53 protein-coding genes (1 of these 53 only partly in view) are annotated in these 56,205 nt (G+C 67.5%); 37 read left to right on the top strand and 16 right to left on the bottom strand.

Translation table 11 applies throughout. The annotated features are described in order from the left end of the window. Positions 1–103 precede the first annotated feature (103 nt). The 7 genes from bfr to purL all read right to left on the bottom strand — a co-directional run bounded on the left by bfr (position 104) and on the right by purL (position 6,239). Positions 104–589 (bottom strand): bacterioferritin, encoded by a 486-nt coding sequence (gene bfr / locus AC3WT0_RS17130; protein WP_492754650.1) that lies wholly within the window; start codon positions 587–589, stop codon positions 104–106. A 94-nt stretch (positions 590–683) separates the two neighbouring features. After that, entirely contained in the window at positions 684–854 is a 171-nt protein-coding gene (locus AC3WT0_RS17135; protein ID WP_492754651.1) for a (2Fe-2S)-binding protein, read from the bottom strand. Positions 855–888: 34 nt separating this feature from the next. Continuing rightward, positions 889–2,148: a DUF418 domain-containing protein gene (locus AC3WT0_RS17140; RefSeq protein WP_492754652.1), complete on the bottom strand. Its 1,260-nt coding sequence runs from the start codon at positions 2,146–2,148 to the stop codon at positions 889–891. A 79-nt stretch (positions 2,149–2,227) separates the two neighbouring features. Continuing rightward, the gene (locus AC3WT0_RS17145) at positions 2,228–2,647 is read right to left on the bottom strand and encodes a hypothetical protein (RefSeq protein WP_492754653.1); all 420 of its coding nucleotides are present in this window, start codon (positions 2,645–2,647) and stop codon (positions 2,228–2,230) included. Positions 2,648–2,729: 82 nt separating this feature from the next. Next, entirely contained in the window at positions 2,730–3,185 is a 456-nt protein-coding gene (locus AC3WT0_RS17150; protein WP_492754654.1) for a hypothetical protein, read from the bottom strand. Positions 3,186–3,276: 91 nt separating this feature from the next. Continuing rightward, on the bottom strand, positions 3,277–3,906 hold the full coding sequence (locus tag AC3WT0_RS17155; protein WP_492754655.1) for a trimeric intracellular cation channel family protein: 630 nt from the start codon (positions 3,904–3,906) through the stop codon (positions 3,277–3,279). A 110-nt stretch (positions 3,907–4,016) separates the two neighbouring features. Further along, positions 4,017–6,239, bottom strand: coding sequence for a phosphoribosylformylglycinamidine synthase subunit PurL (gene purL / locus AC3WT0_RS17160; RefSeq protein ID WP_492754656.1), 2,223 nt, complete (start codon positions 6,237–6,239; stop codon positions 4,017–4,019). A gap of 81 nt (positions 6,240–6,320) precedes the next feature. On the opposite strand from purL, the gene AC3WT0_RS17165 reads away from it, so the two are divergent. Further along, positions 6,321–6,779 (top strand): VOC family protein, encoded by a 459-nt coding sequence (locus AC3WT0_RS17165; protein ID WP_492754657.1) that lies wholly within the window; start codon positions 6,321–6,323, stop codon positions 6,777–6,779. Positions 6,780–6,789: 10 nt separating this feature from the next. Here the strand turns inward: AC3WT0_RS17165 and AC3WT0_RS17170 are convergent, their stop codons facing one another. After that, positions 6,790–8,901 carry a putative bifunctional diguanylate cyclase/phosphodiesterase gene (locus AC3WT0_RS17170; protein ID WP_492754658.1) on the bottom strand — a complete coding sequence of 704 codons (2,112 nt, stop codon included), beginning with the start codon at positions 8,899–8,901 and terminating at the stop codon, positions 6,790–6,792. A 165-nt stretch (positions 8,902–9,066) separates the two neighbouring features. Here AC3WT0_RS17170 and AC3WT0_RS17175 point away from each other — a divergent pair, with 165 nt between their 5' ends. Both AC3WT0_RS17175 and AC3WT0_RS17180 read left to right on the top strand, forming a co-directional pair. Next, positions 9,067–9,690, top strand: a complete 624-nt coding sequence (locus AC3WT0_RS17175; RefSeq protein ID WP_492754659.1) for a hypothetical protein — start codon at positions 9,067–9,069, stop codon at positions 9,688–9,690. Positions 9,691–9,726: 36 nt separating this feature from the next. Further along, complete coding sequence (locus AC3WT0_RS17180) at positions 9,727–10,536, top strand: acyl-homoserine-lactone synthase (RefSeq protein ID WP_492754704.1); 810 nt, start codon at positions 9,727–9,729, stop codon at positions 10,534–10,536. Between the two features lie 117 nt (positions 10,537–10,653). On the opposite strand, the gene AC3WT0_RS17185 is transcribed toward AC3WT0_RS17180, so the two are convergent. Continuing rightward, positions 10,654–11,040: a hypothetical protein gene (locus AC3WT0_RS17185; RefSeq protein WP_492754660.1), complete on the bottom strand. Its 387-nt coding sequence runs from the start codon at positions 11,038–11,040 to the stop codon at positions 10,654–10,656. Positions 11,041–11,233: 193 nt separating this feature from the next. Here AC3WT0_RS17185 and AC3WT0_RS17190 point away from each other — a divergent pair, with 193 nt between their 5' ends. The 20 genes from AC3WT0_RS17190 (at position 11,234) to AC3WT0_RS17285 (ending at position 34,410) form a co-directional block, all read left to right on the top strand. Next, positions 11,234–12,223 (top strand): cysteine synthase A, encoded by a 990-nt coding sequence (locus AC3WT0_RS17190; protein ID WP_492754661.1) that lies wholly within the window; start codon positions 11,234–11,236, stop codon positions 12,221–12,223. 69 nt (positions 12,224–12,292) lie between these two features. Continuing rightward, positions 12,293–12,586 carry a hypothetical protein gene (locus tag AC3WT0_RS17195; RefSeq protein WP_492754662.1) on the top strand — a complete coding sequence of 98 codons (294 nt, stop codon included), beginning with the start codon at positions 12,293–12,295 and terminating at the stop codon, positions 12,584–12,586. A gap of 387 nt (positions 12,587–12,973) precedes the next feature. Next, a complete protein-coding gene (locus AC3WT0_RS17200; RefSeq protein WP_492754663.1) occupies positions 12,974–13,459 on the top strand; it encodes a division/cell wall cluster transcriptional repressor MraZ in 486 nt (161 codons plus the stop codon). After that, a complete protein-coding gene (rsmH, locus tag AC3WT0_RS17205) occupies positions 13,456–14,397 on the top strand; it encodes a 16S rRNA (cytosine(1402)-N(4))-methyltransferase RsmH (RefSeq protein WP_492754664.1) in 942 nt (313 codons plus the stop codon). The genes AC3WT0_RS17200 and rsmH overlap by 4 nt, the downstream gene beginning before the upstream one ends. After that, complete coding sequence (locus AC3WT0_RS17210) at positions 14,394–14,990, top strand: hypothetical protein (protein WP_492754665.1); 597 nt, start codon at positions 14,394–14,396, stop codon at positions 14,988–14,990. The genes rsmH and AC3WT0_RS17210 overlap by 4 nt, the downstream gene beginning before the upstream one ends. Continuing rightward, the gene (locus AC3WT0_RS17215) at positions 14,987–16,681 is read left to right on the top strand and encodes a peptidoglycan D,D-transpeptidase FtsI family protein (RefSeq protein WP_492754666.1); all 1,695 of its coding nucleotides are present in this window, start codon (positions 14,987–14,989) and stop codon (positions 16,679–16,681) included. Before AC3WT0_RS17210 ends, AC3WT0_RS17215 begins: the two co-directional genes overlap by 4 nt. 4 nt (positions 16,682–16,685) lie before the next feature. Continuing rightward, on the top strand, positions 16,686–18,101 hold the full coding sequence (locus AC3WT0_RS17220; RefSeq protein WP_492754667.1) for a UDP-N-acetylmuramoyl-L-alanyl-D-glutamate--2,6-diaminopimelate ligase: 1,416 nt from the start codon (positions 16,686–16,688) through the stop codon (positions 18,099–18,101). 109 nt (positions 18,102–18,210) lie between these two features. Continuing rightward, positions 18,211–19,587: a UDP-N-acetylmuramoyl-tripeptide--D-alanyl-D-alanine ligase gene (locus AC3WT0_RS17225; protein WP_492754668.1), complete on the top strand. Its 1,377-nt coding sequence runs from the start codon at positions 18,211–18,213 to the stop codon at positions 19,585–19,587. After that, positions 19,588–20,658 carry a phospho-N-acetylmuramoyl-pentapeptide-transferase gene (mraY, locus tag AC3WT0_RS17230; RefSeq protein ID WP_492754669.1) on the top strand — a complete coding sequence of 357 codons (1,071 nt, stop codon included), beginning with the start codon at positions 19,588–19,590 and terminating at the stop codon, positions 20,656–20,658. Further along, a complete protein-coding gene (murD, locus tag AC3WT0_RS17235; RefSeq protein ID WP_492754670.1) occupies positions 20,655–21,950 on the top strand; it encodes a UDP-N-acetylmuramoyl-L-alanine--D-glutamate ligase in 1,296 nt (431 codons plus the stop codon). Before mraY ends, murD begins: the two co-directional genes overlap by 4 nt. Continuing rightward, complete coding sequence (locus AC3WT0_RS17240; RefSeq protein WP_492754671.1) at positions 21,950–23,164, top strand: FtsW/RodA/SpoVE family cell cycle protein; 1,215 nt, start codon at positions 21,950–21,952, stop codon at positions 23,162–23,164. The genes murD and AC3WT0_RS17240 overlap by 1 nt, the downstream gene beginning before the upstream one ends. After that, entirely contained in the window at positions 23,161–24,333 is a 1,173-nt protein-coding gene (murG, locus tag AC3WT0_RS17245; RefSeq protein ID WP_492754672.1) for an undecaprenyldiphospho-muramoylpentapeptide beta-N-acetylglucosaminyltransferase, read from the top strand. The genes AC3WT0_RS17240 and murG overlap by 4 nt, the downstream gene beginning before the upstream one ends. After that, entirely contained in the window at positions 24,330–25,748 is a 1,419-nt protein-coding gene (murC, locus tag AC3WT0_RS17250; RefSeq protein WP_492754673.1) for a UDP-N-acetylmuramate--L-alanine ligase, read from the top strand. The genes murG and murC overlap by 4 nt, the downstream gene beginning before the upstream one ends. Continuing rightward, entirely contained in the window at positions 25,745–26,644 is a 900-nt protein-coding gene (gene murB / locus AC3WT0_RS17255; RefSeq protein ID WP_492754674.1) for a UDP-N-acetylmuramate dehydrogenase, read from the top strand. The genes murC and murB overlap by 4 nt, the downstream gene beginning before the upstream one ends. After that, positions 26,641–27,561, top strand: coding sequence for a D-alanine--D-alanine ligase (locus tag AC3WT0_RS17260; protein ID WP_492754675.1), 921 nt, complete (start codon positions 26,641–26,643; stop codon positions 27,559–27,561). The genes murB and AC3WT0_RS17260 overlap by 4 nt, the downstream gene beginning before the upstream one ends. Beyond that, the gene (locus AC3WT0_RS17265) at positions 27,558–28,556 is read left to right on the top strand and encodes a cell division protein FtsQ/DivIB (RefSeq protein ID WP_492754676.1); all 999 of its coding nucleotides are present in this window, start codon (positions 27,558–27,560) and stop codon (positions 28,554–28,556) included. The genes AC3WT0_RS17260 and AC3WT0_RS17265 overlap by 4 nt, the downstream gene beginning before the upstream one ends. Continuing rightward, entirely contained in the window at positions 28,553–29,836 is a 1,284-nt protein-coding gene (gene ftsA / locus AC3WT0_RS17270; protein ID WP_492754677.1) for a cell division protein FtsA, read from the top strand. Before AC3WT0_RS17265 ends, ftsA begins: the two co-directional genes overlap by 4 nt. Positions 29,837–29,944: 108 nt before the next feature. After that, a complete protein-coding gene (ftsZ, locus tag AC3WT0_RS17275) occupies positions 29,945–31,417 on the top strand; it encodes a cell division protein FtsZ (RefSeq protein WP_492754678.1) in 1,473 nt (490 codons plus the stop codon). A 123-nt stretch (positions 31,418–31,540) separates the two neighbouring features. After that, positions 31,541–33,247: an SPOR domain-containing protein gene (locus tag AC3WT0_RS17280; RefSeq protein WP_492754679.1), complete on the top strand. Its 1,707-nt coding sequence runs from the start codon at positions 31,541–31,543 to the stop codon at positions 33,245–33,247. Continuing rightward, on the top strand, positions 33,244–34,410 hold the full coding sequence (locus tag AC3WT0_RS17285) for a deoxyguanosinetriphosphate triphosphohydrolase (RefSeq protein WP_492754680.1): 1,167 nt from the start codon (positions 33,244–33,246) through the stop codon (positions 34,408–34,410). Before AC3WT0_RS17280 ends, AC3WT0_RS17285 begins: the two co-directional genes overlap by 4 nt. 87 nt (positions 34,411–34,497) lie before the next feature. Here the strand turns inward: AC3WT0_RS17285 and AC3WT0_RS17290 are convergent, their stop codons facing one another. Continuing rightward, complete coding sequence (locus tag AC3WT0_RS17290) at positions 34,498–34,794, bottom strand: hypothetical protein (RefSeq protein ID WP_492754681.1); 297 nt, start codon at positions 34,792–34,794, stop codon at positions 34,498–34,500. Positions 34,795–35,068: 274 nt separating this feature from the next. On the opposite strand from AC3WT0_RS17290, the gene argS reads away from it, so the two are divergent. The 8 genes from argS (at position 35,069) to galU (ending at position 45,046) form a co-directional block, all read left to right on the top strand. Next, positions 35,069–36,799, top strand: coding sequence for an arginine--tRNA ligase (gene argS, locus AC3WT0_RS17295; RefSeq protein ID WP_492754682.1), 1,731 nt, complete (start codon positions 35,069–35,071; stop codon positions 36,797–36,799). Beyond that, entirely contained in the window at positions 36,796–37,638 is an 843-nt protein-coding gene (locus AC3WT0_RS17300; RefSeq protein ID WP_492754683.1) for an SPOR domain-containing protein, read from the top strand. The genes argS and AC3WT0_RS17300 overlap by 4 nt, the downstream gene beginning before the upstream one ends. Positions 37,639–37,645: 7 nt before the next feature. Continuing rightward, positions 37,646–38,650, top strand: a complete 1,005-nt coding sequence (gene nagZ / locus AC3WT0_RS17305; RefSeq protein ID WP_492754684.1) for a beta-N-acetylhexosaminidase — start codon at positions 37,646–37,648, stop codon at positions 38,648–38,650. 198 nt (positions 38,651–38,848) lie between these two features. Further along, positions 38,849–40,207, top strand: coding sequence for a TolC family protein (locus AC3WT0_RS17310; RefSeq protein ID WP_492754685.1), 1,359 nt, complete (start codon positions 38,849–38,851; stop codon positions 40,205–40,207). Next, positions 40,204–42,312, top strand: a complete 2,109-nt coding sequence (locus AC3WT0_RS17315; RefSeq protein WP_492754686.1) for an ATP-binding cassette domain-containing protein — start codon at positions 40,204–40,206, stop codon at positions 42,310–42,312. Before AC3WT0_RS17310 ends, AC3WT0_RS17315 begins: the two co-directional genes overlap by 4 nt. A gap of 3 nt (positions 42,313–42,315) precedes the next feature. Then, positions 42,316–43,485, top strand: a complete 1,170-nt coding sequence (locus AC3WT0_RS17320) for an HlyD family type I secretion periplasmic adaptor subunit (protein WP_492754687.1) — start codon at positions 42,316–42,318, stop codon at positions 43,483–43,485. Between the two features lie 82 nt (positions 43,486–43,567). Then, entirely contained in the window at positions 43,568–44,101 is a 534-nt protein-coding gene (gene msrA, locus AC3WT0_RS17325) for a peptide-methionine (S)-S-oxide reductase MsrA (RefSeq protein ID WP_492754688.1), read from the top strand. Positions 44,102–44,176: 75 nt separating this feature from the next. Further along, positions 44,177–45,046 carry a UTP--glucose-1-phosphate uridylyltransferase GalU gene (galU, locus tag AC3WT0_RS17330; RefSeq protein WP_492754689.1) on the top strand — a complete coding sequence of 290 codons (870 nt, stop codon included), beginning with the start codon at positions 44,177–44,179 and terminating at the stop codon, positions 45,044–45,046. Between the two features lie 98 nt (positions 45,047–45,144). Here galU and AC3WT0_RS17335 read toward each other — a convergent pair whose 3' ends face one another. Genes AC3WT0_RS17335 through AC3WT0_RS17345 form a run of 3 tightly spaced genes read right to left on the bottom strand, consistent with a single transcriptional unit; the run spans position 45,145 to position 47,357 of the window. Then, positions 45,145–45,387: a putative hemolysin gene (locus AC3WT0_RS17335; RefSeq protein WP_492754690.1), complete on the bottom strand. Its 243-nt coding sequence runs from the start codon at positions 45,385–45,387 to the stop codon at positions 45,145–45,147. 43 nt (positions 45,388–45,430) lie between these two features. Next, positions 45,431–46,369, bottom strand: a complete 939-nt coding sequence (locus AC3WT0_RS17340; protein WP_492754691.1) for an L-threonylcarbamoyladenylate synthase — start codon at positions 46,367–46,369, stop codon at positions 45,431–45,433. After that, positions 46,359–47,357, bottom strand: a complete 999-nt coding sequence (locus AC3WT0_RS17345) for an NAD-dependent epimerase/dehydratase family protein (protein ID WP_492754692.1) — start codon at positions 47,355–47,357, stop codon at positions 46,359–46,361. Before AC3WT0_RS17345 ends, AC3WT0_RS17340 begins: the two co-directional genes overlap by 11 nt. 117 nt (positions 47,358–47,474) lie before the next feature. Here AC3WT0_RS17345 and AC3WT0_RS17350 point away from each other — a divergent pair, with 117 nt between their 5' ends. The 3 genes from AC3WT0_RS17350 (at position 47,475) to AC3WT0_RS17360 (ending at position 50,790) form a co-directional block, all read left to right on the top strand. Continuing rightward, a complete protein-coding gene (locus AC3WT0_RS17350) occupies positions 47,475–49,154 on the top strand; it encodes an acyl-CoA dehydrogenase family protein (RefSeq protein WP_492754705.1) in 1,680 nt (559 codons plus the stop codon). Between the two features lie 67 nt (positions 49,155–49,221). Then, entirely contained in the window at positions 49,222–50,088 is an 867-nt protein-coding gene (phhA, locus tag AC3WT0_RS17355) for a phenylalanine 4-monooxygenase (protein WP_492754693.1), read from the top strand. Positions 50,089–50,169: 81 nt separating this feature from the next. Next, a complete protein-coding gene (locus AC3WT0_RS17360) occupies positions 50,170–50,790 on the top strand; it encodes a hypothetical protein (RefSeq protein ID WP_492754694.1) in 621 nt (206 codons plus the stop codon). A gap of 57 nt (positions 50,791–50,847) precedes the next feature. Here AC3WT0_RS17360 and AC3WT0_RS17365 read toward each other — a convergent pair whose 3' ends face one another. From AC3WT0_RS17365 to AC3WT0_RS17375, 3 genes are read right to left on the bottom strand one after another with little or no spacing between them, the layout of a single operon-like run. Next, positions 50,848–51,801: a 50S ribosomal protein L11 methyltransferase gene (locus tag AC3WT0_RS17365; RefSeq protein WP_492754695.1), complete on the bottom strand. Its 954-nt coding sequence runs from the start codon at positions 51,799–51,801 to the stop codon at positions 50,848–50,850. Continuing rightward, positions 51,791–52,471 (bottom strand): SDR family NAD(P)-dependent oxidoreductase, encoded by a 681-nt coding sequence (locus AC3WT0_RS17370; RefSeq protein WP_492754696.1) that lies wholly within the window; start codon positions 52,469–52,471, stop codon positions 51,791–51,793. The genes AC3WT0_RS17365 and AC3WT0_RS17370 overlap by 11 nt, the downstream gene beginning before the upstream one ends. A 59-nt stretch (positions 52,472–52,530) precedes the next feature. Next, positions 52,531–53,895 (bottom strand): methyl-accepting chemotaxis protein, encoded by a 1,365-nt coding sequence (locus tag AC3WT0_RS17375; RefSeq protein ID WP_492754697.1) that lies wholly within the window; start codon positions 53,893–53,895, stop codon positions 52,531–52,533. 153 nt (positions 53,896–54,048) lie between these two features. Between AC3WT0_RS17375 and sdhC the strand changes: the two genes are divergently transcribed. The 3 genes in view from sdhC to sdhA are tightly spaced (each overlapping or abutting the next) and all read left to right on the top strand, a layout consistent with a single transcriptional unit that may run on beyond the window. After that, the gene (gene sdhC / locus AC3WT0_RS17380; protein ID WP_492754698.1) at positions 54,049–54,459 is read left to right on the top strand and encodes a succinate dehydrogenase, cytochrome b556 subunit; all 411 of its coding nucleotides are present in this window, start codon (positions 54,049–54,051) and stop codon (positions 54,457–54,459) included. Further along, positions 54,459–54,848 (top strand): succinate dehydrogenase, hydrophobic membrane anchor protein, encoded by a 390-nt coding sequence (sdhD, locus tag AC3WT0_RS17385; protein ID WP_492754699.1) that lies wholly within the window; start codon positions 54,459–54,461, stop codon positions 54,846–54,848. Before sdhC ends, sdhD begins: the two co-directional genes overlap by 1 nt. Further along, a protein-coding gene (gene sdhA / locus AC3WT0_RS17390) for a succinate dehydrogenase flavoprotein subunit (protein WP_492754700.1) crosses the window boundary here: on the top strand, positions 54,848–56,205 show its 5' portion. The gene runs 436 nt beyond the window's last position; only the first 1,358 of its 1,794 coding nucleotides appear in the window; it begins with the start codon at positions 54,848–54,850; the stop codon falls past the right edge of the window. The genes sdhD and sdhA overlap by 1 nt, the downstream gene beginning before the upstream one ends.

The following is a 56,205-nucleotide window of genomic DNA, read 5'->3' on the forward strand; positions in this document are numbered from 1 at the left end:
GTGGAGAAGAGACACCCCCACCCGGCCTCTCATCTAGCATATACTGAGTGGGAGGCCGGGTGGGGGAGCGGGCCGGCGCCGCGATCAGACAGGTGCCAAGGCTTTAGTCGTCGCTTTCGGCCGGCTTCGACTGGAGCTGGATGTAGTTCTGGATACCCATCTGCTTGATCATGTCGAACTGCTTTTCGAGCATGTCGACATGCTCCTCCTCGCTGTCGAGGATCCGGCGGAACAGGTCGCGGCTGACATAGTCGCGCACCTTCTCGCTATGCTCGATCGCGTCGCGGAGCAGGGGCAGTGCCTCATTCTCGAGCGCGAGATCGGCCTTCAGCACTTCCTCGACCGTTTCGCCGATGCGCAGGCGGCCGAGCATCTGAAAATTGGGCAGGCCTTCGAGGAACAGGATGCGTTCCGCCAGCCAGTCGGCATGCTTCATCTCGTCGATCGATTCATGCCGTTCGAACTCGGCGAGCTTCTGGACGCCCCAATTGTCGAGCAGGCGATAATGGAGCCAATATTGGTTGATCGCCGTCAGCTCATTCTTGAGCGCGTCGTTCAGATAGTCGATGACCTTCGCGTCACCCTTCATTTCATATCTCCTCGTTTGCGCGGCTTATAGCGCCCGAGGGATCGGAAATCATCAAAAAACGGCAGAAATCCGCGCGTTTGGCGCGCTGCGAGCGTCACGCAGTAGCGCGTTCCGCAGCGATGATCTCACGTGCGAACGAGACGCATTGACCGCAGCGCGGGCGGCGACCAAGGCTGGCATAGGCGGAAAGCGGATCGCCGCAGCCCTGACGCGCGGCGTGGCGAACATCCTTCTCGCGAATCGCATTACAAACGCAAACGACCATGCGGTGCGGCTCCTCTTGCGCCGCCGATTTAGGGCTATTGCGAATCTGTTGCAAGAGGTTGCTTGCGCCGGAGCGGCTGAATCTTCATCCGCGCGAGCGACCGCCACAGCCATTCGAAGGGGCCGTAGGCGAATCGATCGAGCCACGGCTTCGACCAGAGCAGGATCAACGCCCACACCACCGCGACGACGATGTAGCATTGCCAGCGCTGCAGATAGCCGTACCAGCCGAAGCCGTAGCCGTTGAAGAATGTCGTGCAGACAAGGCTGGTGCCGAGATAGTTGGAAAAGGCCATGCGCCCCGCCGCTGCGAGGCGATTGGCCAGCCAGCGCGCGCTGCCCGACTGCATGAACAGGATGACCAGCGCGGCCCAGGCAAGCGAGAGGAAAGGGCGCAGGATGCTGAGGTGGACCGCCTCGGTCATCAGCAGCGTGACGGGCGAGAAGCGCGTCGCGTCGATCCACATCACGATCGGCACATAGAGCGGGATGCCGATCGCGAAGGACCAGAAGGCGAGCCGCCGATAGCTGCGCTTCGACCAGAGGCCGCTGAAGAAGCCGAGGCGGTAGAGCGCCATGCCGATCGCCATCAGCGCGAGCGTGTCGGGGATCGAGAAAAGCTCGAGGAAGGTCTGGAAGAAGAAGGCCATCTTCGCGCGCGCGACGAGCGCGTCATGCCAGGACCCGCGATAGGCTTTGAGATCGTCCGCCGCCGTTTCGGGCGGGGGGGCCATTTCGTCGCGATAGGCCTGCCATTCGCGCTTCAATTCCGTGCTGGCACTGGGCACGCTGGCGGCAGCCTCGTAACGCGCGCTGCCGGCATAATGGACGGTGCCGATCACCAGCTTGAGCGCGAGCAGGATGATGCCGATGGCGAGCAGCTTGCGCGGTTCCATGCGCCAGACGAGGAAAGCGACCGCGCCGCACACCGAGTAGAGGACGAGGATGTCGCCGTACCAGATGAAATAGGCGTGGATCATGCCGATCGCGAACAGCGAGATCATGCGCGCATAATGGACGCGCGCCGGGCTCTCGCCCGATCGCAGCGCGCGTTCGGCGATGAGCACGGTCGAGGCGCCGAACATCATCGTGAACAGGCCGCGCATCTTGCCGTCGAACAGAGTATAGGCGACGGTCCACACCGCATGGTTCAGCCCGGTCGCCCCGCCATAATAGTTGGGATCGACATAGGCGTAGCCGGGCATCGCGAAATCGACGATGTTGAGCAGGAGTATGCCCATCACCGCGAAGCCGCGCACGGCATCGAGCGTGGCGATACGGCTGGATTCGCTCATGGCGCGGCCTTCCCGGCAGATGCGAAGTTGACAAAGTTGAGAGGCTGGAGCGTTGCGCCCGGAGCCTTCGGCGTCCGGCTCATCGCGCGTCCTTCCGGATCATGAGCTTCAGCCCCGACCAGATGGCGTCGACCGCGCAGACTTTCACATCGACCAGGTCGCTTGCCGGCAGGATGACGGCGCGGATCACATCCTCGGTGATGTCGGTCGGCACCTTCGATGCCTTTTTGGGCCAGGAAACCCAGATGAAGCCCGTGGGCGCGAGCAGCGGGCGGAGCGCCGCGAGCTTCGCCGCCATGACGGTGCGTTCGATAACGAAGATGTGCGCGGCGTCGATCGGGGGCTGCGGCGCGGGCAGGCGGATCAGGCCGGGCGTGTCGATCTCGGCCGCGACGCTGTCGGGCATCGCATCGAACCAGACGCGCAGGCCGGGCTTAAGCGACAGCTTCTTCGCGAGCGGCGTGCCCGAATAGCCAGCGCTGGTCGCCGCCGTCGCCATGATCGCCCCCGCGTCGCCGATGGTGGATGACTGAAGGGGCGAGAATGACACGGATCGGGGGGTGTAGGAAAGGGCGCGCGAGTCAGGGCGCCGTCGTACCGCGCAAATGCCGCGCCGCGATCAGCGCGATCGGCAGGCCGACGAGGATGCAGTGCGAGAAGAGCGCGTTGCCGATGCCCCAGGCGGTGTGCGGCAGGGGCATGGCGGGCCAGCGCAGCGGCCGGACGATCCAGTACATGATGCCCCAGAGCAGCACGCCATAGGCGAGCCCCGCGACGACGGGATTGCGGAGGAGCGCCGGGATGCGGCGTGCGGCGAGGAAATAGGCGGTCACCATGCACGCCATGATCGCGAAATGGACGAGGAGGCCGGCAAGGCCCCATGCGGGCGTGGCGGGGATGGCGTCGCCGAAGGGGCCGCTCGCGACGAAGCGGAGCACGGCGAGCGGCGTCATGCCGCTCATCCCCGCGAAGACGAAGGCCGAGATGATGTCGAGCGTGCCGGCAATGGTGGTCGCGAGCGCGATGGGCCGGAGCATTGGCTATCCTCCCTGTTTCCTCTGGCCAGTTTCCCTTTGGCCTGTTTCCCTCTGGCGGGGAGGGCGGGATATTAGGCGATTGCCGCGCGCCTCAAAAGTGGGGGAGCTGCCACCCTTGCCAGATGGCGAGCAGGCGGAGCAGGCAGCAGGTCGCGCCGCCGGCGAGCGCCGCCCAGCCGGGGCGGACGCCGAGATAGCGGCCGGCGACGAGAACGGTGGCGCCGGCGATCGCGGCGGTCGCGAGAAAATCGGTGCGGAGAACGGCGGGCACCTGCATCAGCAGCACGTCGCGGATGGCGCCGCCGCCGCAGCCGCCGATCGCCGCCATCAGGATCGCGGCGATCGGTGTGAGTTTGTAGTCGAGCGACTTTTCGGCCGCCGCGACGGCGAGCAGCGAGAGGCCGAGCGCATCGATGACGAGCAGCGGGCCTTCGGGCACGATTTCGACGCGGTGGACGAAGAGAATGGCCAGCAGTGCGCCGGTGAGCGCAACGGTGATCAGCGGCCAGTGGCGCAGCGCCTCGGGCGGGGATTCGCCAACGAGCAGATCGCGGATGATGCCGCCGCCCATCGCCGAGACGAGCGCGATGGCGACGATGCCGAGCAGATCAAGCCCGGCGGCCGCGGCGACCGAGGCACCGTGCACCGCGAGGACGAAGGTGCCCGTCAGGTCGATGGCGGTGAGCAGGCGTATGCGCACGCCGTCGCCGGCGGCGGTCATCGCGGCGCCCCCGCGCCTGTTCTCACCCCGTCCCGCATCGGCTTCCCCTTGCGCCTCCGACCCGAGGCGCAATGATGAAGCGATGCCGGTGCGTTGTAAACGCGGGCGGATCAGGCGAGCGCGGCGTCCTCGCCCATCAGTTTCGGGAAGAAGCCTTCGTGCGCGGCGCGCAGATCGGCGAGGGTCACGGCGTGATCCTGCGTCGGGCGCTCGAAGATCAGGCGGCTGCCGCAGGTGCGGCCCAGCGGCTCGACATCGACCTCGGCCTCGGTTGCGGCGGCGAGAAAGTCGACCAGCGCATGATCGTGGACGGTGACGACATAGACGCCCTGATCCTCGGCGAAGAAAGCGCGCGCGCAGGAGAAGGGCTGGGGCTTGTCGATCAGCGCGCCGATATTGCCGGCCAGCGCCATTTCGGCGAGCGTCACGGCGATGCCGCCGTCGGACACGTCGTGGACGGCCGAAAGCTGACCGGCGTTGATCGCGGCGCGGATCAGTTCGCCTGTCTTGCGTTCGGCGACGAGATCGACGGGCGGGGGCGGGCCTTCCTCGCGGCCATGGACTTCGCGCAGCCAGATCGACTGGCCGAGATGGCCGGTGCGTGTGCCGACGACGAGGATCACGTCGCCGCTGTTCTTGAAGGCGATGGTCGCGGACTTCGACCAGTCGGCCAGCAGTCCGATCGCCCCGATCGCGGGGGTGGGCAGGATCGCACTGCCGCTGCCGTCGTCATTCTTGGTCTCGTTGTAGAGCGAGACGTTGCCCGAGACGATCGGGAAGTCGAGCGCGGCGCAGGCTTCCGCCATGCCTTCGATGCAGCCGACGAACTGGCCCATGATCTCGGGGCGCTGCGGGTTGCCGAAATTCATGCAGTCGGTGGTCGCGAGCGGCCGGGCGCCGACGGCTGACAAGTTGCGATAGGCTTCCGCAATGGCCTGCTTGCCGCCTTCATAGGGGTCGGCGAAGCAATAGCGCGGGGTGCAATCGGTGGTGATCGCCAGCCCCTTCTGCGTGCCGTGGACGCGCACGACCGCAGCGTCGCCGCCCGGGCGCTGGACGGTGTCGGCACCGACCATGTGGTCATATTGTTCCCAGATCCAGCGGCGCGATGCGATATCGGGCGACGCCATCAGCGTCAGCAGGTCACCGGCGATATCGCTGGTCTCGGGCAGATTTTCGAGCGCCGCGGGCCTGGGCGTCGCGACATGGGGGCGATCGTAGAGCGGCGCTTCGTCGGCGAGCGGGCCGAGCGGAATGTCGGCGACGGTCTCGCCCTTCCAGGTCAGCACCATGCGGCCCGTGTCGGTGACATGACCGATCACCGCGAAGTCGAGTTCCCACTTGCGGAAGATCGCCTCGGCGAAGGCCTCGCGGCCGGGCTTCAGCACCATGAGCATGCGCTCCTGGCTTTCGCTCAGCATCATCTCATAGGGCGTCATGCCCTCTTCGCGCTGAGGCACGGCATCCATGTTCAGCTCGATGCCGACGCCGCCCTTCGACGCCATCTCGACGCTGGAGGAGGTGAGGCCGGCGGCGCCCATGTCCTGGATCGCAACGATCGCGTCGGACGCCATGAGCTCGAGGCAGGCCTCGATCAGCAATTTCTCGGTGAAGGGATCGCCGACCTGGACGGTGGGGCGCTTCTCCTCCGAATCCTCGGAGAAGTCGGCGCTCGCCATCGTCGCGCCGTGGATGCCGTCGCGCCCGGTCTTGGAGCCGACATAGACGATCGGATTGCCGACGCCCGAGGCCGCCGAATAGAAGATCTTGTCGGTCTCGGCGACGCCCACGGTCATCGCGTTGACGAGGATGTTGCCGTCATAGGCGGCGTGGAAATTGACCTCGCCGCCGACGGTCGGCACGCCGACGCAATTGCCGTAGCCGCCGATGCCGTGGACCACGCCCGCGATCAGGTGGCGCATCTTGGGATGATCGGGCCGGCCGAAGCGCAGCGCGTTCATGTTGGCGACCGGACGCGCGCCCATCGTGAACACGTCGCGCAGGATGCCGCCCACGCCCGTCGCCGCGCCCTGATAGGGCTCGATATAGGAGGGGTGGTTGTGGCTCTCCATCTTGAAGATCGCCGCCTGCCCATCGCCGATATCGACGACGCCGGCATTCTCGCCGGGGCCGCAAATGACCTGCGGGCCCTTGGTCGGCAGCTTCTTCAGGTGGATGCGCGAGGATTTGTAAGAGCAATGCTCGGACCACATGACCGAGAAGATGCCGAGCTCGGTCAGGTTGGGCTCGCGGCCCATGCTGGCCAGCACGCGCTCATATTCTTCCGGGGACAGGCCGTGTTCGGCGACGATCTGGGGCGTGATCTCGGTCATGCGGGAGCCGGTAGCGTCCTTGCGCGCATATGTCAGCCAGAAAGGCTATACTCTACGCAGACTCATGCGAGGAGAGCGCAGATGACGTCCTTCATCCCGGCCGGCTTCCACAGCATCACTCCCTATATCACCGTCGACGGCGCCGACGCGGCGATCAAATGGTATGGCGAGGCCTTCGGCGCGACCGAAGTGATGCGCATGCCGATGGGCGACAAGATCGGCCATGCCGAGATACTGATCGGCGATTCGCACATCATGCTGTCCGACGAGTGGGAGCATGTCGGCAAGCTGAGCCCCAAGACGCGCGGCGGCGTATCGGTGGCCTTCACGCTTTATCTGGCCGACGTCGACAGCGCCTTCGCAAAAGCCATAGCGGCGGGCGCGACCGAGCTGCGCCCGGTGCAGAACCAGTTCTATGGCGACCGATCGGGCACGCTCATCGATCCGTTCGGCCATGAATGGACGATCGCCACGCATGTCGAGGATGTGTCCGAGGACGAGATGAACCGGCGCATGGCCGAGTTGATGCAGGGGGCGTGAGGGAAAGGGGTTACGCGATCTTGCGGGTGCCCATCAGCAGTTCCTCGACCACCGCCTTGGGGGCGGGGCGGCCGAAGAGGAAGCCCTGGCCGATCGTGCAGCCGTGCGATTTCAGGAAAACGGCCTGGCGGCGCGTCTCGATGCCTTCGGCGACCACGGTCATGCCCAGCGAATGGCCGAGCTTGATGATCGCCGAGACGATCGCCGCGCTGTCGTTGCCGCTGCCCGCCTCGCCGAACAGGTCCATGATGAAGCTGCGGTCGATCTTGAGCGAATCCACCGGAATCTCGCGCAGGTGGCTGAGCGAGGCATAGCCGGTGCCGAAATCGTCGAGCGCGATGCTGAAGCCTTCCTGCTTCAGCTCGAGGATCATCTGGCGGACGAGCGGCGCGGCGCGGCCGACGAACACGTCTTCGTTGACCTCGACGCAGAAGCGGTCGCGCGGGATACCTGCGCCGTCGGCATGGTCGATCAATCGCTGGATGAAGTCGCGGTTGCGGAACTCGGCGGTCGAGGCGTTGATCGACATGACGCCGAAATCGATGCCGCGCGCGCGCCAGTCGGCCATGTCGCGCACGATCATGTTGAGCATCTCGATCCCGATCGCCTCGGCGACCTCGAAATCATGAAACGCCTCGTAGATGCTGCCGGGCAGGCAGATCGCGCCATTGCGGTCGCGGCGGCGGAGGAGAGCTTCGAAGCCGATGATCTCGCCGGTCTCGAGCGAATATTCGGGCTGGTAGTAAGGCAGAAGCCGGCCGTTCTCGACCGCCTCGCGACCGAGGTTGATCATCGCGACGCGGCGCTGCATCGCATTCTTCATCCGCGGTTCGAACGCCATGTAGCGGCCGCGGCCGGTGTTCTTGGCTTCGTAGAGCGCGATGTCGGCGTGCTTGAACAGTTCGGACGCATTGGCGGCCTGGGTCGGGTAGATCGCCCAGCCGGCGCTGGCGCGGCAGTCGAAATCGCGGCCGTCGAACTTGATGGGGGTTTTGAGCTCGGCGAAGATCGCCTCGATCAGATCCTCCATCACCTTCGGATTTTCGAGATTGGGCAGCAGGATGGCGAATTCGTCGCCGCCCAGCCGCGCGATTGTCGCCTCGACGAAGATGCTGCTCTGGAGCACTTTGGAGAACTGGACGAGCAGCTTGTCGCCGGCGTCGTGGCCGAACAGGTCGTTGACGTCCTTGAAGTGATCGAGGTCGAGCACCATCAGGCCGACGCGCGTCATATCCTGCGCGGCGCGGGCGATCGTCTCGTCGAGCCGGCGGTTGAACAGCGCGCGGTTGGGCAACGCGGTCAGCGAGTCATGATCCGCAGCCCAGCGCGTCTCCATTTCGGCGAGGACGGTTTCGTGGATATCCTCGGTATAGCCGTACCACTGAACGACATTGCCTTCCTCGTTGCGCAGCGGGAAGCACTGCGACCGCATCCAGCGATATTCCTGGTTGGCGACCTTGAAGCGGAGGCGGATGTCCATCGCCTCGTTGGTCATCATCGCGCGGCCGACGGCGGCCTGCATCTTTTCCAGATCGTCGGGGTGAACGACCTTCATCCAGCCGAGGAATCCGAGCGCTTCCTCTTCCTTCAGCCCGACGAGCTTCAGATAGCGATCGGTGACGGCGATGACGCCCTTGTCCTGCTCGGCGAGCCAGGGAAGCTGGGGATTGAGATCGACCGTCTGCCACAAATGCTTGTTGCGGCGGCGGAGCTGCGCCATCTCCTCGCGTTCGGCGGTGCGATCGGCGAGGGTGAAGAGCAGGACGGGCGCGCCATCCTCGTCGCTGAGCGTGACGCCGACATCGGTGTGCGCCAGCGTGTCGCCGACCAGCCAGCTCATGTCGAGGCGGCCGGGCTCGCCCGCCAGCGCGCGGCGGACGGCGGTGATCAGCTTGGAGCGCGATTCGGGATCGGCGCGGCGGAGCAGCGCATGCGGCCTGACGCCATCGGCGATCTCGATCATGCCCGAGGCGACCTGATCGAGGCTGACCGGCGCGTGGATGCCGCTGACCCGGCACAGCCCCACCCCGGCGAGACGGAAGGCCGACGCAAGCAGCGCCGGCGGCGTCTGGCCGCTGTCATCTCCGGCTGAGCCGGGAAGGAGGGAGGTTAGCTCGGTCAAGTTGCGCTCGCGGAACCGGACTAGCCGACAAGGCTTAAAGGAGACTTACCGACGAGGGCGAGACAATGGAAAAAAAGGAAAATTGCGGGATAGAGCGGAGAACGGATCGTTAACCCCGTCTACGTAGACTGGCCCGATCATCAGCCTTCAGGAGGGTGCCGCGCCATGCCCGCGCGTGCGACCGTACCATCGATCCGTTCCGCCGAAGATGCCCGCGCACGGCTGCGCGCGACGGTGCTGACCGCGCCGCAGCTCGAACCGCTGGTCGAGGCCTTTGCCGGCGCGCTCGCGGCCGACGGAATCGAAGGCCATATCTGCGCGCGAATCGGGGGCGCAACGATCGAGGCAATTTTCGGCGATTCGCCCGAATTGGTGAATCGCGCCGACGGTCATGACGTCTATCGCGGAGAGGGGGGCGTCGTGCTTCGGCTCGCGCGCCGGCCCGGGCCGGAAGCGGCGGCGCGCGTGCGCGGCTATGCCGTGCTTTATGTCGCGCGCGGGCTCGAGCTTGCCCGGCGCGCCGAGGAGGTTGCCGGGGCGTCGGGGCTAAGTGTCTATGACCGTTTCATTTTGGGACGGATTCTGGTCGGCGACCGGATCGTCGACATCGCCGCGAAGCTCGATCGCAGCGTCGCTTCGGTACGCGAAAGCGTCGCGCTGGCGAGCGTCGCGCTGGGTGCCAAATCTCCCCAGGAAGCCGTAGCGACAGCCGCGCGGCGCGGTCTGCTGCTTAGCACGATTCCTGATTTTGATGCTTTATCCTACGGCAAAATAGACTATTATTCCTGAGTGGGTCGCTCATGCGGTCGCTTGGGGGTGTTGGTTGTGCTGCATCTGGTGACCGAGAAGAATCGGGGGTTGTACGAGCGCGAGCTCGAAGACCTCGCGCGCAGGCGCAAGGCGGTGTTCGTCGACGAACTGGGCTGGCAGCTCAACGTCACGCCCGACGGCCGCGAATATGACCAATATGATGACGAGAAGGCGATCTACGGGATCGGCTTCGACATGCATGGGCGCGTCACCATGGCCGGGCGTTATCGCCCGACGACTGACCATTCGATGCTCGTCGACGTCTTCCCCAATGCCGTCGCAGAGGGCGTGGAAGGGCTGAACGGCGAGAAGACGTGGGAGTTCAGCCGCGGCTTCTGCCTGGAAACCGGCGGCAAGCCGCATAACCAGCGGCGGCGCGCGATGCTGATGCTCACCCCGCTCGAAGTCGCGCTGGCGCATGGCGTGACCAGCTATATCGCCTTTTCCGAGGTCCGCCTGCTGCCGCTGTTCATGAACATGGGCTGGCGGGTGACGCTGCTCGGCGATCCGGTTTCCTATGGTGAAGGCGAAGGCGTGGCCTATCGCGTCGAGGTGTCCGAGGATGCGGTCCGTGAGATGCGCGAGGCCTATGGCCTGCCATCGCCCGCGCATATCTGCCTCGACGTCATTCCCGGCGACACGCGCAGCGTCCACGAGCGCGCGCTGGAGATTGCCGAGATGTCGCCCGCCTATGCCGGGCTGATGCCGCAGACGGGCGACAAGCCCTACAAGCCCCGCCCCCTGGTGCGCGGCGTAGACGCCTCGCGCCTGCGCCGCCGTGCCGCCGCCTGGGCGCGGCAGAACCAGCATGTCGCGAATGGCTGAGGGCGGCGCGAGCGTTTGACGCGCCGGGCTCCCGGCGCGGATATCCGCCGTGCGTTACCAAGCAAAAGGGCCGGTCGGATCGCTCCGCCGGCCCCTCATGTCATGAAAGATTGAGATTTAGCGCTTGCAGCTCTGTGCGGCGCCGCCCTTGACGGCGATCTCGACGGCCTTGCCGCTGCCCGAGATCGACCAGCCATTGCCGGTCATCTTGCCGCCTTCGGCTTCCGCGACGACGTGCGTCGGCGTGTCCGAACGCTGCAGGCGCAGGTTGGCCGACTTCGCATCCGACAGGAAGTCGACATAGACAACGCTGTTGTCCTTGCAGCGATAGCTGACGCTTTCCTTGACCGACGGCGGAAGCTCGACCGGCGCGGCGTTGGCGAGCTGGTTGGCCATCGGATCGGGGTTGGTGTCGATCACCTCGGGCTTGGAGCTGCCGCTGTCGCAGGCCGAGAGGGCGAGAAGCGCCGCGATGGCGGCGACGGGAAGGGGGAGGCTTTTCATGGCGAGTGAAGCCTTTCGCGAGTGCAGCAAGATCAGTCAATAGGTGTAGAGCGTCAATGTGACAAAAAATGCGTCATGGCCGCAACGACCGCACCGGCGGCGTGGATGATAGCGGTAGTCCAAAGCCCTGGTTTTGCGCCCGGAGGAGAAGCCCGCTTGCCGCTGCGCCGCGCCCTCGGCTATCCGATGCGTCATGGCACTTCCCGACACGCTCGCGCTTATCGGCAATACGCCGCTCGTCCGCCTCAAGGGACCGAGCGAGGCGACTGGCTGCGACATCTTCGCCAAGTGCGAATATGCCAATCCCGGTGCGTCGGTGAAGGATCGCGCGGCGCTCTACATCATCGAGGACGCCGAGGCGCGGGGCGTGTTGCGGCCGGGCGGGACGATCGTCGAAGGGACGGCGGGCAATACCGGCATCGGCCTTGCGCTCGTCGGCAATGCCAAGGGCTACAGGACCATCATCGTGATGCCCGAGACGCAGAGCCGCGAGAAGATGGACACGCTGCGCGCGCTGGGCGCCGAACTGGTGCTGGTGCCGGCCGCGCCTTATTCGAACCCCGGCCATTTCGTGCATACGTCGCGCCGCATCGCCGAGGAAACGCCCAATGCGCTGTGGGCCAACCAGTTCGACAATATCGCCAATCGTCGCGCACACATCCAGGGCACCGCCGAGGAGATATGGGCGCAGATGGAAGGGCGGATCGACGGCTTCACCTGTGCGGCGGGCACGGGCGGGACGATCGCCGGGGTCGGGCTGGGGCTGAAGGCCAAGGATCCCGACGTGACGATCGCGCTCACCGACCCCGATGGCGCGGCGCTCTACAGCTATTATGCGTGCGGCGAACTCAAATCCGAGGGCAGCTCGGTCGCCGAGGGAATCGGACAGGGGCGGATCACCGCCAATCTGGAAGGCGCGCCGATCGACACGCAGTTCCGCATTTCGGACGCCGAGGGACTGGCGCAGGTCTTCGCGCTGCTGCGCGACGAGGGGCTGTGCGTCGGGCTTTCGAGCGGGATCAACGTCGCCGGCGCCATGGCGCTGGCGCGCCGGCTGGGGCCGGGCAAGCGGATCGCGACGATCCTGTGCGATACAGGTTTCCGTTATCTGTCAACGCTTTACAATCGGGATTGGCTGCTATCCAAGGGGCTGGCGGTGCCGGCATGGCTCGAGGCCAACTGAGCCTATTCGACAGGTCCGTCCGAAGCGGATAGACTGAAGCCAATGTCGCCAAGTGAAAAACAGATGCGGATGCAGCGGATCCGCGTCGGCCTGACCGGGCTGGCGGGTGTCTTCGTAGTCGCTGCGGCCGCTACGGCGATCTTCGCCAATGCCAGCGACGAACCCAAGGTGACGCCGGGCGCATACCCGACCGACGCCGCCAGTTCCGCGCAGGACACGGTTTCCGGCAACGGCAGCAAGCCCGCGACCGAGCCGCTTGCCGAGATAGGCGTTGCGCCCGGTGCAGCCGATGCCGCCAAGGCCGCCGAGGCGACCAACAGCGACAGCAAGCTGACGCCGCCCGCCAACGCGCCGTCGCGCTGATCGGCGCTTCGGCAATGCATCGCACGTCCTTGCCTTCGCCTCGCCCCGCAAGGGAATCGGACCGCCGCCGCCTGGCTGCGCGCGAGTCGCTTCGCATCCGACTGAGCTTTCGAGTCCAAGTTGCTGGAACCATGCCCGTTTTTGCGCGGAACATCCCGGGAACAGAAAAAATAGCGCCCAAAAAAACCTATGTGAAACAGGGGGTTGATCCGGGTTTCCCGTAAAATCCCTAGATTTCCCGCAAAATCCCGTTGTTTCACCGCCCCGGCCCGAGTATTCTCCGGGCAAGGGCGGGGCTTTCCCCATGTCGAAAGACTGAATCGCGATGCCGGTGAGGGCCGGTTTCGCGAGACGGGGTCTTTTTGCCGCCGCCCTTGAGGGCAGGGCGTGATCGAAAGACAGGAATTTTCCGGTATCTACGTCACCGGGGTGGACGCGAAGGGTCGCGCCGCCATTCCTGCCGCCCTGCGTTCCACACTCGAAGTCAACGGAGCCGCCTCGCGCGTCGTGATCGCCCTTCACGACCGCTCGCCCTGCCTCGTCGGCTTCGATCCCGCCCTGCTGTCGAGCCGCGCGACCAAGCTGACCGCCCAGGCCGATCTGCGCACCAATGCCGGCGAGGAGGTGGACTTCAACCGCGCGCGCCTGTCGATCGGCCTCACCGAGACGGCAAGCTACGACGCCAGCGGCCGCTTCGTCCTTCCCGCCTTCTTCGCGATGAAGGCGAAGATCGAGAAGGGCGCTGCCCTGTTCATGGGCTCCAACGAATTTTTCGAGATCTGGAACCTCGACGTGCTCGACGCCGATCCTGACGTCGCGCCGCAGATCAAGGAATATGCGCGCTTCCGCCGTGCCGAATGGACCGCCAAATGACCGAGGCGATCCACATCCCCGTCATGGCCGACGAAGTCGTCGCGGCGGTGCGGCCTGCGCCGGGTCGCCATGTGCTCGACGGCACGTTCGGCGGCGGCGGCTATGCGGCGCTCTTTCTTGCCGCCGGTGCTAGGGTCACGGCCTTCGACCGCGATCCCGATGCGATCGCCGCCGGGCAGGCGCTGGTCGAGCGCTGGGACGGCGCGCTGACGCTGGTGCATGACGCCTTCTCCAATATGGGCGAGGCGGTCGCGGCGGGATCGGTCGATGCCGTCGATCTCGATATCGGCGTGTCGTCGCGTCATCTCGATGTCGCCGAGCGCGGCTTCTCGATCCAGCAGGATGGTCCGCTCGACATGCGCATGGCGCGGTCGGGCGAAAGCGCGGCCGACTTCCTCAACACCGCCGACGAAGCCGAGATCGCCGACGTGATCTATCGCTATGGCGAGGAGCATCGCTCGCGCCGGATCGCGCGTGCCATCGTCGCCGCGCGCCCGTTGACGCGCACGCACGAGCTGGCTGCCGTAGTGCGCAAGGCGACCAACCATAATCCGGGGACGAAGAAAGACCCGGCCGTCCAGGTGTTCCAGGCGATCCGCATCCATGTGAATCGCGAACTGGGCGAGCTGGAGGACGGGCTGGCTGCCGCCGAGCGTGTGCTGAAGCCCGGCGGCACGCTGGCCGTCGTCACTTTCCACAGCCTCGAGGACCGGATCGTGAAGAGCTTCCTGCGCGAGCGCAGCGGGGCGACGCCCGCCGGTTCGCGCCATCTGCCGGTCGTCGCCAGCGGCCCAGCCCTGACTTTCGACAAGGTGGCCAAGCCGCAGCGCCCGAGCGCGGCCGAAGTCGCCCGCAACCCGCGCGCCCGTTCGGCGACGCTTCGCGTGGCCGAACGCACGGCCGCGCCTGCCAGATTTATGAGTGGAGAAGCCCGATGATCGCACACCGTCTCCGACCGCTTGGCTGGATCGCGGCCGTCACCATCGCCGCCCTGTGCTTCTACCTCATCTCGTCGCGCGTCGCGGTCGAGCGCGGCCGGCTTGAGACGGCCAACCGCCAGATCCTGCAGGTGTCGCGCGACATCCGCCGGCTCCAGACCGAGCTGGCCGCGCGCGGCAGCATGCGCCAGCTCGAGCGCTGGAACGGCGAAGTACTCGCGCTCTCGGCGCCCAACGCCGATCAGTATCGCAACGAAGTCCAGCTCGCCTCGCTCCAGCTCGCGCCGTCGGCGACCAAGGCCGAGACGGTCACGGTCGCGCTGGTCAGCGCGGAACCGGCGGTCCGCGACGCGATGCCCGTCGTCGAGCGCGCGGTCGAGACGCGCAAGGGCCTCGACAACGGGCCGGTCGATCCGGCGGGCGGGCGCAAGGCGCTGCTCCACACCGTTTCGCAGGTGCGCGTGGCGAAGGCCGATCCGGCGCCGGCGCAGCCCGTCGCCCGGCTCCAGCGCGTGGCGATGCTCGATGCCGGGACGCTGGGCGACATCGATCGCCGCGCGGCGCGCGAAGCGCGGGAGACCGGCGGCCGGTGACCACGCTCGTCGCCTCGCCCCGGCGTGTCCGCGAAGGCCGTCAGCGTCACGCCAGCGTGGCGCTGTCGCATTTCCGGCTGGTGCTGCTCATGCTGCTGTTCATCGGCGGCACGGCGGCGGTCGCGACGCGCCTGGCCTGGCTGTCGATCTTCAGCGACAGCGGGCGCGGCCGTGCATCGGCCGGATCGCTGATCCCGCCGCGCGGCGACATCTTCGATCGTAATGGCGTGCCGCTGGCGCGCACCATCGACGCCTGGTCGGTCGGCGTGCATCCCGGCAAGATCATCGGCGACAAGCAGGCGCTGGCCGAGCAACTCGCCCTGCTGATGCCCGAGCGCGATGCGCAGACCTATTATCGCATCCTGACGTCGAAGATGAACTTCACCTATCTGCGCCGCCGGGCGATGCCCGAGCTGGTCGCGCAGGTGAATGCCCTCGGCGAGCCGGGCATGGCCTTCGCCCGCGAGCCCGAGCGCGTCTATCCGCAGGCGACGCTCGCCGCGCACGTGCTGGGCTATAACGATATCGACGGGCACGGCGCGCAGGGGATGGAGCGCGCGCTCGATGCGCAGCTCATCAATCCCGCGACGCGCGGTAAGGGCGCCTATCTGTCGATCGACACGCGCGTGCAGGCCGCGATGGAAAGCGAGCTCTATGCCGCGATGGTCAAGTTCAGCGCGATCGGCGCGACCGGCATCGTGCTCGACGTCCATACCGGCGAGATCGTCGCGATGGCATCGCTGCCGGTGTTCAACCCCAACAAGGTCGGCGCCTCGCCCGACGACGCCCGCCGCAACGGCGTGACGCAGAGCGTCTATGAACTGGGATCGACCTTCAAGCCGCTGACCGTGGCCGCGGGCATGGACGCGGGCGTCATCCGGTCGATGAGCCAGCGTTACGACGTGTCGGCGCCGCTGCAGGTCGGCGGCTTCCGCATCCATGACGATCATCCAGGGCACGGTTCCTTCACCATCCCCGAGATCCTCGTCCACTCATCGAACATCGGCACCGCGCGGATTGCCGACGATATGGGCCAGGCGCTGATGGAAAAGACCTTCCGCGCGCTGGGCTTCTATGGCGCGCCCGATATCGAGCTGCGCGAGAAGGGCGCGTCGATCACCCCGCGCTTCTGGGCGCGGACCACGGTGATGACGACGGCCTATGGCCATGGCATCGCGATCACCCCGCTCCAGCTCGCCAACGCTTATGCGACGCTCGTCAATGGTGGTATCTGGCGGCCGACGACGCTGATGAAGCGCGCGCCGGGGCAGGTGCCCGAGGGGCGGCGCGTCTTCTCCGAGACGACCAGCTTCCGCATGCGCCAGCTGCTCCGCCTGATCGTGCAGGACGGCACCGGCCGCAAGGGCGACGCCCCCGGCTTCCGCGTCGGCGGCAAGACGGGCACGGGCGAGAAGCCCAATGGCCGAGGCTATGACAAGCACGCCAACGTATCGACCTTCGCCGCCGCCTTCCCGATGGACGCGCCGCGTTATGTCGTCGTCGCCATGCTCGATTCGCCCAAGGGCACGGCCGATACGTTCGGCTTCACCACGGCCGCATGGACGGCCGCGCCGGTCGTCAAGCGGGTGATCGAGCGCACAGGGCCGATGCTGGGGGTGATCCCTGACGCCAACCGCGATATCGACACGGCCGAGTTGAACACCATGGTCGCGAGCAAAGAGGAGAATTGAGGTCGTGAAGCTGGGCGCGCTGATCGGCGGAGAGAGCGGGCCTGAGGTGACGGGTTTCGCCATCGACCACAGGAAGGTCGCGCCGGGGACGATCTTCGGCGCCTTCCGTGGCGAGCGCTTCAACGGCGAGGATTTCATCCCGGCGGCGGTGGCGGCCGGGGCGGTTGCGGTCGTCGCGCGGCCCGAGGCCACGGTCGAAGGCGCGGTGCATATCAAGGCGTGGGAGCCGCGCCGCGACTTCGCCGTGCTGGCGGCGAAATATTTCGCGCCCTTCCCGGAAACCGTCGTCGCGGTGACGGGCACCAACGGCAAGACCTCGACCGTCGAAATGACGCGCCAGCTGTGGCGGATGCAGGGACATCATGCCGCCTCGATCGGGACGCTGGGGGTGACGACCGCGCTCGATCAGGTGACGACGGGGCTGACCACGCCCGATATCGTGACTTTCCTGTCGAACGTCGCCGGGCTGGCGCGCGAAGGCGTGACGCATCTGGCGTTCGAGGCGTCGAGCCACGGACTGCACCAGTATCGCACCGAAGGGCTGCCGGTGCGGGCCGGCGCTTTCACCAACCTGTCGCGCGACCACCTGGATTATCACGGGGATATGGCCGCCTACCTTACCGCGAAGCTGCGGCTGTTCGCCGAAGTGGTGGACGGCGACGGCGCGGCGGTGATCTGGGCCGACGACCCCGAATCGGCGCGCGTAATCGATCTGGCTCGTGAGCGGGGGCTCCGACTGCTGCGCGTGGGCGAGATGGGCGAGGAGCTTCGGCTGCTCGACCGCTCGCCCACCCAGTTGGGGCAGGTGCTGACGGTCGAGATCGAAGGCAGGCAGCATAAGGTGACGCTGCCGATGATCGGCGCCTATCAGGCGGCCAATGCGCTGACCGCCGCCGGGCTGGTGATCGCGACGGGGGGCGACGTGAAGACGACGCTCGACCTGATGGCGCGCCTTCAACCGGTGCGCGGGCGGCTGGAGCGTGCGGTGATCACGCCCGCGGGCGCGCCCGTCTATGTCGATTATGCCCATACCGCCGATGCGCTCGATGCCGCGATCGTGGCGCTGAAGCCGCACGCCAGGGGGCGTCTGATCCTCGTCTTCGGCGCGGGCGGCGACCGCGACAAGGGCAAGCGCGAGCTGATGGGGCAGGTGGCGGCGCGGCTGGCCGACGTCGCGATCGTCACCGACGACAATCCGCGCACCGAAGATCCGGCAGCGATCCGCCGCGACGTGCTGAAAGGCGCGCCCGAGGCGACCGAGATCGGCGATCGGCGCGAGGCGATCGCCGCCGCCGTGGCGCAGGCCGGGCCCGACGACATCGTGCTGATCGCGGGCAAGGGCCATGAACAGGGCCAGTTGGTCGGCGACCGGGTTTTGCCCTTCGACGACGTCGCCGTCGCGCGCGAGGTGGCGGCATGAGGCAGATTACCGCCATCCGTTCGTGTCGAGCGCAGTCGAGACACATCAGTGCGATCCCGATGTCCTTCGACTATGCTCGGGACGAACGGATGCGTTGCGCGGTGGCGGCATGAGGACGCTCTGGACCTCGGCCGAGGTCGCGAAGGCGACCGGCGGCACGGCGAGCGGCGATTTCGACATCAGCGGCGTCGCCTATGACAGCCGCGAGGTCGGCCCCGGCGACCTGTTCGTCGCGCTGAAGGGCGAGACGACCGACGGCCACAAGTTTCTCGACGGAGCCTATGCGGCGGGAGCCGCGGGCGCGATCGTCGATCACGCAGTTCCGCAGCCGCACGTCCTTGTCGGGGATACGACGGCCGCCCTCGATGCCCTTGGGGTCGCAGCCAGGGCACGCACGGCGGCAAAGATCGTCGGCGTCACAGGGTCGGTGGGCAAGACCGGCACGAAAGAGGCGTTGTTCGCGGCGTTCGACCGCATCGCGCCCGGCCATGCCCACCGATCTGTCAAAAGCTACAACAATCATGTCGGCGTGCCGCTGAGCCTGTCGCGCATGCCCCAGGCGACGCGCTTCGCCGCGCTCGAGATGGGAATGAACCATGAAGGCGAACTGGCGGCGCTGACCCGGCTGGTGCGTCCGCATGTCGCGATCGTCACTGCGATCGCACCGGCGCACCGCGCCTTCTTCAAGACCGAGGAAGCGATCGCCGACGCCAAGGGCGAGATTTTCCAGGGTCTCGAGCCGGGCGGGACAGCGATCGTCCCCTTCGACAGCCCGCACCGCGACCGGCTGATCGCCGCCGCGAAACCCCATGCCGCGCGGATCTGGACTTTCGGTTTTGGCGCGGGCGCCGATGTGCGCGCGGTCGACACCGCGCCGGCGAAGAGCGGGGGGACGACGGTGACGGCGGCGCTGCCCGACGGCGGACTGACCTTCACCATTGCCCAGCCGGGCGCGCACTGGGTGTCGAACGCGCTGGCGGTGATCGCTGCGGTCGAAGCGGTAGGCGGCGATCTGGCGGTCGCCGGGCTGGCGCTGGCGAGCCTTGGCGGCATTGCCGGCCGCGGCGAGCGCCACAGGATTCCGGTCGCTGGCGGCGAGGCGCTGCTGATCGACGAGAGCTACAATGCCAACCCCGCATCGATGGCGGCGACGCTGGCGGTGCTGGGCACGGAGAAGGCGGTGCGGCGGGTCGCGGTGCTCGGCGCGATGCGCGAGCTGGGCGACGAAAGCGACGCGCTGCACGCGGCGCTGGCCGGCCCGGTCGCGGCGGCGGGCGTCGAATTGGCTCTTCTCGTCGGCGAAGAGACGCGACCGCTCGCAAAGGCGCTTGAGGGGCGCGTCAAAATCGTTAATGCGGCCGACGCCGTGTCGGCGCTCGCCGTCCTGAAGGACGAATTGCGGCCCGGCGACGCGGTGCTCATCAAGGGATCGAACGCAATCGGGCTTGCCCGCATCGTGAAGGCGTTGGCGGGAGAATTGGTCTAGATGCTGTATCTGATCGCCGAGCAGCTTGGCTTTCCGGGCGTGCTCAACCTCATTCGTTATCTGAGCTTCCGCACCGGCGGTGCCGTGGCGACGGCGCTGTTCCTCGGCCTTATCATCGGCCCGAAGTTCATCGGCTGGCTGCGCGTGCGCCAGGGCAAGGGACAGCCGATCCGCGACGACGGCCCGCAGAGCCACCTCGCCAAGCGCGGCACGCCGACGATGGGCGGGCTGATGATCCTGACCTCGCTCACCGTCTCGCTGCTGTTGTGGATGGACCCGCGCAATCCCTTCGTCTGGGCCTGTCTCTGCGTCGCGCTCGGCTTCGGCGCGATCGGTTTCATGGATGACTGGGACAAGGTGCGCAAAGCGAGCACCAAGGGCGTCTCGGGGCGGACGCGGCTGATCGCCGAATTCCTGATCGCGGGCTTTGCGAGCTGGCTGATCCTGAAGGAATCGGGAACGCTGTTCCACTTCCCCTTCCTGTCCAACTTCGCGCTCGATCTCGGCTGGTTCTATATTCCGGTCGCGGCCTTCGTGATCGTCGGCGCGGGCAATGCGGTCAACCTGACCGACGGGCTCGACGGGTTGGCGACGATGCCGGTGATCATCGCCTCGGTCGCGTTCATGATCATCGCCTATCTGGCGGGCAATGCGAAGTTCGCGCTCTATCTGGGCATCCCGCATGTGCCGGGAGCGGGCGAGCTTGCGATCCTGTGCGGGACGATCGTCGGCGCGGGGCTGGCCTTCCTGTGGTTCAACGCGCCGCCGGCCGCCGTCTTCATGGGCGATACGGGCAGCCTCGCGCTGGGCGGCGTGCTGGGCGCGATCGCGGTGACCGCGCATCACGAGATCGTGCTGGCGATCATCGGCGGCCTCTTCGTCGTCGAGGCGCTGTCGGTGATCATCCAGGTCTATTTCTACAAGCGCACCGGGCGGCGCGTGTTCAGGATGGCGCCGATCCACCACCATTTCGAGCAGCTCGGCTGGAGCGAGCCCACCGTCGTGATCCGTTTCTGGATCATCGCCTTCGTGCTGGCGCTGGCCGGCCTGTCGACGCTGAAGCTCAGGTGATCGTCTCGGGGGCCTTCTCGGGGAAACGCTATGCCGTGCTCGGCCTCGCGCGCTCGGGGCTGGCGACGGTGGAGGCGCTGCTTGCCTCCGGCGCAGAGGTGGTCGCCTGGGATACGAACGAGGACGCGCGCGCGCGTGTCTCGACGTCGCTCGACACGAACGGCAATCTCCGCGTGGCGGACATTCTCGAGATCGACCTGACCGGCTTCGACGGCGTGGTCGTTTCGCCGGGGGTGCCGATCAACCGCCATCCGATCGCGGACAAGGCGCGCGCGGCCGGGGTGCCGCTGATCGGCGACATCGAACTGTTCGCCGAGGCGCGCGCCGATCTGCCGCCGCACCGGATCGTCGGCATCACCGGCACCAACGGCAAGTCGACGACGACGGCACTGGTCACGCATATATTGAAGGTGGCCGGGGTGCCCGCGCTGATGGGCGGCAATATCGGCCTGCCGATCCTGACGCAGGATCCGCTGCCGGCGGGCGGCGTCTATGTGCTCGAGCTGTCGAGCTACCAGATCGACCTGAGCTTCACGCTCGATTGCGACGTGGCGGTGCTGCTCAACATCACCCCCGATCATCTCGACCGCTATGACGGGTTTGCGGGCTATGCCGCATCGAAGGCGCGGCTGTTCGCGATGCAATCGGCTGGGCATGTCGCCGTGATCGCAACCGAAGACGATGCGACGCGCGCGATCGCCGGCAGGGTCCACGGGCTTGTCGAGGTGGCGTCGCGATCGATCGACCCCGGCGCGCAGGCGAACTGGCCGACGCTCCAGGGGCCGCACAACGCCCAGAATGCGGCGGCGGCGATCGCCGCGTGTCGCGCGCTCGGCATCGACGAGGCGGCGATCGAGCACGGGCTGCGCACCTATCCCGGCCTGCCGCACCGCATGGAGCGCGTGGCGGAGAAGGGCCATGTGCTGTTCGTCAACGACAGCAAGGCGACCAACGCCGAATCGACCGCGCCGGCGCTGGCGGCCTATCCGAAGATCCGCTGGATCCTCGGCGGCCGGGCCAAGACCGACGATCTCGACGCGTGCGCGCCGCATTTCGGGCATGTGCGATCGGCCTACACGATCGGCGAGGCCGGGCCGCTGTTCGCGCGTCTGCTCGCGCCGCACATGAAGGTGGTGGAGAGCGGGACGCTCGACGCCGCGGTGAAGGCTGCGGCCAACGATGCCGAGCCGGGCGACGTGGTGATGCTGTCGCCGGCCTGCGCGTCGTTCGACCAGTTCAGGGATTATGAGGCGCGGGGCGATGCGTTCCGCGCGGCGGTAGGGGCGCTGTGATGGCGGCTGAAGGGGTAGTGCAGCGTGAGACACGGCCGGTGAACAAGCGGGTCATCACCCGACTGGGGCGGTCGGACCGGTCGGCGATCGGGCTGTGGTTCTGGGAAATCGACCGCGTTCTGCTTGCGCTCGTCATGGTGCTGATCTCGATCGGCCTGCTCGCGGTGGCGGCGGCCTCGCCAGCGGCAGCGCATCGCTATTCGGGCGGCAATCTCGTCATGGCGCCGCTCCATTATTTCTGGCGCCAGCTTGCCTGGGTGGCGATCAGCCTGCCGGTGATGCTGGGCGTGTCGATGCTGCCGACGACGGTCGCGCGACGCTTTGCGATCGTGGGGGCGATCGTCTTCACCGTCGCGCTCGCGCTGGTGCCGCTGATCGGCGTCGAGGTGAACGGCGCGGTGCGCTGGATCGGCGTCGGCGTGGCGCAGTTCCAGCCTTCCGAGTTCCTGAAGCCCTTCTTCGTGGTGACGCTGGCCTGGGTGCTGTCGCTGAAGGCGCAGGACGAGACGCTGCCCGTGGTGCCGCTGTCGGGCGTCGGACTGGCGCTGATCGCGGTGCTGCTGATGAAGCAACCCGATTTCGGCCAGACCATCGTGTTCGGCACGATGTGGATGGCGCTGCTGATGCTGTCGGGCGTGTCGCTGCGCTGGCTGGGCGGGCTCGTCGGCGCGGGGTTCGCGGCGGTGATCGCGGCCTATCTCTTCTATCCGGTCGCCACGCTGCGCATCAATAATTTCCTGTTTGCCGAAGGCGATACCTATCAGGTGGACACGGCCTATGCGACGTTGACGGCGGGCGGGCTGTTCGGCACCGGGCCGGGCGGCGGCGTCGCCAAATTCCGCCTGCCCGAGGCGCATACCGACTATATCTTCTCGGTCATCGGCGAGGAATTCGGGCTGATCGCCTGCGCGGTGATCGCGCTCATCTATCTCGCGATCGTCGTGCGCGTCTTCGTCAAGCTGCTCGACGAGGAGGACAGCTTCACGCTGCTCGCCGCCGCCGGGCTGGCGACGCAGTTCGGCGTGCAGGCCCTGATCAACATGGCGGTGAATCTGCAGCTTGCGCCGTCCAAGGGAATGACCTTGCCTTTCATCAGCTATGGCGGGTCGTCGATGCTCGCGCTTGCGGTCGGCATGGGGCTGCTGCTCGCCTTCACGCGGCGCAATCCCTACCTCACCCGCTCGCCCTATGTCGTGAAATGGGGCGCCAAATGAGCGCGGCGCGGCACTTCGTCCTCGCTGCCGGGGGGACCGGCGGGCACATGATCCCGGCGCATGCGCTGGCCGAGGAACTGATCCGGCGCGGCCATTATGTCGCGCTGATCACCGACGAGCGCGGCGCGCGCATCCCCGGCGTGTTCGACGGGGTCGAGACGCATGTGCTGCCCGCCGGGCGGCTGTCGGGCGGGCCGGTCGGCTGGCTGCGCGCGGGGCGGGCGATCCTTGCCGGGCGCAGGATGGCGCTCGATCTCTACAAGCAGCTGGAGCCGGCGGCGGTGATCGGCTTCGGCGGCTATCCGGCGCTGCCCGCGCTGCTCGCCGCGCTGAAGGCGAAGATCCCGACGGCGGTGCACGAGCAGAATGCCGTACTGGGGCGCGTCAACCGCCTGCTCGGCGGGCGCGTCGACCTGATCGCCACCGCCTATCCCGATGTCGAGCGGCTGAAGCCCGGCTGGCTCGCGAAGGCGCATGTCGTCGGCAATCCGGTGCGCGACGAAGTGCTGGCGCTGCGCGAACAGCCTTTCCCCGCGCTCGACGCCGAGGGGATTTTCCGCGTGCTCGTAATCGGCGGCAGCCAGGGCGCGACCGTGCTGTCCGACGTGGTGCCCGAGGGGCTGGGCCTGCTTCCCGTTGCGCTCAGGCGGCGGCTGCAGGTGGTGCAGCAGTGCCGGCTCGACGATATCGAGCGGGTGCGGGCACGCTATGCCGAGCTGGGCATCCCCGCCGAGCTTGCCACCTATCTGAACGACATGCCCGACCGGCTGGCGCTGGCGCATTTGGTGATCGCGCGCGCTGGCGCATCGACGATCGCCGAGCTGACGGCGGCGGGGCGGCCCGCGATCCTCGTGCCGCTGCCGATCGCGACCGACGACCACCAGACCGCCAATGCACGCGAGATGGCGAAGGCTGGCGGCGCGCGCGTGATGAAGCAGACCAGGCTGAGCGCGGCCGAGATCGCCGACAATGACGTGGTGCCGGCCGGGCAGGAGCGCAAATATACCGCCGGCCGCTTCACGCCGCAGGAACTGAGCCGCCAGATGCAGAAACTCGCCCTCGAACCCGGCGCGCTCCAGAATGCGGCGGCGCGGGCCAAGGATTGCGGCCGTCCCAACGCCGCCGCCGACCTTGCCGACCTCGTCGAGACGATCGGGGGCGTCGCGTGAAGGGCGTCGCACTCGATATCGGCACGATCCACTTCATCGGCATCGGCGGCATAGGCATGTCGGGCATCGCCGAGGTGATGCACAATCTGGGCTATCAGGTTCAGGGTTCGGACGTCGCCGAAAGCTATGTGATCGAAGGGCTGCGCAAGCGCGGCATCAAGGTGATGATCGGGCACGATGCGGCGAATGTCGCGGGCGTGGCGGTGGTCGTCACCTCGACCGCGATCAAGCGCGGCAACCCCGAAGTCGAATATGCGCTGGAGCATCGTATCCCCGTTGTGCGCCGGGCGGAGATGCTCGCCGAACTGATGCGCCTCAAATCGACGATCGCGGTTGCCGGCACGCACGGCAAGACGACGACGACCTCGATGATCGCGGCGATGCTCGACGCGGGTGGGGTCGATGCGACCGTGATCAACGGCGGGATCATCAACAGCTACGGGTCCAACGCGCGGCTGGGCGCGTCGGACTGGATGGTGGTCGAGGCGGACGAGAGCGACGGCAGCTTCCTGCGCCTCGACGGGACGATCGCGGTCGTGACCAATATCGATCCCGAGCATCTCGACCATTATGGCTCGTTCGAGCGCGTGAAGGACGCCTTTGTCGAGTTCGTCGAGAATGTGCCCTTCTACGGCGCCGCCGTGCTGTGCCTCGATCATCCCGAGGTGCAGGCGATCTTGCCGCGCGTCCGCGACCGGCGGATCGTGACTTACGGCTTCTCGGCGCAGGCCGATGTGCGCGGCGAGCATGTGACGCCTTTCCCGGGCGGCAATCGCTTCGACGTGCTCGTCCGCGATCGCGAGGGCAATATGCGCGCGATCAAGGGGATCGAGCTGCCCATGCCCGGGCGACACAATGTGCAGAATGCGCTCGCCGCCGTCGCGGTCGGGCTGGAGATGGGGCTGTCGGACGATCGCATCGCCGTGGGCTTCGCGCAGTTCGGCGGCGTCAAGCGCCGCTTCACCAAGGTCGGCGAAGTGGCGGTCGATGGCGGGGCTGCCTCGATCATCGACGATTACGGCCATCATCCGGTCGAGATCAAAGCCGTGCTGGCCGCGGCGCGCGAGGGCGCGCGGAGCCGGGTGATCGCGGTCGTCCAGCCGCATCGCTATTCGCGCCTCGGCAATCTGATGGACGAGTTCCAGTCCGCCTTCAACGATGCCGACATGGTCTATGTCGCCCCAGTCTATGCGGCGGGCGAAGCGCCGATCGAAGGCGTCGATGCCGAGGCGCTGGCGGCCGGGCTCCGGCGACGCGGGCATCGTGCGGCATCGACCATCGCCGACGCCAAGGCGCTGGCCGCCGATCTGGCGGACGTGGTGCGCGCCGACGATCTGGTCGTCTGCCTCGGCGCGGGCGACATCACCAAATGGGCGGCCGGGCTGGCCGATGCGATCCGCGAGGCGCGGGGATGAGCGTGTGCTACGCCCTGCCGCCGCTGCGCGGGACCGCCGAGCATGGCGGGAGCCTGGCCGACTTCATCTGGTTCCGCACGGGCGGCCCGGCGGAATGGCTGGTGCGGCCGGCGGACGTGCAGGATCTCGCCAGCTTCATGGCCGGGCTCGATCCTTCGGTCCCGGTGCTGCCCGTGGGCGTGGGATCGAACCTCATCGTGCGCGATGGAGGCGTGCCGGGCGTGGTCGTGCGCCTGCCCAAGAGCTTCGCGAAGGTCGCAGCCGAGCCGGGCAACCGGATCAGGGCGGGCGGCGGCGCGATGGGGATCACCGTCGCCAGCGCCGCGCGCGACGCTGGCGTTGCGGGGCTTGAGTTCCTGCGCGGAATCCCCGGCACCGTTGGCGGCGCGGTGCGCATGAACGCCGGCGCCTATGGGCGCGACACCTCCGACATCCTCATCGAAGTGACGCTGGTGCTGCGCGACGGCAGCGTCGAGACCTGGCCGGCGTCACGGCTGGGCTACACCTATCGCCATTCGGAGCTGCCTGAAGGCGCAGTGGTGGTCGAGGCGCTGTTCGAAGGCGTGCCCGGCGATAAGGCGGCGATCGGTGCCGAGATGGACCGGATCGCGGCCGAGCGCGAGGCTTCGCAGCCGCTGCGGTCGCGCACGGGGGGGTCGACCTTCAAGAACCCGCAAGGCGACAAGGCCTGGCGGTTGATCGACGAGGCCGGCTGTCGCGGGCTGACGCGGGGCAGCGCGCAGGTCAGCGAGAAGCACTGCAACTTCCTGCTCAACCTTGGCGAGGCGACGTCGGCCGAGATCGAGGCGCTGGGCGAGGATGTCCGCAGGCGGGTGAAGGACAAGTCGGGCGTCACGCTCGAATGGGAAATCCAGCGTATCGGAGTGAACAAGTGAGCGAGCCCCTCCACATCGCGGTGCTGATGGGCGGCTGGTCCGCCGAGCGCGAGGTTTCGCTGACCTCCGGCCGCGGCGTCGCCGATGCGCTCGAGGCGAACGGTCACAGGGTGACCCGCATCGACATGGGGCGCGACGTGGCGCTGAAGCTGGCCGAGGCGAAGCCCGACCTGGTGTTCAACGCGCTCCACGGCACGCCGGGCGAGGATGGCACGGTGCAGGGGATGCTCGACCTGATGGGGATCAAATATACCCATTCGGGGCTCGCCACCTCGGTGATCGCGATCGACAAGCAGCTGACCAAGCTGCTGCTCGTCCCCGCCGGCGTGCCGATGCCTGGCGGGCGGATCGTGAAGAGCGCCGAGCTTTACGAGCGCGATCCGCTGCCGCGCCCCTATGTGCTGAAGCCCGTCAACGAGGGGTCGTCGGTGGGCGTCGCGATCGTCACCGACGACGGCAATTACGGCAATCCGATCGCGCCCGACGCGCGCGGCCCCTGGCAGGAATTCGACGAGCTGCTCGCCGAGCCCTTCATTCGCGGGCGCGAGCTGACGACGGCGGTGCTGGGCGAAGAGGCGCTGGCGGTCACTGAACTGCGGCCGAAGAGCGGCTTCTACGATTATGACGCCAAATATACCGATGGGATGACGGACCATATCCTGCCCGCCGACATCCCCGACGAGATCGCCGAGGCCTGCCGCGAGATCGCGCTGAAGGCGCACCGCGTGCTCGGCTGCAAGGGGGCATCGCGCGCCGATTTCCGCTGGGACGATAATCTGGGCGTCGAGGGACTGTTCCTCCTCGAGGTCAACACCCAGCCGGGCATGACGCCCCTGAGCCTCGTTCCCGAACAGGCAAGATATCTGGGCATGAGCTACGAAGCGCTGGTCGAGCGGATCGTGAGGGAGGCGCTGTGAGCGAACGCGCCACTATCCGCCGCGGATCGCGGCCGCGCGGCGGGGCCAAACCGCGCCGCAAGCAGCCGGTGAAGCGCCAGTCGCTCGCCAGCCGGATGCTGGCGCGCATCCCCGTTTCGCACGAGACGATCCAGCGCGCGACAACCTGGACGATCGTCGGGCTGGTCTGCGCCGTCGGACTGGTGGTGGCGCAGGTGCTGGGCGTGCCCGGCATGGTCGGCACCGCGATCGCCGAGACGATCGGCCATGCCGGCTTCGAGGTGAAGCGCGTCGACGTGACGGGCATTAAGCGCATGGACAAGCTGACGGTCTATGCCGTCGCGCTCGACCAGAAATCGCGCGCGATGCCGCTGGTCGATCTGGAGCGCGTGCGCGCCGAGCTGCTGCAGTATGGCTGGATTTCCGATGCGCGCGTCTCGCGCCGGCTACCCGATACGCTGGTTGTCGATATCGTCGAGCGCGCGCCCGCAGCGGTCTGGCAATATCAGGGCAAGCTGGCGCTGATCGATGCATCGGGCGTGGTGCTGGAGGATGTGTCGCAGGCGGCGATCCCCGATCTGCCGCTGGTGATCGGACCCGACGCCAATACCCAGCTTGCCAGCCTCGACGCGCTGACCGGTGCGGTGCCGCGCATCAAGCCGCTGCTGTCGGGCGCGAGCTGGGTCGGCGGGCGGCGCTGGGACCTGCGCTTCCAGTCGGGCGAGACGCTGGCGCTGCCCGAGGACCCGCGCGAGGCGACCAAGGCGCTGGCGCGTTTCGCCGAGCTGGACGGCAAGGACCGTTTGCTGGGGCGCGGCTTCATCCGCTTCGACATGCGCGATCCGACCAAGCTGGTCGTGCGCGTCGACCGGCATCCCAAGCAGATCGACCAGCCCCATGATCAGGGGCAGGCGGAGGGCACGGCGACGCCGGCGCCCAAGACGAACGAGCAGTTGAACAACCAGGGGACGCCGCAGGGGGGCGGCCAGTTGCTGAGGGCGAGCCAGACGATATGAGCAGGGGACACGAAAAGAGAGTGCAGCCGCGCGGCGAGAAGCTGATCACCGCGCTCGACATCGGATCGTGGAAGGTTTCCGCGCTGATCGCCTCGCAGGGCGAGGGTGGCGAGCTGACCGTGCTCGGCACCGGGCAGCGCGAGAGCCGGGGCGTGCGGCGCGGCTATATCGCCGACATGGGCGCGACCGAGCTGGCCGTGCGCGAGGCGGTGGAGCAGGCCGAGCGGATCGCCGGCACCAATATCGAGGATGTGTGGGTCAGCTTCTCGGCCGGCGGGCTGGTCAGCGACATCGCCTCGGTCGAGGTCGAGCTGGGCGGCCACCGCATCGAGCAGGAAGATATCGACGAGCTGCTGGCGGCGGGGAAGGGGTCGATCGACCCGCATGGTCGCATGGTCCTCCACGCGCAGCCGACGCTCTACACGCTCGACGGGCTGCAAGGCGTCAAGAAGCCGCTGGGGCTCCATGCCGACCGGCTTGGCGTCGATATCCATGTCGTCGCCGCAGACGGATCGCCGGTGCGCAACCTCGACCTGTGCGTGCGCAGCGCTCACCTCGAAGTGAAGTCGATCGTCGCCTCGCCCGTCGCGACGGGCATGGCCTGCCTCTCCGACGAGGAGCGCGAGCTTGGCGTCGCGCTGGTCGAGCTGGGCGCGGGCGTGACCAACGTCTCGCTCTTCTGCGGCGGGCTGCTCGTCGGGCTGGCATCGATCCCGTTCGGTGCTGCGGACATCACCGACGATATCGCATCGGCCTTCGGCACGCGCCGCAGCCAGGCCGAGCGGATGAAATGCTTCTACGGATCGGCGACCGCGACCCCGCGCGACAATCACGAGATGATCGACGTCGCGCCGATCTCGGCCGAAAGCGACGGCAGCGAAGGCGCCCGCATCACGCGCGCGCAGCTGATCGCAGTCATCCGCCAGCGGCTCGAGCATCTGATGGGCGAGATTTCCAGGGCGCTGAAGGATCTGGGCTTCGCGGGCCCGGTCGGGCGGCAGGTGGTGCTGACCGGCGGCGGCGCCGAGCTGAAGGGCATTGCCGACTATGCGCAGGGCAATCTCGGCCGCGCGGTGCGCGTCGGCCGGCCGCGCGGCGTGGCGGGAATTCCTGACGCGCACAGCGGCCCCGCTTTCGCCACGCTGGCTGGCCTGATCCATTTCGCGGCCTCGGATCCCGTCGACCTGCGGGCCATCCTGCCAAGCCACCAGCCCGTCGTGAAAGCGCCGGGTTCGGCCTTGCTCAACCGCCTCGTCGCAGCGTTCCGCACAAGTTACTAACAGAAAAATCCACAAGATTAACTTTTAGGGTGAAACCGTGAGTCAGTTGAGGCTAGAATCGACCGGGGCAAGGACGGCGTCCGCACCGGATTTTGGGGAGATCAGCGCATGAGCATCGAATTCATTCCGCCCGAGGTCGATGAACTGCGGCCGCGGATCAGCGTGATCGGCGTCGGCGGCGCGGGCGGCAACGCCATCGCCAACATGATCGCCAGCCAGGTGCTGGGCGTGGACTTCATCGTCTGCAACACCGATGCGCAGGCGCTCAACGCCTCGGCGGCGGAGCGTCGCATCCAGCTCGGCCCCAAGATCACTCAGGGCCTCGGCGCGGGCGCGCGGCCCGAGATCGGTCGTGCGGCGGCGGAAGAAGCGCTCGAGCAGGTCGAAAAGGCCCTCGACGGCGCCCATATGTGCTTTATCGCGGCCGGCATGGGCGGCGGCACCGGTACCGGTGCGGCCCCGGTCATCGCGAAGGCGGCGCGCGAGCGCGGCATCCTGACGGTGGGCGTGGTCACCAAGCCGTTCAGCTTCGAGGGCAATCGCCGCATGAAGTCGGCCGAGGCCGGCATCGCCGAGCTGCAGAAGCATGTCGATACGCTGATCGTCATCCCCAACCAGAATCTCTTCCTGATCGCCAACCCGAACACGACCTTCAAGGAAGCGTTCAAGATGGCGGACGAAGTGCTGCAGCAGGGCGTGCGCGGCATCACCGACCTGATGGTCATGCCCGGCCTGATCAACCTCGACTTCGCCGACGTTCGCTCGGTGATGGGCGAGATGGGCAAGGCGATGATGGGCACCGGCGAGGCCGACGGCGATAATCGCGCCATCGAGGCCGCCGAGAAGGCGATCGCCAACCCGCTGCTCGACGGCGTGTCGATGAAGGGCGCCAAGGGCGTCATCATCTCGATCACCGGCGGCGAGGACATGCGCCTGATGGAGGTCGACGAGGCCGCCAACCACATCAAGGAACTGGTAGATCCCGATGCGAACATCATCTGGGGTTCGGCGTTCAATGACAATCTCGACGGCAAGATCCGCGTCTCGGTCGTCGCGACCGGGATCGAGGCCGACGCCGCGAACATGCCCGAGCCGGCCCGCGTGCTGAGCTTTCCGGCGGCGCGCAAGGCCGAGCCTTCGCCCGTCGAGCGCATGCCGTCCTTCGCGCCGCGCACGGCGGAAGCCCCGGCCGAGCCCGAGATCACCTTGGCACCGCCCGAGCCCGTTGCCGAGGCCGAGCCGGCCCAGACCGTCTCGTTCGTCGACGAAGCCGTGACGGCCGAGCCCGAGCCGCTGGTGCTCGACGCGCCGGTCGCCGAAGCCGGTCCCGACGAGCTGCTGCTCGACAGCCCGACCGCGCCCGAGCCGACCGAGGCCGACCTCGAGGCGGGCCGCCGCTGGCTGAGCGGGGAGGCCGAGCAGGCCGCGCCGCAGCCGGCCCCGGCCAAGCCGACCGGCGGCACTTTGTTCGAGCGCATGTCGATCATCGCGCGCGGCGCCGCCAAGACGCCGGGCGAAGAGGAGGGCAAGGAAAGCCCGCTCGATATCCCGCGTTTTCTGAACCGCCAGAACAACCAGTAAGTCGGTGATCCTTCCCCGGTTCCATTACCGGGGAAGGATCAGCCGCTGATATCGCCCGGTCCGCCGCGCCGGCCCGGCCATCACGTTGCGGAGGACGGCGGGCGCGCATAAGCGAGGCTCATCATGCCATCGCAACGATTCGGTCGCTCCATTCGCACACTCGCGCTCTCCCTTCTGATCACCGCCGCTCCGCTCGCCGCGCAGACGATGACGCCGGGGGGCGTCCTGCCGGCCGGCGCGCCGCAGACGACCAACGCCGATCTGCTCAGCCGCTATCTGCGCGAGCTGGCCGGCGATCCCGAGGATCTGGACGCGCTCAAGGGCGCGGGCAATGCCGCTCTTGAAATAGGTGATACCGATGCGGCGCTGGCACTGTTCACGCGCGCCGAGAAAGTCGCCCCGCGCGACGGCGAGGTGAAGGCGGGGATCGCGCGCGCGCTGCTCAAGGCCGAAAACCCCCGCGATGCGCTGCGCATGTTCGATGATGCGGTGCGGCTGGGCGTGCCCGAGGCGAAGATCGCGGGCGATCGCGGGCTGGCCTATGATCTGCGCGGCGAGCCGCGCAAGGCGCAGCGCGACTATCAGATCGCGCTCGCCGCGCGCCCCGACGATGAGATCACGCGCCGCTACGCACTCTCGCTCGCCATTTCGGGCGACCGCGAACAGGCGCTGAAGCTGCTCCAGCCACAAATCTACAAGCGCGATGCCGCGGCCTGGCGCGCGCAGACCTTCGTGCTGGCGATGACCGGCGACCCGCGCGAGGCGGGCAAGATCACCCACGCGATGATGCCCGACCCGATGGCCGATGCGATGCAGCCCTTCCTCGTCCGCCTCGCCGGGCTGAAGCCGACCGAAAAAGCGCTGGCGGTGCATCTCGGCCGCTTCCCGTCCGACGGCACGCGCATCGCGTCCAATCGGCGCGACGAGGCGCCCGCGACGCCGCCGACGCCGGCCTCCGCACCGGCGCAACTGGCTGCGGCAACGCCGCCGCCCACGGCCAGCCGCCCGACGCGCGGCGTGCAGGCATCGCAGGCCGCAGCCGAGGCTAACCGCCAGTCGCTCGCCGCGACGCAGGCCAAGGCCGAGCAGGCCCGGGCGGAGCAGGTCGCGCAGGCGACGCCGCCGCCGACGCGTGGCGGCACGCAGGCGCCGATCCGCATGACGCCCGAGGCGCGGCGCGGCGCGCTCGCCGACATCATGCGCAATCTCCAGATCCCCGAAAGCGAGACGGCGGCGGTGCTGGCGGAGGCGCCAACGCCTGCGCCGACGCGCACGCGCGCCAGGCCGACGCCTGCCACCCCGACCGCAGCGCCGCCCGCGCGCGGCAAGGGCAAGACCGCGCTCGCCAGCGCCGACGAAGAGGATGCGAAGCCCACACCCGCGCCCGCCAAGGGACGCAAGGGCAAGCCGACCGCCGCCGAGGCCGATGAGGATGCGAAGCCGGTCGCGAAGGGGCGTAACGGCAAGGCGCTGGCTGCGGCCGAGGATGCCAGGCCCGATCCCAAGGCTAAGGGCAAGAAGGGCGCGAAGGCGACGGCCAAGGCCGAGCCCAAGCACCCCTCGCGCATCTGGGTGCAGGTCGCGGGCGGCTCCAATAAGGCCGATCTCGACAAGGATTGGTCGCGCGTCAAATCGCAGGCTGGCGGCGCGCTCAAGGGTCGCACCGCCTATACGACGCCGCTGCGCGCTACCAACCGGCTGGTCACGGGTCCGTTCAAGACGATGGACGAGGCGCAGGCCTTCGTGAACAAGATGCGCAAGGCCGGGATCCAGGCCTTTGCCGTCACCAGCAAGGACGGGCAGGCCGTCGACAAGATCGAGGGCAAATGAGGGCGCTTGCGCCCTGGGCCTGCGATCCGGCGCAGAGCCGGGGGCGTCTGCATGACGAGACGGCGGGAGCGCTGCGCGGGCCGCGCGACGCCTTCCAGCGCGACCGCGATCGCATCATCCACTCGATCGCCTTCCGCCGCCTGCGCCACAAGACGCAGGTCTTCATGGCGCCCGACGGCGATCATTTCCGCGTCCGCCTGACGCACAGCCTGGAAGTCGCGCAGATCGGGCGGACGATCGCGCGCGCGCTGGGGCTGAACGAGGATCTGACCGAGGCCTTGTGCCTTGCGCACGATATCGGCCATCCGCCCTTCGGCCATGCCGGCGAGGATGCGTTGCGCTCCGCGATGGCCGGCGTCGGCGGCTTCGATCACAATGCGCATACGCTGCGCACGCTGATGCTGATTGAAAAGCCCTATCCGCGCTGGGACGGGCTCAACCTCACCTGGGAAACGCTCGAGGGGCTCGCCAAGCATAATGGGCCGATCGACAATCCGAGCTGGGCGATGGCCGAGGTCGATGCGATCCTGCCGATGGAACTCGACCGCTGGCCCTCGCTCGAGGCGCAGGTCGCCGCGATCGCCGACGACATCGCCTATGACAATCACGATATCGACGATGGCGTGCGCGCCGGATTGCTCGACGTGAGGCAGAGCATGGCCGTGCCCTTGGTCGCGCGCGGATGGAAAGCGGCAAGCGCGCGCTATCCCGATATCGGCGAGCGGCGGCTGCTTTCGGAGCTGATCCGCTCGCAGATCGGGCTGATGGTCAACGACCTGATCAGCGAGACCCGTCGGCGGGTGAAGGAATCGGGCGTGGAGAGCGTGGCCGACGTGCGCGCGGCGGGGCGTGGGCTGGTCGGCTTCAGCCACGCGATGCGGGCCGAGGAGCGCGAGCTGAAACGCTTCATGTACGCCAATCTCTATCATCACCCGACGCAGCTTGCGGCGGCCGATGCCGCGCGCCGCGTGGTCGGCGGGCTGTTCGAGGCCTATACCGCCGAGCCGTCCGCCATGCCGGCCGACTGGCGCGACACCCTGCCCGGCGAGGAGCCGGCGCGCAGCCGCCATATCGCCGATTTCATCGCTGGGATGACCGACCGCTACGCCACTGCGCGCTACCGCGAAGTAGTGGGTGCGATCGACTTGCCCGAGGGCTTCTGACCCCGCGCAAAAAGAAAGCGCCTCCGCCGCAAGGCGGAAGCGCTTTCGTTTCTCCGATGGCGCCCCGACCCGGGGGCGCCGCCGGTCTTAGCGGGCCGAGACCTTGATCGGGCCGGCGACGCCGGGCTGCACGTCGCTGAGGCTGAACGACACGTTGCGCGCGCCGATCTGGCCGCTCACGCGGTCGCCGCGGACGACGAAGGTGAAGTTCTCGCCAGTCGGATAGGTCTTGCCCGAGATCAGCTTGAGCTCGCCCTTGTTCTCTACATGGTAGACATAGGTGTTGCCGTCATGCTCGAAGCTGCGGTCGCCGGCGGCGGCGAGGGCAGGAGCGGAAACGGCAGCGAGGCTCAGAAGAGCGGTGGTGATGGTCAGCATTCGCATGGATATAACTCCCTAGTGAATGCCGTTCAGGTCTCTCTTAGGTTCTTTCATCTTCAATTTGTTGCATCGCAGCATCAATCGCAATCGCAAAGAACGTCAGGCTGGTTGCACTATTGTAAATCGGGATGGTGGAGATATCGGGATGTTTGGAGGCATGGCTTTGGCGCATGTTGTTGTGTCGGCTCGCTTCCGCCGGAATCCAAAGCTCTGGTGGACCGCAGGCGCGGCTTTCCGCTAAGGGCCGCCTTCACCCGCTTTTGCCGGACATGAGGATATGACGCTTTACCCACGCTTCGCCGCGCATCTGAACGACGTGCTCGACCGGATCGAGGCCGATGGTGGCCTGCCCGCCGGTCTTGCACGCGGCAATGTGACGGTCGAGCCGCCGCGCGACGCGAGCCATGGCGATCTGGCGACCAACGCCGCGATGGTGCTGGCAAAGCCCGCAGGCACCAATCCGCGCGCGCTGGCCGAGCTGATCGCTGAGGGGCTGCGCGGCGTCGACGGCGTCGAGAGCGTGGAGATCGCCGGACCGGGCTTCATCAACCTGCGGCTGGCCGAACCGGTCTGGCGCGGCGAGCTGGCGGCGATCCACGCCGGGGGCGACGATTATGGCCGCTCGGCGATCGGCCATGGCCGCCACGTCAATGTCGAATATGTCTCCGCCAACCCGACGGGCCCCATGCATATGGGCCATTGCCGGGGCGCAGTGGTGGGTGACGCGCTTGCCAGCCTGCTCGAATATGCCGGGCATGAGGTGACGCGCGAATATTATGTCAACGATGCGGGCGGGCAAGTCGACGTGCTCGCGCGCTCGGCGCACATGCGCTACCGCGAGGCGCTGGGCGAGGATATCGGCGCGATCCCCGAAGGCCTCTACCCCGGCGACTATCTGGTGCCGGTGGGCGAGGCGCTGGCGCGTCAATATGGCGACCGCTATGTGCTGGCGCCCGAAAGCGAATGGCTGGCGCTGTTCCGCAAGGGTGCCGTCGCGGCGATGATGGAGCTGATCAAGGCCGATCTCGCGCTGCTCGGGATCCATCACAATCTCTTCTCGTCGGAAGCCGAGCTGCAGGCCGAGGGCAAGCCCGAGGAGGCCGAGACGTGGCTGCGCGCGCACGACCTCGTCTATGACGGCGTGCTCGAAGCGCCCAAGGGCGAGACGCCCGAGGATTGGGAGCCGGTCGAGCTGCCGCTGTTCCGCTCGACGCGCTTCGGCGACGATCAGGACCGGCCGATCAAGAAGTCGAACGGCCAGTGGACCTATTTCGGCGCCGATCTCGCCTATCACTGGCAGAAGGCGCAGAGCGCCGACGAGCTGATCGACATCTGGGGCGCCGACCATGCCGGCACGGTCAAGCGGATCACCGCCGCCGTGCAGGCGCTTACGGGCGGCAAGACGCGCTTCGACGTCAAGCTGATCCAGATGGTCCGTCTGCTGCGCGGCGGCGAGCCGGTGAAGATGTCCAAGCGCGCGGGTAATTTCGTGACGCTGGCCGATGTCGTGCGCGAAGTGGGCAAGGATGTCGTCCGCTTCACCATGCTGACGCGCAAGGCCGATGCGCAGATGGATTTCGACTTCGCCAAGGTGGTCGAGGCATCGAAGGACAATCCCGTCTTCTACGTCCAATATGCCCATGCGCGCATCCGTTCGATCGGGCGGCGCTTCGCCGACGCCGGTATCGCCTGCGCGGGCGAGGCCGATCTCGGCCGGCTCGACGCGGAGGATCTGGCGCTGGTCAAGCTAGCGGCGCAATTCCCGCGCGTGGTCGAAGGGGCGGCCGCCGCACGCGAGCCTCATCGCGTCGCATTCTACCTCTATGATCTCGCTGCGGCCTTCCACGCCTATTTCAATGTCGGCAACGATCGCGCGGATCGGCGCGTCCTGATTGCGGATGATCCCGTGCTGAGCTGTGCGCGGCTTTATCTGGCGAATGGAATCGGGCAGATCATCCGCAACGGGCTCGCCATCATGGGCGTCGCGGCCGCCGAGGAGATGAAATGATGACGGATATCGATCGCGACGGTCTCAGCCTGCGCGACGAAGATCGTCTGCCCTGGCTGGAAGCGGTCGATGACGAGGATGATTATGAAGGCATCTCGCCTTTCCGCGTCGCGCTGTTCGTGCTCGCCGCGCTCATCCTGCTCGGCGCGGTGGTGGCCGGCATCTACCTCATCCAGAAGCGCCGCCATGCGCCCGCCGAGGGCGACGGCGCGCTGATCACCGCACCCGCCGGCGACTATAAGGTCAAGCCCGACGAGCCAGGCGGCATGGCCGTCGAAGGCAAGGGCGACACCACCTTCGCCGCAAGCCAGGGTGCTTCGCCCGAAGGCAAGATCGATCTGGAAGCGATCCCCGAAGCGCCGGTGACCGCGCCCAAGCCTGCGGATAACGAGCCCAAGGCCGCGCCGTCGGCGCCGCCGCAGGTCGCGGCCGCGCAGCCGCATGGCCAGCCGCCGGTCCAGGCCCAGCCCAAACCGCCCGCGCCGAAGCCCCAGCCCGCCAGGGTCGCGTCGGCGGCGGTTCCCGAATCCTCGGCGAAGCTCGCGCCCAAGGCGCCGACCAAACCCGCCGTGACCAAGCCGGCCGCTGCGGCCGCGGCGACTGGCGGCGGCGGCACGATCCAGCTCGGTGCGTTCGGGTCCGAGGCGATCGCCAATAGCGAGTGGAAGCGGCTTCAGGGGCGCTTTGCCTTCCTTGGCGGCTATGCGCCGTCGATCGTGCAGGCGCAGGTGGGCGGCAAGACCTATTACCGCCTGCAGGCCGCAGCGGGCGGGCAGGCACGCGACCTGTGCGGCAAGCTGAAGGTCGCGGGCGAGAATTGCCTGATCGTCGCCCATTGAGCCCGGCATGATCCCCGCCATTTTCGGCATCGCCGGCGAGACGCTGTCCGCCGACGAGCGCGCCTTCTTCGGCGACGTCGATCCGGCGGGCTATATCCTGTTCGCGCGCAATGCGGTCGATCGCGATCAGATGCGCCGGCTGACCGACGATCTGCGCGCGCTTTCGGGCCGTGCCGACGTGCCGATCCTGATCGATCAGGAGGGCGGGCGCGTGTCGCGGATGAAGCCGCCGGTATGGCCGGCCTTTCCGGCGCCGGCGCGTTTCGACGCGCTCTACGATCTCGCGCCGATCACCGCGATCGAGGCGGCGCGCGCGAATGCGCGGGCGCTGGGCATGATGCTGGCCGAGGTCGGCGTGAACGTCGATTGCCTGCCGTTGCTCGACGTGCGCCAGCCGGGCGCGTCCGAAGTCATTTCGGATCGTTCGCTGGGCGCCGATCCGATGCGCGTCGCGGCGCTTGGCCAGGCGGTGATCGAGGGGCTGGCCGAGGCCGGCGTGGTCGGCGTCGTCAAGCATATGCCGGGGCATGGCCGCGCGCTCGTCGACAGCCATTTGCAGCTGCCGGTGGTCGATGCCGATGCTGCGGCGCTGGAGGCCGATATCGAGCCTTTCCACCGGCTGGCGAACGCGCCGATGGGGATGACCGCGCATGTCGTCTACACGGCATGGGATGCCGATCGCCCGGCGACACTGTCTCCGACGGTGATCGGCGAGATCATTCGCGGCCGGATCGGCTTCGACGGCCTGCTGATGACCGACGATATCGACATGAAGGCCTTGAGCGGGAGCGCCGCCGAAAACGGCGCGGCCGCCGTCGCGGCCGGCTGCGATCTCGTGCTCAACTGCTGGGCGAAGATGGACGACATGGTTGCGACGGCCGATCTGCTGCCCGCCATATCGCCCGAATCGCGCCGCCGCCTGGATGCGGCAATGGCCGGAGTCGCCGCCGATCCGCGCCGCGATTTCGATGCGCAGATCGCGCGCCGCGACAGCCTTCTCGCGCTCGGCTGAACCTCCCGCGCTTCACTTAACGCCTTGTTGACCGGGGGCGTTCTACGCCGGGACGACGAAGGGTTTCCGGGGCGCGTGGGGCTGGTTTGCAAATGGCGTTAACCATGACTAAGCCGGCATATCCGTGGCCGATATGCCGATAGAGGCGCGGGGGCAGGCGTTCGGCGCGACCGGGGGCGGTTTGGCGGAGTGAGCGGCGTGGCGACTGTGAAGCGGCTTCGGGCATTTGCCTGGCGCGCGCCCCTTGCGAGGGGCGTGTCGGCGGCTATGCTCTGCGCGCTTCCGGCAGGCGCCTTCGCGCAGGACGCATACGGTCCCGCCGCACCCGCCACGGCTGCGGCAGACACCGCCATTCTGGATCGGCCGCCGGGGGTGACGCCCGAGCTCAACCGGGCGATCGAGCAGGCCTTTGGCAGCTATCCCGCCATCCGATCGGCCAAGGCGCAGATCCGCGCCGCGCGCGCCGACGTGAAGGGCGCGAAATGGCTCAGCTATCCCAGCGTCAGCGTCGAGGGCTTCGCCTATGCCGGCGGGCGCAAGACGATCACCGGCGATAATGGCGTGACCGCCAACGTCGTCGTCGAGCAGCCCTTGTGGGCGAGCGGACGGATCGACGGCACGATCAAGCGTGCGGAGGCCGACAAGCTGGCGGCCGATGCGGCGCTGCTCGAAACCGCGCTCGCGATCGCGGTGCGGCTCAGCGACGCTTATTATGCGCTGGCGCAGTCGGCGGTCGATGCGGCGATCCTCGACGAAGGCCTGGCCGAGCATCGCCGGCTGGTCGAGACGATCACGCGGCGCATCGAGCAGGAAATCAGCCCGCGCGCCGATCTCGACCTTGCCCAGTCGCGCGTCGCGCAGCTCGAGCAGCGGCTGGCGGCGGCGGTCGCCTCGCGCGCGGCGGCGCTCCAGGCGCTCCGCGAGCTGGTCGGCGACCAGAATTATGATCCGGGCAACGTGCCGACCTATGACGCGCGCGTTCATCATCCCGATCCCGCGCAGGCGCTGGAACAGGGGGTGACGTGCAGCCCGACGCGCCAGCGGCTGACCGCGCAGGCGCTGGCCGCCAAGGCCAATGTCGAGGTGGTGACCAGCCAGGCCCTGCCCCAGCTCAGCGCCCAATATTCGCATAATGAGGTGACGGGCGACCGCGTGGGCGTGGTGCTGCGCGCGCAGACGAGCGGCGGGCTCTCCAACCTGACCGCGATCGACGCCGCCAAGCTGCGCCGCCAGTCCGCCGACCTCGACGTCGGCGTTGCCGAGCGCGACCTGCGCCAGCTGCTCGCCGCCGATCTCGCGCAGAATGAGGCCGACCGGCAGCGCATCGTCGAGGCCGCCAAGGCCGCCGTCGCGACGCGCGTCGTCACTGAGTCCTACAAGCGCCAGTTCACCGCCAACGGCCGCAGCTGGTTCGACGTGATGAACGCCGTGCGCGAGGCGACCGATGCCGAGCTGACGCAGGCGGATACCGAAATCGACGCCATGGCGACCAATGCGCGCATCCTGCTGCGCACCTGTCGCTGGCAGCCCACCCCTGGAAGCGCGAACGAGCCATGAGTACCGGCCTTCTTCACCTCGTCCCCCTGCTGGCCCGCCAGCGTGGCGTGGAACTAGCCCCCAACTGGTATGGCGACGTGCTGACCGGCGACGAGGATTTCGACGGGCGCGACGGGCTGCGCCGGCTTGCCACCCATGCGCGCTGGGCGCCGCCGGTGCCGATCGAAGGCAGGCCGCGCGCCGATCGCTTCCCGCTTTTCGCCTATACGCTCGATCTCGGCTGGGTGCTGGCCGAGCAATGGGAGAATGTCGACGACCTGCGCGTGGTGAGCGACGCGGGCGCGGCGACGGTGCGCTGGTCGGCGGACATGATCTTCTTCGACCTCGATCTGCCCGATCCGGTGAAGCGGACGAGCACGCCGCGCGCGATCGACATTTTCTGGCGCGCGCTGATGGCGCGCAAGAATATCCTGCTGAGCGCCGCGCTGGCGACGCTGGTCGCCAACATCATCACGCTCGCGACCTCGCTCTATTCGATGCAGGTCTATGATCGCGTGATCCCGCGCGCGGGCTATTCGACCCTGTGGGTGCTGACAGTCGGCGTGCTTGTCGCCCTCGCGCTCGACTTCCTGCTGAGGACGGTGCGCGCGCTGATGGTCGAGCGCGAGGCGGCGACGATCGACGCCGAGATTTCCGAATTCTTCTTCGCCCGGTCGCAGGCCGTGCGGCTCGACGCCCGCCCGCCCGAAGTGGGCACGATGGCGGCGCAGTTGCGCGGGCTGGAACAGGTGCGCGCGATGATGTCGTCGGGCTCGCTCTTCCTTGTCGCCGATCTGCCTTTCGCCCTGTTTTTCCTCGCGGTCATCGCGGCGATCGGCGGCCCGGTCGTCATCGTGCCGCTGCTGACCTTCCCGATCGCGCTGGGGCTGGGCTGGCTGTTCGCACGGCTGATCCGCAACGACACCGACAAGGCGCAGGTCAGCGCCAACCGCAAGAACGGCCTGCTCGTCGAATCGCTCGACGCGGCGGAAACGGTGAAGGCCAATCGCGGCCACTGGCACATGCTGGGCCGCTGGAACCGCCTGATGGACGACATCCATCATTATGAGGATCCGGTGAAGCGCTGGTCCTCGATGGCCGGTTCGATCTTCTCGACGCTCCAGCAGCTTTCCTATGTCGCGCTCGTCGCCTTCGGCGCGATCGAGGTGACGCGCGGCAACATGACGATGGGCGGCCTTATCGCCTGCACGATCATCGCCGGGCGGGTGAACGGGCCGCTCGTCGCGACGTTGCCCAATTTCATCGTCCAGTGGGGCTATGCGCGCTCGTCGCTGCGCGCGCTCGACCGCATCCTCGCCATGCCGATGGACGACGCGGCGGGTGTCGTCAGCCTCCGCCCCGAACGCCTTACCGGGCCGCTGCGCCTCGAAGGCGTCAAGTTCGCCTATCCGGGCGCGCGCGAAGCGATCGACATTCCGCTGTTCGAGGTCGCCGAAGGCGAGCGCGTCGCGATCATCGGCGGGGTCGGATCGGGCAAGTCGACGCTGCTCCGTTTGATGTCCGGCATCTATGCGCCGCAGCAGGGGCAGGCGATGGCGGGCGGGCTCGATCTCAGCCAGATCGCCAGCGACGTGGTGCGCCGCCATATCGGCTATCTGCCGCAGGACATCCGGCTGGTGAACGGCACGCTGCGCGACAATCTGCTGCTCGGCCTTGCCAATCCCGGCGACGACAAGCTGATGGAGGTTGCGGCGAAGAGCGGCCTCGCGCCGATCATCTCGGCGCATCCGCGCGGGCTCGACCTGCCGATCGCCGAGGGCGGGCGCGGGCTTTCGGGAGGTCAGCGCGCGCTGACCGGGCTCACGCGGATGCTGCTTGCCGCGCCTTCGACGATGCTGCTCGACGAGCCGACCGCCAATCTCGATCAGGCGACCGAGAATATGGTGCTGGCTGCGATCCAGGAAAAATTGGGCAGCGGCGGCCGGCTGGTCCTCGTCACGCACAAGCTGCAGCTGCTTGCGCTCGTCCAGCGTGTCGTGGTGATGGCCGGCGGACGGATCATCCTCGACGGGCCGACGTCCGAAGTGGTGGCGCGGCTCGCGCCCAAGCGCCCCGCGCAGGTCTCGACCGAGCCGCCCGCGCCACCCCGGGTGGAGTCGGCCTGAGCCATGGAGACGCATCGCCGCAAGGCCGGGCTGAGCGCCGCCAACTGGATCATCCTGCTCAGCGCCGTCACCGTTTTCGCCTTCATCATCTGGTCGCTCTGGGCCGAGCTCGACCAGATCACCCGTGCGCGCGGCGTCGCGATCCCCAGTGGGCGCGTGCAGCTGGTGCAGAGCGCCGATGGCGGAGTGATCAAGGAAATCAGGGTGCGCGAGGGGCAGACGGTCAAGAAGGGCCAGCTGCTCGTCACGCTCGACAAGATCAAGCTGGGCGCGGGCGCCGATGAAGCGCGCGCGCGCGTCGCGGGGCTTAAAAGCGCAATGGTCCGCATCCAGGCCGAGCTGTTCAACAAGCCGCTGGCTTTCCCGGCGGACGTGCAAGCCTTCCCCGATTTCGTCGCCAACCAGCGCCAGCTCTATGCGCAGCGCCGCGCCTCCAATGCGGCGGATATCAACGCGCTCGAGGCGCAGGCGCGGCTGGCGCGGCAGGAACTGGGGATGAACCAGCCGCTGGTCGCGAGCGGAGACGTTGCGCGATCGGAGATTATCCGGATGCAGCGCAACGTCGCCGACATCAACGGCCAGATCGCGATGCGTCGCGCGCGCTACCTTGCCGATCTGCAGACCGAATATGCGCAGACCGAGGAACAGCTCGTTTCCGCGCAGCAGATGCTCACCCAGCGCGCCGATGCGCTGGGCAGCGCCGATCTGGTCGCGCCCACCGACGGCGTGGTCAAGAATATCCGCGTGACCACGGTCGGCGGCGTGCTCCAGCCCGGCGAGGAGATGCTGAGCATCGTGCCCACCGCCGACGCGCTGATCGTCGAAGCCAAGGTCTCGCCGGCGGACATCGCCTTCGTGCGCGTGGGGCAGACCGCCTCGGTCAAGTTCGACGCCTATGACAGCTCGATCTATGGCGCGGCGGAAGGGCGGGTGACCTTCGTCTCGCCCGATACGCTGACCGAGGAGCGGCCGGGCGCGCCGGCGGAGACTTTCTACCGCGTCCGCCTTGCCGTCGACACGCGCCGCATGCGCCCGCACGAGCCCGGCGAGACGATCACCATCCAGCCGGGCATGACCGCGACGGTGGAGATCAAGACCGGGCGCAGCACCGTGTTCCGCTACCTCACCAAGCCGATCACCAAGACGACGTCGGAATCGCTGGGGGAGCGGTAAGTCGGGCCTATCGGCTTCGTTGACGTAGGGCCACGCGCACCCCATCTCCCGCGTCCATCCCAAAGCGGAAAGCAAAATCGCTATGACCACTCAAACCGCAATACTCGCTGGCGGCTGCTTCTGGTGCACCGAGGCCGTGTTCGACGACGTTATCGGTGTCTCATCGGTCGAGAGCGGCTATATCGGCGGGCATCTCGACCGGCCGACCTACAAGCAGGTGTGCGGCGGCGACACCGGCCATGCCGAGGCCGTCAGGCTGAGCTTCGATCCCGATCAGATCAGCTATGCCGACTTGCTCGATATCTTCTTCCACACCCACGACCCGACCCAGCTCAACCGGCAGGGCAATGATGTCGGCACCCAGTATCGCACCGCGATCTTCCCGCTCGACGCCGAGCAGGAGGCCGAGGCGCGTGCCGCGATCGCGCGGGCGCAGACCGATTGGGACAAGCCAATCGTGACGACAATCGAGAAGCCGGGCGAGTGGTGGCCGGCCGAGGATTATCATCAGGAATATTTCGAGCGCGAAGGGGCGTCCAATCCCTATTGCGTCGCTGTGGTCGCGCCCAAGCTCCAGAAGTTCCGCAAAAGTTACGCCGCCCGGTTGAAGCGTTAAATCGATCTTGAGGCTACTTGGCTAGGTCGGCGGTGTCACTTAAAGCCACGCCGACCTGCCATGGAGTCCGCTTCGATGAAACCAGTTCGCAAGGCCGTCTTTCCCGTGGGCGGCCTCGGCACGCGCTTCCTGCCCGCCACCAAGGCGATGCCCAAGGAAATGCTGCCGATCGTCGATCGTCCGCTGATCCAATATGCGGTAGACGAAGCGCGCGAGGCGGGGATCGAGCAGATGATCTTCGTCACCGGTCGCGGCAAATCGGCGATCGAAGACCATTTCGACATCGCCTACGAGCTCGAGAACACGATGACGACGCGCGGCAAGTCGCTCGACCTGCTGCGCGATACGCGGATGAAGCCCGGCGCGGTCGCCTATGTCCGCCAGCAGGAGCCGATGGGCCTCGGCCACGCCGTGTGGTGCGCGCGCGACATCGTCGGTGACGAGCCCTTCGCCGTCCTCCTCGCCGACGATCTCATGGTCGGCCAGCCCGGCTGCCTCCGCCAGATGGTCGACGCCTATCACCGCATCGGCGGCGGCAACGTCATCTGCGCGCAGCAAGTGCCCGAGGATCGCACGCACATGTACGGCGTCGTCACGCCCGGCGGCCGCGACGGCGCGATCACCGAGGTGAAGGGGCTGGTCGAGAAGCCCAGGCAGGGCACGTCGCCGTCCAACCTTGCGGTCATCGGCCGCTACATCCTCCAGCCCGAAGTGATGGATGTCCTCGCCGGGCAGGAAAAGGGCGCGGGCGGCGAGATCCAGCTCACCGACGCCATGGCGACGATGATCGGCAAGCAGCCCTTCCATGCCGTCACCTTCGACGGGACGCGGTATGATTGCGGCGACAAGGCCGGCTATATCCAGGCCAATCTGGTGCTGGCGCTCCAGCGCGAGGATATCGGGCCGGAAGTCCGCGCCTTCGCGGTCGATCTGCTGAAGGACTGAGCCTACGCGCCGTCATTGCGAGCGTAGCGAAGCAATCCAGAAATGCCCGGCATCGGGCTGGATTGCTTCGTCGCCATGCTCCTCGCAATGACGGGGGATTATTTCGCGGTGGCCTTTTGGTCGGCGCGATACAGGTCCCACTCGTCGATGATCCGGCCATCGGGCAGGTGGCAGTAGCCGCGCTCGCCATCACTTTCCTTGCGGATCTCGACCTTGCCGCCGCGCTTCGCGCAATAGACCGACGCCGGATTGGCCATGCCGATCGCCGGCGCCGGCTGGCTGGGCGCGTGATTGGCGCAGGCGGCGGCGATCAGAGGCGTCAGTAGGCAGAGGCGTTTCATCTCGTTTCTCCCTGTGCCGAGGAAAGCAGATCGCGCCGCCGCGTCAAGCCGCCGCGCGCCGCAGCCGGTCGTTGATCGCGGCCCCCAGCCCGGCATCGGGAATGGGGCGGATCGCGATACTCGCGCGATCGGACAAGTCGGCGGCATGGAGCGCGTCGAACAGCCGCGCTGCGGCCTCGACCGGATCGCCCGTTTGGCTCAGCGCATAATCGCTCGCGCCGGGGCCGAAGCCGATCAGATAAGCATCGCCGGGGTCGCCGTCGATGCCCAGCCGCAAAGGCTTGGCGGGGGCATAATGGCTGGTCATCTGCCCCGGTGCCTCGATCGGCCCGGGCGTCGCGCCTTCGATCGGCAATCCCGTCGCCTCGGCCAGCGCCTCGGGCAGGATGGGGCCGGGGCGGAGCAGGCGGAGGCGGTCGGGCGCGACCGCGACGATCGTCGATTCGATGCCGACGCCCGTCGCACCGTCGTCGATGATCAGCGGGATGTGCCCGCCAAGGCTGCGCGCGACATGCTCGGCGCGCGTCGGGCTGATCGTCCCGCTGGCATTGGCCGAAGGCGCTGCCAGCGGCCGGTCAGCCGCGGCGAGCAAGGCGCGCATCGCGCGGTGGGCGGGCGCGCGCAGCGCGATCGTCGCGAGGCCCGCAGTTGCGATGCGCGCGATCGGGCCGCCTTCGCGCGCGGGCAGCACCATGGTCAGCGGCCCCGGCCAGAATGTCGCCGCCAGTCGCGCGGCGACGGCATCGACATCGGCCAGCCGCGCGGCGGCCTCGACATCGGGCACATGCACGATCAGCGGATTGAAGGAAGGGCGCCCCTTGGCGGCATAGATGCCCGCCACCGCATCGGCATCGGTTGCGTCGGCGGCGAGGCCGTAAACCGTCTCGGTCGGGATTGCGACCGGGCGGCCCGCGCGGATCAGCGTCGCCGCCTCGGCGATCGCTGCCTCACCGAAGGGCAGGATGCGCGTGTCAGACGTCATGATAGGCACGATACCAGTCGACGAAGCGCGGAATGCCGACGGCGATCGGCGTCGTCGGCGCATAGCCCAGATCGGCGGCGATCGCCGATATGTCGGCAAAGGTTTCGGGCACGTCGCCGGGCTGCATCGGCAGCAGCTCGCGGATCGCTTCGCGCCCGCACGCCTGCTCGATCGTGGTGATCAGGTCGGTCAGCTTCTCGGACCGGTTGTTGCCGATATTGTAGATGCGGTGCGGGGCGGTGCTGCCGCCCGGCTTGGGGGCGCCGTCGTCCTGCGGCGGCCGGTCGACGCTCGCGATCACGCCCGCGACGATATCGTCGATATAGGTGAAGTCGCGCCGCATCTCGCCATGGTTGAACACCGGGATCGGCCGGCCCGCCAGTATCGCATCGGTGAACAGCCATGCCGCCATGTCGGGCCGGCCCCAGGGGCCATAGACCGTGAAGAAGCGCAGGCCGGTGAGCGGGATGCGATAGAGATGCGCATAGCTCTCGCTCATCAGCTCGTCGGCCTTCTTGGTCGCGGCATAAAGCGAGACGGGGTGGTCGACGCGGTCGCCCACGCTGAACGGCAGGCTCTTGTTGCCGCCATAGACCGAGGAGGAGGAGGCATAGACCGTCGGCACGCCCCGCGCTCGCGCGATTTCGAGCAGGTTGAGATGGCCGACCAGATTGGCGCGGGCATAGGCACGGGGATTGTCGATCGAATGGCGCACGCCTGCCTGCGCACCGAGATGGACGATGTCGGTCAGCGCCTCGCCCGCCAGCGCGGCATCGAGCGCCTGATCGTCGGCGAAGTCGAGCCGCTTCATCGCAAAGGCGTCGCCGAAGCGCGCCTTGAGGTCGGCGGCGCGATCCTCTTTCAGCTTGGGCGCATAATAGGCGTTGAAATCGTCGATCCCGACGACCGCATCGCCGCGCGCCAGCAACTGCGCCGCGACGTGATAGCCGATGAACCCGGCCGCGCCGGTGACGAGGATTCGCTTCATCCGCGCAACCCCTGGGCGTTGCCATCGGCCATGCCGTAACGGCGGATCGGCTGATTTGTGAGGATCATGGAGCGGAGCTATACGCGGCGCGAAACCGCAGGCAAGGCCGATGATCCCATGAGCTATACTCCGCCCGTTACCGAACAGCGTTTCGTCCTCGATCATGTCGTCGGCATCGCCGATCTCGCCGCCGACGAGCGCTATGCCGCCGCCACGCCCGATCTGGTCGATGCGATCGTCGAAGGCGCAGGCGCCTTTGCCGAGGGCGAATATGCGCCGCTCAACCGGATCGGCGACGAAGTGGGCGCAGTGTGGAAGGACGGCACGGTTTCGATGCCAGAGGGCTTCCACGCCGCCTATCGCGCCTTCGTCGAAAATGGCTGGGGCAGCATCTCCGCGCCCGAGGCGTTCGGCGGGCAGGGGCTTCCCCATGTGCTGGCGACGGTGGTGATGGAGGATCTCGGCACTGCGAACATGGGCTTCTCGCTCATCAACATGCTGACCCCCGGTGCGATCGAGGCGCTGATCGCGCACGGCACCGACGAGCAGCGCGAGACCTGGCTGCCCAGGCTGGTCTCGGGCGAATGGAACGGCACGATGAACCTCACCGAGCCGCAGGCGGGTTCCGATGTCGGCGCGCTGCGCACGCAGGCGACTCCGGCTGGCGACGGATCGTGGCGCATCGCCGGCACCAAGATCTTCATCACCTTCGGCGAGCACGACCTGACGGACAATATCGTCCACCTCGTCCTCGCCCGTACGCCGGGTTCGCCCGATGGGACGCGCGGCATCTCGCTCTTCCTCGTGCCCAAGATCAGGCTCGACGGCACGCCCAACGACGTCCGCTGCGTCTCGATCGAACATAAGCTGGGCATCCACGCCTCGCCGACCTGCGTCATGTCCTACGGCGACAATGGCGATTGCCACGGCTGGCTGATCGGCCCGGAAAATGCGGGCATGCGTGCGATGTTCACGATGATGAACAATGCCCGCCTCAATGTCGGGCTGCAGGGCGTGCAGATCGCCGAGCGCGCGACGCAGCAGGCCGTCGTCTACGCCCGCGAACGCGCGCAGGGCGGGGCGACGATCGTCCATTATCCCGACGTGCGGCGGATGCTGCTGCGCATGAAGGCGCTGACGCAGGCCGCCCGCGCGCTCATCTACTATGCCGCCGGCCAGCTCGATCGCGGCCATCTGGGCGATGCCGACGCCAGGGCGCGGCTCGATCTGCTCACCCCGCTCGCCAAGGCCTATGGCACCGATATCGGCTGCGAAGTCACCTCGATCGGCGTTCAGGTTCATGGCGGCATGGGCTTCATCGAGGAAACGGGCGCGGCGCAACATTATCGTGATGCCCGCATCGCCCCGATCTACGAAGGCACCAACGGCATCCAGGCCGCCGACCTCGTCGGGCGCAAGCTGGGCCTCGAGGGCGGCGAGGTGTTCCGCCGCCTGATCGCCGACGTGAAGCGCGACGCCGTGCCGGAGCTGGCTGCGCTCACCGCCGCGGTCGAGCATGTCGGCACGCAGCTGTCGGGCGCCAGCGCCGAGGATCGGCAGGCAGGCAGCTATCCCTTCCTCACCATGGTGTCGGTGCTGGTCGCCGGCTGGCTGATGGCGCGGCAGGAGAAGGCGGCGGCGGCGGCCGGGGGCGATCCGGCCTTCCTCGCGATGAAGAAGGCGGCGTCGCGCTTCTACCTCGAACGCATCGTCCCCGAGGCATTGGGCCTCGAGGCCGGGGCGACGGGCGGCGCGGCGCTGCTCTACACCGTCGATGAGGATGCGTTGATGGCGTGACCGCCGTCCATCCCATCCGTAAATCTACGTTGATCGACAAGCGCCGGTGCGGTGCTATCATCGCTGCATGATGGCTGAAACGCATGTGCTCGATCGGCCGCCGGAAGGGGCGGGGGCCGACTGGACGATACCGCAGAACTGGGCCGCTTATACGGCCGAGGATCATGCGACCTGGGATCTGCTGTTCGATCGGCAGGCGAAGCTGCTGCCCGGCCGCGCCTCCGAGGCGTGGCTGCGCGGGCTGGACGTGCTCAAGCTCTCCAAGCCCGGCATTCCCGATTTCGAGGAATTGTCCGAACGGCTGACGCGGGCGACGGGGTGGAGCGTGGTCGCCGTCCCCGGCCTCGTGCCCGATGACGTCTTCTTCGATCATCTCGCCAATCGCCGTTTCGTCGCGGGCAATTTCATCCGCCGCCGCGACCAGCTCGATTATCTGCAGGAGCCCGACGTCTTTCACGACGTGTTCGGCCATGTGCCGATGCTCGCCGATCCGGTCTTCGCCGATTACATGGTGGCCTATGGGCAGGGCGGGCTGCGCGCGATGCGCCATGGATCGCTCAAGAAGCTGGCGCGGCTCTACTGGTACACGGTCGAGTTCGGGCTGGTCGAGGAAGCCGGCGGCTTGCGCATCTATGGATCGGGCATCGTCTCGTCGAAGGGCGAGAGCATCTTCGCGCTCGACGACCCCAGCCCCAACCGCATCGGCTTCGACCTGAAGCGCGTGATGCGCACCGATTATCGGATCGACGATTATCAGCAGAGCTATTTCGTGATCCCGAGCTTCGAGGAGCTGCTGCGCGTCACGGTAGAGACCGATTTCGCACCGCTCTATGCCGAACTCGAAGCGCTTCCCGACATCGCGGTCGACGCGATTGTCCCGGGCGACCGCGTCATCACGCGCGGCACGCAGGCTTATGTGCTGGGGAAGGGATAGGCGTGCGATTGCTGCCAGTCAGGCTGCATTCAGCATGAAAAGCGACTATCGCCGCCGGGTTTCAGGGACGGAGCTTTCCCAATGCGATTGAGGGTCAGGACGGCGCTTGCGGGCATGGGAGCGCTCGCCGTTGCGACGGCCGCCTTTGCGGCCGGCAAGGATGCGCATGTCATGAGCGTCGCGCTGCCCGACGGTTCGGTGGCGCAGATTCATTATTATGGCGACATCCCGCCGCAGGTCGAAGTCGCGCAGGCGCCCAGCGTGGCGCCCGATGATTTCGCGCCCGCCGGCGACGGTTCGGATGCCACGCCCTTCGCGATGGTCGACGAGATCAGCGCGGAAATGAGCAAGCAGGTCGAAGCGATGCTTCGGCAGGTGGCGCATGTCGATGCCATGGTCGCGGCGCAGCCGGCGTCGGCCGCTCCCACCTTCGACATGGCGGCGCTCAAGTCGATGCCTGCGGGCACCGTCCATTACAGTTTCGTCTCGACGAGCAGCGGCAGCGGCGGCACGTGTAGCCGCAGCATCCAGATGACCTCGATGGGGCCGGACCACGCGCCCAAGGTTGTCGAGCAGAACAAGGGAGATTGTGTGGTCGGGGCCAAGCCCGGCGCGACGACGCCAGCGACGCAGGCGAAACCCGCCAGCGATGCCGCGCCGCTGATCCAGGCCAAGGTCGCGGCGCCGCATCAGTCGATCTGAAGACTTTCCCGAGGCCCAAAGAGCGGGGCGGTCGCACGTTGCGGCCGCCCCATTTTCTTATCTTGTGAACCTGCGCTTCACCATCCGGAGCGTCGGCCAGTCGCCATTGGTGATGCTGCCGGCAAGCCGCAGACCCTGTTGGCGATAGGCGGCGGCGACACGGTCGGCCTGCGTGTCGAGCAGGCCGGCAAGGATCAGCGTCCCGCCCGGCTTCAGCGCCGCGCCGATATCGGGCGCAAGGTCGATCAGCGGCTGGGCGAGGATGTTGGCGATGATCAGGTCGAATGGAGCGTGTGCGACGATCAGCCGGTCGTCGAGCCCTTCGGCGACGGCCAGCGCAAGCTGCCCGCGCGCGGGGCCGAGGGGAATGCGATTGATCCCGGCATTCTCGGCGGTCACGCGGATCGAGACCGGATCGATATCCGATGCCGTCGCGAAGGCGAGCGGCCACAGCTTCATCGCGGCGAAGGCGAGCAGGCCGGTGCCCGTGCCCACGTCGATGACGTTGCGGAACATCGCGCCGCGCCGCTTGAGCAGATCGAGCGTCTGGAGGCAGCCGGTGGTCGTTTCATGCTGGCCGGTGCCGAAGGCGAGGCCCGCCTCGATCAGGAAGGGGATGCTGCCGGCGGGAGGCTCGCCATCGAAGGTCGAGGTGTGGACGAAGAAGCGGCCGGCATGGACCGGCTCCAGGCCCTGCTGGCTGATCGTCACCCAATCGGCGTCGGGCACGCGCTCCAGCACCGGCTTCGCCTTCCTGGCGCTCGGCACGAGTCCGTGGATCAGATCGACCGTCTTCTTGTCGGGCTTGCCGTCGAAATAGGCGTCGAGCTGCCATGCGTCGGGCTTCGCGGGGTCGGGTTCGCTCGTCATCAGCACCGGCTGTGGATCGAGCGCGGCAAGCGCGGTTATGTCGCCGGCCAGCATCTCCGCCTCGGCCTTGGTGCAGGGCAGCGTCAGTTTCCAGCTTTCGCCGGCGGGCGCCGCTTTCTCCGATGTGCGCTTAGCGGACATAGCTTGCTCCGTTGATGTCGATCACCGCCCCGGTCATCGAAGGCGGCGCCTGAAGCGCGAGATAGCGCACGGCCGACGCCACTTCCTCGGGATCGGCGACCTTGCCCAGCGGAATGTCGGCAAGCAATGCGTCGCCGCCGCGGCTCGCCAGATACTCCTCGGCCATGCCCGTCATGGTGAAGCCGGGGCAGACGGCAAAGGCATAGATGCCCTCGCGGGCATAGCCGCGCGCGATTGTCTTGGTCATCGCCACCATGCCGGCCTTGGATGCGGCATAATGCCAGTGCGCCGGGCTGTCGCCGCGATAGGCAGCGCGGCTGGCGATATTGACGATGCGCCCGCCGCCATTGGCCTGGAAATGACGGACGGCGAGGCGGCAGAGCTGCGCCGATGCGGTGAGATTGACCTGCATCGTCCGCTCCCACCCGGCGAGCCAGGCATCGTCATCGGCGTCGAGCGGCGTCGCCTCGAAGATGCCGGCATTGTTGATCAGCACGTCGATCCGCCCGCCGAGCGTATCGAGCGCCTTTTCCCAGATGCGCGCCGGGGTGGCGGGATCGGCAAGGTCGCCATCGGCGCTGCCGGTGCCGAGCAGCGACTGGTCGGCAAGCGCGGCGCTGCAGGCGGCGCCGATGCCGCGCGTCGCGCCGGTCAGGAGGATCGTGGTCATGCGCGGGGTTTAGCCCCGGCTGCGTGAAAGGGAAGGGGGGGCGGCGGCCCCCGGAGGTATCAGGCCACCAGCCTCACATAATCATCGGCGGCCAGCTTCAGGTGGCTGAGCTGCGAGTCGACCTTGCGGAAGCCCGCTTCCAACTCGTCGATTTCCGAGGCGACGGATTCGGTGTCGCTGCGGATCGCCGCGATCGTGGTCGACATCGAATCGGCGGCCAGCGCGGTCTCGTCGACGGCGGCGGTGATCATCGTCACGGTGCGCGCCTGCGTTTCCATCGCGGCGCGGATGCGGTCGGCGCTCTGCTGCACCTCGCCCACCGTGTCGCGGATCGATCCGTTGGCGTCGACCGTGGTGCGCGTCGCTGCCTGGATGGTCGCGATGCGCGCGGCGATATCGTCGGTCGCGCGCGCCGTCTGGTTGGCAAGCGTCTTCACTTCCTGCGCGACGACGGCGAAGCCGCGTCCCGCATCGCCCGCGCGCGCGGCCTCGATCGTCGCGTTGAGCGCGAGGAGGTTGGTCTGCCCGGCAATGTCGCGGATCAGGCCGAGGATCGATTCGATCGACTGGGCATGGCCGCTCAGCGCTTCGGACATGCTGACCGCGCTCGTCGCCTGCGTCGCGGCGCGCGTCGCCACGTCCGCCGCGATCTCGACTTCGCTGCGCGCTTCCTCGATCGCGCGGATCAGGCCGGCGGCGGTGTGCGCCGCTTCGCGCATCGCGATCGCCGACTGCTCGGCGGCGGCGGCGACTTCGGATGCCTTGCCAAGCATGCCGCGCGCGGCTTCCGACGCTTCATTGGCCTGGCCGCGCAGCGTCTCGCCGAGCGAGAAGGCGCTGGAGACTTCGCCCGCGATCCGGTTCTTGAACAGGTCGGCATGCTCGACGCGCTCGGAGCGCGCGAGGAATGCCTGATATTCGGCGATGTAGGACGACATCAGGTCGGCCTCGATCAGCGCGAGTCGCATGATCGCATCCATCAGCCGCTGATGGCGATCGGGATCGCCCGCGCTTGTCTCGAAAATGAGGCGATATGTGGTTTTATGGGCGTGCGACAAAGCGGCAAGCAAGGTCGCCTGCGGAATGCCCGCCGCCTGAGTCAGCCGCGCATAGTCCAGCGCGAGATCGGCCCATTGCTGCGAGGTCGGGTCATTATAGCCAAGCCGGATATAGTCGGCCGAACTCGCGATCGCGCGCTCGAGATCGGCGCCTTCGGTCTTGACCGGCATGCGCGGCGAGGCGTTGAAATAGGCCCAGAATTCGCCCGCAATCTCAAGCTCGCGCCCTTCGATCAACGCCGCGACCTCGCGGCAATCGGCCGCAAAGTTGCCGTCGCGATCGAAATCGGCGAGTCGATCGGCAAGCGAAATGCGGCTCCTGAAACTTTCCGCCTCGACACCGCCGAAAACCTTGACCCCCGCCATGAGCTACTCCCGAACACTGCTTGCGCGGGTGACTGTTAAACCGGGGAGGTAAAGCCACGGTTAATCGTTAATCTCTCGCGGGCGCAGCAGAGCGGTTGCACCCGTCGCATCATGCGCTAAGAGGCTCGCGACCGGATCAGATACGGGAAAGCCATGGCACATCGAAATCCCGCGCGGCCGCTCTCGCCGCACCTCTCCATCTGGAAATGGGGGCCGCATATGGCGGTGTCCATCGTCCACCGCGCGACGGGGATCGCGATGGCGACCGCCGGCCTCGTGCTGTTCACCGCCTGGCTGGCGGCGGCGGCAAGCGGGCCGGACGCCTATGCCGCGCTGCTCGAATGCATCGCGCACCCGCTGGTTCACATCCTGCTGGTCATCGTCGGCATCGGTATCACCTGGTCCTTCTTCCAGCATCTCTGCTCGGGCCTGCGTCACCTCATGCTCGATACCGGTGCGGGCTATGAGTTGAAGGCCAACCGCAAATGGGCCTCGCTCACCTTCCTCGTCTCGATCACGCTGACCGCGATCGTCTGGATCCTGATCTTCAAGGGGGCCTTCTGATGGGACGCGGGACTGAACTGGGTCGCGTGCGCGGCCTCGGCTCGGCGCATGAAGGCGCGCATCATTTCTGGCATTCGCGGCTGACGGCGGTGTTCAACCTGGCGCTTGTCGTCTGGTTCATCGTCTCGCTGCTTCGCCTGCCTTCGCTTGACTATGCAACGGTTTCGGCCTGGCTCGGCCAGCCGCTGGTCGCGGTGCCGATGCTGCTGCTGATCGCCTCGGTCTTCTACCATGTCCGCCTCGGCCTGCAGGTCTTCATCGAGGATTATGTGCATGACGAAGGGCTGAAGCTCGGCGCGCTCGTCCTCCTCAACGCCTATGTGATCGGGCTTGGCGCGCTGGCCGCCTTCTCGGTCCTCAAGATCGCCTTCACCGGGACGCATGCATGATGTCCGACGCCTATAAGATCATCGATCACACCTATGACGCGGTCGTCGTCGGGGCCGGCGGCTCCGGCCTCCGCGCGGTGATGGAATGTGCGCAGAACGGGCTCAAGACCGCCTGCATCACCAAGGTGTTCCCCACCCGATCGCACACCGTCGCGGCGCAGGGCGGCATCGCCGCTTCGCTGGGCAATATGGGCCCGGATCACTGGACCTGGCACATGTACGATACCGTCAAGGGTTCCGACTGGCTCGGCGACCAGGACGCGATCGAATATATGGTCCGCGAGGCCCCGGCTGCGGTCTACGAACTCGAGCATGCCGGCATGCCCTTCAGCCGCACCGACGCGGGCAAGATCTACCAGCGTCCCTTCGGCGGCATGATGCAGAATATGGGCGAAGGCCCGCCCGCGCAGCGCACCTGCGCGGCCGCCGACCGCACCGGCCACGCGATGCTGCACGCGCTCTACCAGCAGAGCCTGCGCTACGACGCCGATTTCTTCATCGAATATTTCGCGCTCGACCTGATCATGGTCGATGGCGAGTGCCGCGGCGTGATCGCGCTGTGCATGGAAGACGGCACGATCCACCGCTTCCGCTCCAAGTCGGTCGTGCTGGCGACGGGCGGCTATGGTCGCGCCTATTTCTCGGCGACTTCGGCGCACACCTGCACGGGCGACGGCGGCGGCATGGCGCTGCGCGCGGGGCTGGCGCTGCAGGACATGGAATTCGTCCAGTTCCACCCGACCGGCATCTACGGCGCGGGCGTGCTCATCACCGAAGGTGCGCGCGGCGAAGGCGGCTACCTCACCAATTCGGAAGGCGAGCGCTTCATGGAGCGCTATGCCCCGTCGGCCAAGGATCTCGCCTCGCGCGACGTCGTGTCGCGCTCGATGGCGATGGAAATCCGCGAAGGACGCGGCGTGGGCAAGGAGAAGGACCATATCTACCTTCACCTCGACCATATCGACCCCAAGGTGCTGGCGGAGCGTCTGCCGGGCATCACCGAGACCGGCAAGATCTTCGCCGGCGTCGATCTGACGCGCCAGCCGCTGCCGGTGGTGCCGACCGTCCACTATAATATGGGCGGCATCCCGACCAACTATCATGGCGAGGTCGTCCAGCTGAAGGACGGCAATCCCGATGCGGTCGTCCCCGGCCTGTTCGCAGTGGGCGAGGCGGCGTGCGTCTCGGTCCACGGCGCGAACCGCCTCGGCTCCAACTCGCTCATCGATCTCGTGGTGTTCGGCCGCGCGACGGGCAAGCGCATCGCCGACATCGTCAAGCCGGGCAGCGCGCCTGCGCCGCTTCCCCAGGATTCGGCCGAACCCGCGCTGGCGCGTCTCGACAAATATCGCAACGC

Source organism: Sphingomonas sp. EU05-FHT14C10, from assembly GCF_058790595.1.

What these genes read in the sequence shown, in the direction of transcription:
- nagZ (WP_492754684.1), top strand. Translation starts at nt 37,646, where the DNA reads ATGATCCCCGCCATTTTCGGCATCGCCGGCGAGACGCTGTCCGCCGAC.
- AC3WT0_RS17225 (WP_492754668.1), top strand. Translation starts at nt 18,211, where the DNA reads ATGAGGACGCTCTGGACCTCGGCCGAGGTCGCGAAGGCGACCGGCGGC.
- AC3WT0_RS17300 (WP_492754683.1), top strand. Translation starts at nt 36,796, where the DNA reads ATGATGACGGATATCGATCGCGACGGTCTCAGCCTGCGCGACGAAGAT.
- AC3WT0_RS17185 (WP_492754660.1), bottom strand. Translation starts at nt 11,040, where the DNA reads ATGAAAAGCCTCCCCCTTCCCGTCGCCGCCATCGCGGCGCTTCTCGCC.
- AC3WT0_RS17190 (WP_492754661.1), top strand. Translation starts at nt 11,234, where the DNA reads ATGGCACTTCCCGACACGCTCGCGCTTATCGGCAATACGCCGCTCGTC.
- galU (WP_492754689.1), top strand. Translation starts at nt 44,177, where the DNA reads ATGAAACCAGTTCGCAAGGCCGTCTTTCCCGTGGGCGGCCTCGGCACG.
- rsmH (WP_492754664.1), top strand. Translation starts at nt 13,456, where the DNA reads ATGACCGAGGCGATCCACATCCCCGTCATGGCCGACGAAGTCGTCGCG.
- phhA (WP_492754693.1), top strand. Translation starts at nt 49,222, where the DNA reads ATGATGGCTGAAACGCATGTGCTCGATCGGCCGCCGGAAGGGGCGGGG.
- AC3WT0_RS17135 (WP_492754651.1), bottom strand. Translation starts at nt 854, where the DNA reads ATGGTCGTTTGCGTTTGTAATGCGATTCGCGAGAAGGATGTTCGCCAC.
- AC3WT0_RS17195 (WP_492754662.1), top strand. Translation starts at nt 12,293, where the DNA reads ATGCAGCGGATCCGCGTCGGCCTGACCGGGCTGGCGGGTGTCTTCGTA.
- AC3WT0_RS17320 (WP_492754687.1), top strand. Translation starts at nt 42,316, where the DNA reads ATGGAGACGCATCGCCGCAAGGCCGGGCTGAGCGCCGCCAACTGGATC.
- AC3WT0_RS17150 (WP_492754654.1), bottom strand. Translation starts at nt 3,185, where the DNA reads ATGCTCCGGCCCATCGCGCTCGCGACCACCATTGCCGGCACGCTCGAC.
- ftsZ (WP_492754678.1), top strand. Translation starts at nt 29,945, where the DNA reads ATGAGCATCGAATTCATTCCGCCCGAGGTCGATGAACTGCGGCCGCGG.
- ftsA (WP_492754677.1), top strand. Translation starts at nt 28,553, where the DNA reads ATGAGCAGGGGACACGAAAAGAGAGTGCAGCCGCGCGGCGAGAAGCTG.
- AC3WT0_RS17315 (WP_492754686.1), top strand. Translation starts at nt 40,204, where the DNA reads ATGAGTACCGGCCTTCTTCACCTCGTCCCCCTGCTGGCCCGCCAGCGT.
- AC3WT0_RS17350 (WP_492754705.1), top strand. Translation starts at nt 47,475, where the DNA reads ATGAGCTATACTCCGCCCGTTACCGAACAGCGTTTCGTCCTCGATCAT.
- argS (WP_492754682.1), top strand. Translation starts at nt 35,069, where the DNA reads ATGACGCTTTACCCACGCTTCGCCGCGCATCTGAACGACGTGCTCGAC.
- mraY (WP_492754669.1), top strand. Translation starts at nt 19,588, where the DNA reads ATGCTGTATCTGATCGCCGAGCAGCTTGGCTTTCCGGGCGTGCTCAAC.
- AC3WT0_RS17145 (WP_492754653.1), bottom strand. Translation starts at nt 2,647, where the DNA reads ATGGCGACGGCGGCGACCAGCGCTGGCTATTCGGGCACGCCGCTCGCG.
- AC3WT0_RS17360 (WP_492754694.1), top strand. Translation starts at nt 50,170, where the DNA reads ATGCGATTGAGGGTCAGGACGGCGCTTGCGGGCATGGGAGCGCTCGCC.
- AC3WT0_RS17140 (WP_492754652.1), bottom strand. Translation starts at nt 2,148, where the DNA reads ATGAGCGAATCCAGCCGTATCGCCACGCTCGATGCCGTGCGCGGCTTC.
- bfr (WP_492754650.1), bottom strand. Translation starts at nt 589, where the DNA reads ATGAAGGGTGACGCGAAGGTCATCGACTATCTGAACGACGCGCTCAAG.
- AC3WT0_RS17285 (WP_492754680.1), top strand. Translation starts at nt 33,244, where the DNA reads ATGAGGGCGCTTGCGCCCTGGGCCTGCGATCCGGCGCAGAGCCGGGGG.
- AC3WT0_RS17335 (WP_492754690.1), bottom strand. Translation starts at nt 45,387, where the DNA reads ATGAAACGCCTCTGCCTACTGACGCCTCTGATCGCCGCCGCCTGCGCC.
- AC3WT0_RS17155 (WP_492754655.1), bottom strand. Translation starts at nt 3,906, where the DNA reads ATGACCGCCGCCGGCGACGGCGTGCGCATACGCCTGCTCACCGCCATC.
- AC3WT0_RS17210 (WP_492754665.1), top strand. Translation starts at nt 14,394, where the DNA reads ATGATCGCACACCGTCTCCGACCGCTTGGCTGGATCGCGGCCGTCACC.
- AC3WT0_RS17280 (WP_492754679.1), top strand. Translation starts at nt 31,541, where the DNA reads ATGCCATCGCAACGATTCGGTCGCTCCATTCGCACACTCGCGCTCTCC.
- AC3WT0_RS17290 (WP_492754681.1), bottom strand. Translation starts at nt 34,794, where the DNA reads ATGCGAATGCTGACCATCACCACCGCTCTTCTGAGCCTCGCTGCCGTT.
- murG (WP_492754672.1), top strand. Translation starts at nt 23,161, where the DNA reads ATGAGCGCGGCGCGGCACTTCGTCCTCGCTGCCGGGGGGACCGGCGGG.
- msrA (WP_492754688.1), top strand. Translation starts at nt 43,568, where the DNA reads ATGACCACTCAAACCGCAATACTCGCTGGCGGCTGCTTCTGGTGCACC.
- murB (WP_492754674.1), top strand. Translation starts at nt 25,745, where the DNA reads ATGAGCGTGTGCTACGCCCTGCCGCCGCTGCGCGGGACCGCCGAGCAT.
- AC3WT0_RS17165 (WP_492754657.1), top strand. Translation starts at nt 6,321, where the DNA reads ATGACGTCCTTCATCCCGGCCGGCTTCCACAGCATCACTCCCTATATC.
- AC3WT0_RS17240 (WP_492754671.1), top strand. Translation starts at nt 21,950, where the DNA reads ATGGCGGCTGAAGGGGTAGTGCAGCGTGAGACACGGCCGGTGAACAAG.
- AC3WT0_RS17365 (WP_492754695.1), bottom strand. Translation starts at nt 51,801, where the DNA reads ATGTCCGCTAAGCGCACATCGGAGAAAGCGGCGCCCGCCGGCGAAAGC.
- sdhD (WP_492754699.1), top strand. Translation starts at nt 54,459, where the DNA reads ATGGGACGCGGGACTGAACTGGGTCGCGTGCGCGGCCTCGGCTCGGCG.
- purL (WP_492754656.1), bottom strand. Translation starts at nt 6,239, where the DNA reads ATGACCGAGATCACGCCCCAGATCGTCGCCGAACACGGCCTGTCCCCG.
- AC3WT0_RS17175 (WP_492754659.1), top strand. Translation starts at nt 9,067, where the DNA reads ATGCCCGCGCGTGCGACCGTACCATCGATCCGTTCCGCCGAAGATGCC.
- AC3WT0_RS17375 (WP_492754697.1), bottom strand. Translation starts at nt 53,895, where the DNA reads ATGGCGGGGGTCAAGGTTTTCGGCGGTGTCGAGGCGGAAAGTTTCAGG.
- sdhC (WP_492754698.1), top strand. Translation starts at nt 54,049, where the DNA reads ATGGCACATCGAAATCCCGCGCGGCCGCTCTCGCCGCACCTCTCCATC.
- AC3WT0_RS17340 (WP_492754691.1), bottom strand. Translation starts at nt 46,369, where the DNA reads ATGACGTCTGACACGCGCATCCTGCCCTTCGGTGAGGCAGCGATCGCC.
- AC3WT0_RS17370 (WP_492754696.1), bottom strand. Translation starts at nt 52,471, where the DNA reads ATGACCACGATCCTCCTGACCGGCGCGACGCGCGGCATCGGCGCCGCC.
- AC3WT0_RS17345 (WP_492754692.1), bottom strand. Translation starts at nt 47,357, where the DNA reads ATGAAGCGAATCCTCGTCACCGGCGCGGCCGGGTTCATCGGCTATCAC.